Source organism: Acidobacteriota bacterium (assembly GCA_033549365.1).
Classification (GTDB): Bacteria; Acidobacteriota; Aminicenantia; order Aminicenantales; family Saccharicenantaceae; genus JAWSUF01.
This window is the reverse complement of sequence record JAWSUF010000014.1, coordinates 1-57,671: the sequence shown is the minus strand read 5'-3', so window position 1 is coordinate 57,671 and position 57,671 is coordinate 1. Positions and strand designations below refer to the sequence as shown.

Annotated in this window: 44 protein-coding genes (1 of these 44 running past the window's edge); 20 read left to right on the top strand and 24 right to left on the bottom strand. The window is 58.6% G+C overall.

All coding sequences use genetic code 11. The features are described 5' to 3' along the window. From SCM96_14150 to SCM96_14135, 4 genes are all read right to left on the bottom strand, one after another. A protein-coding gene (locus SCM96_14150) for a hypothetical protein (GenBank protein MDW7761763.1) crosses the window boundary here: on the bottom strand, positions 1 to 272 show its 5' portion. The gene continues 193 nt to the left of window position 1, outside the view; the window shows 272 of its 465 coding nt (coding positions 1-272); its start codon is at positions 270 to 272; its stop codon lies beyond the left edge, outside the window. A gap of 242 nt (positions 273 to 514) precedes the next feature. Then, complete coding sequence (locus SCM96_14145; GenBank protein ID MDW7761762.1) at positions 515 to 1,486, bottom strand: glycosyltransferase family 9 protein; 972 nt, start codon at positions 1,484 to 1,486, stop codon at positions 515 to 517. A gap of 151 nt (positions 1,487 to 1,637) precedes the next feature. After that, a complete protein-coding gene (locus tag SCM96_14140; GenBank protein MDW7761761.1) occupies positions 1,638 to 2,993 on the bottom strand; it encodes a DUF4147 domain-containing protein in 1,356 nt (451 codons plus the stop codon). Positions 2,994 to 3,131: 138 nt separating this feature from the next. Beyond that, a complete protein-coding gene (locus tag SCM96_14135) occupies positions 3,132 to 4,460 on the bottom strand; it encodes an Npt1/Npt2 family nucleotide transporter (GenBank protein MDW7761760.1) in 1,329 nt (442 codons plus the stop codon). Positions 4,461 to 4,600: 140 nt separating this feature from the next. On the opposite strand from SCM96_14135, the gene SCM96_14130 reads away from it, so the two are divergent. From SCM96_14130 to SCM96_14115, 4 genes are all read left to right on the top strand, one after another. Further along, positions 4,601 to 5,506 (top strand): HD domain-containing protein, encoded by a 906-nt coding sequence (locus SCM96_14130; protein MDW7761759.1) that lies wholly within the window; start codon positions 4,601 to 4,603, stop codon positions 5,504 to 5,506. Between the two features lie 141 nt (positions 5,507 to 5,647). Further along, positions 5,648 to 7,735 (top strand): M20/M25/M40 family metallo-hydrolase, encoded by a 2,088-nt coding sequence (locus SCM96_14125; protein MDW7761758.1) that lies wholly within the window; start codon positions 5,648 to 5,650, stop codon positions 7,733 to 7,735. A 6-nt stretch (positions 7,736 to 7,741) separates the two neighbouring features. After that, positions 7,742 to 8,977 (top strand): BamA/TamA family outer membrane protein, encoded by a 1,236-nt coding sequence (locus tag SCM96_14120; protein ID MDW7761757.1) that lies wholly within the window; start codon positions 7,742 to 7,744, stop codon positions 8,975 to 8,977. Between the two features lie 475 nt (positions 8,978 to 9,452). Next, on the top strand, positions 9,453 to 12,008 hold the full coding sequence (locus SCM96_14115; GenBank protein ID MDW7761756.1) for an ATP-binding protein: 2,556 nt from the start codon (positions 9,453 to 9,455) through the stop codon (positions 12,006 to 12,008). Positions 12,009 to 12,014: 6 nt separating this feature from the next. Here the strand turns inward: SCM96_14115 and SCM96_14110 are convergent, their stop codons facing one another. The 3 genes from SCM96_14110 to SCM96_14100 are packed head-to-tail and all read right to left on the bottom strand — an operon-like array spanning position 12,015 to position 15,378. Then, positions 12,015 to 13,007: an ornithine cyclodeaminase family protein gene (locus tag SCM96_14110; protein MDW7761755.1), complete on the bottom strand. Its 993-nt coding sequence runs from the start codon at positions 13,005 to 13,007 to the stop codon at positions 12,015 to 12,017. After that, positions 13,004 to 14,134: an aminotransferase class I/II-fold pyridoxal phosphate-dependent enzyme gene (locus SCM96_14105; GenBank protein ID MDW7761754.1), complete on the bottom strand. Its 1,131-nt coding sequence runs from the start codon at positions 14,132 to 14,134 to the stop codon at positions 13,004 to 13,006. Before SCM96_14105 ends, SCM96_14110 begins: the two co-directional genes overlap by 4 nt. Positions 14,135 to 14,151: 17 nt before the next feature. Continuing rightward, a complete protein-coding gene (locus SCM96_14100) occupies positions 14,152 to 15,378 on the bottom strand; it encodes a hypothetical protein (protein ID MDW7761753.1) in 1,227 nt (408 codons plus the stop codon). Between the two features lie 78 nt (positions 15,379 to 15,456). On the opposite strand from SCM96_14100, the gene SCM96_14095 reads away from it, so the two are divergent. Beyond that, positions 15,457 to 17,328, top strand: a complete 1,872-nt coding sequence (locus tag SCM96_14095) for an ABC transporter ATP-binding protein (protein ID MDW7761752.1) — start codon at positions 15,457 to 15,459, stop codon at positions 17,326 to 17,328. A 26-nt stretch (positions 17,329 to 17,354) separates the two neighbouring features. Here the strand turns inward: SCM96_14095 and SCM96_14090 are convergent, their stop codons facing one another. Next, positions 17,355 to 18,203 (bottom strand): hypothetical protein, encoded by an 849-nt coding sequence (locus SCM96_14090; protein ID MDW7761751.1) that lies wholly within the window; start codon positions 18,201 to 18,203, stop codon positions 17,355 to 17,357. A 505-nt stretch (positions 18,204 to 18,708) separates the two neighbouring features. Between SCM96_14090 and SCM96_14085 the strand changes: the two genes are divergently transcribed. Together SCM96_14085 and alr are read left to right on the top strand one after the other, a co-directional pair. After that, positions 18,709 to 22,401, top strand: coding sequence for a hypothetical protein (locus SCM96_14085; GenBank protein ID MDW7761750.1), 3,693 nt, complete (start codon positions 18,709 to 18,711; stop codon positions 22,399 to 22,401). A gap of 43 nt (positions 22,402 to 22,444) precedes the next feature. Continuing rightward, positions 22,445 to 23,653: an alanine racemase gene (alr, locus tag SCM96_14080; GenBank protein ID MDW7761749.1), complete on the top strand. Its 1,209-nt coding sequence runs from the start codon at positions 22,445 to 22,447 to the stop codon at positions 23,651 to 23,653. On the opposite strand, the gene SCM96_14075 is transcribed toward alr, so the two are convergent. Beyond that, positions 23,646 to 25,979 (bottom strand): hypothetical protein, encoded by a 2,334-nt coding sequence (locus tag SCM96_14075; GenBank protein ID MDW7761748.1) that lies wholly within the window; start codon positions 25,977 to 25,979, stop codon positions 23,646 to 23,648. The two genes, alr and SCM96_14075, sit on opposite strands and share 8 nt — an antisense overlap. Before the next feature lie 262 nt (positions 25,980 to 26,241). On the opposite strand from SCM96_14075, the gene SCM96_14070 reads away from it, so the two are divergent. The 10 genes from SCM96_14070 to SCM96_14025 all read left to right on the top strand — a co-directional run bounded on the left by SCM96_14070 (position 26,242) and on the right by SCM96_14025 (position 35,152). Next, complete coding sequence (locus SCM96_14070) at positions 26,242 to 27,150, top strand: VWA domain-containing protein (GenBank protein ID MDW7761747.1); 909 nt, start codon at positions 26,242 to 26,244, stop codon at positions 27,148 to 27,150. Between the two features lie 89 nt (positions 27,151 to 27,239). After that, positions 27,240 to 27,482, top strand: coding sequence for an AbrB/MazE/SpoVT family DNA-binding domain-containing protein (locus tag SCM96_14065; protein MDW7761746.1), 243 nt, complete (start codon positions 27,240 to 27,242; stop codon positions 27,480 to 27,482). Beyond that, positions 27,458 to 27,892 carry a putative toxin-antitoxin system toxin component, PIN family gene (locus SCM96_14060; GenBank protein MDW7761745.1) on the top strand — a complete coding sequence of 145 codons (435 nt, stop codon included), beginning with the start codon at positions 27,458 to 27,460 and terminating at the stop codon, positions 27,890 to 27,892. The genes SCM96_14065 and SCM96_14060 overlap by 25 nt, the downstream gene beginning before the upstream one ends. A gap of 45 nt (positions 27,893 to 27,937) precedes the next feature. Beyond that, positions 27,938 to 29,158, top strand: a complete 1,221-nt coding sequence (locus SCM96_14055; protein MDW7761744.1) for an ATP-binding protein — start codon at positions 27,938 to 27,940, stop codon at positions 29,156 to 29,158. Positions 29,159 to 29,388: 230 nt separating this feature from the next. Then, the gene (locus SCM96_14050; protein MDW7761743.1) at positions 29,389 to 30,537 is read left to right on the top strand and encodes a 6-bladed beta-propeller; all 1,149 of its coding nucleotides are present in this window, start codon (positions 29,389 to 29,391) and stop codon (positions 30,535 to 30,537) included. A 6-nt stretch (positions 30,538 to 30,543) separates the two neighbouring features. Then, on the top strand, positions 30,544 to 30,933 hold the full coding sequence (locus SCM96_14045) for a hypothetical protein (protein MDW7761742.1): 390 nt from the start codon (positions 30,544 to 30,546) through the stop codon (positions 30,931 to 30,933). 157 nt (positions 30,934 to 31,090) lie between these two features. Beyond that, entirely contained in the window at positions 31,091 to 31,954 is an 864-nt protein-coding gene (locus SCM96_14040; GenBank protein ID MDW7761741.1) for a tetratricopeptide repeat protein, read from the top strand. Positions 31,955 to 32,070: 116 nt separating this feature from the next. Next, a complete protein-coding gene (locus SCM96_14035) occupies positions 32,071 to 33,192 on the top strand; it encodes a 6-bladed beta-propeller (GenBank protein MDW7761740.1) in 1,122 nt (373 codons plus the stop codon). Between the two features lie 226 nt (positions 33,193 to 33,418). Then, positions 33,419 to 34,387: a 6-bladed beta-propeller gene (locus tag SCM96_14030; protein MDW7761739.1), complete on the top strand. Its 969-nt coding sequence runs from the start codon at positions 33,419 to 33,421 to the stop codon at positions 34,385 to 34,387. Positions 34,388 to 34,432: 45 nt separating this feature from the next. After that, on the top strand, positions 34,433 to 35,152 hold the full coding sequence (locus SCM96_14025) for a hypothetical protein (protein MDW7761738.1): 720 nt from the start codon (positions 34,433 to 34,435) through the stop codon (positions 35,150 to 35,152). A gap of 141 nt (positions 35,153 to 35,293) precedes the next feature. On the opposite strand, the gene SCM96_14020 is transcribed toward SCM96_14025, so the two are convergent. From SCM96_14020 to SCM96_14010, 3 genes are all read right to left on the bottom strand, one after another. Further along, entirely contained in the window at positions 35,294 to 36,412 is a 1,119-nt protein-coding gene (locus SCM96_14020) for an NHL repeat-containing protein (protein ID MDW7761737.1), read from the bottom strand. A gap of 341 nt (positions 36,413 to 36,753) precedes the next feature. Then, complete coding sequence (locus SCM96_14015) at positions 36,754 to 37,206, bottom strand: DUF86 domain-containing protein (GenBank protein MDW7761736.1); 453 nt, start codon at positions 37,204 to 37,206, stop codon at positions 36,754 to 36,756. Next, the gene (locus SCM96_14010; protein MDW7761735.1) at positions 37,203 to 37,610 is read right to left on the bottom strand and encodes a nucleotidyltransferase domain-containing protein; all 408 of its coding nucleotides are present in this window, start codon (positions 37,608 to 37,610) and stop codon (positions 37,203 to 37,205) included. Before SCM96_14010 ends, SCM96_14015 begins: the two co-directional genes overlap by 4 nt. 107 nt (positions 37,611 to 37,717) lie before the next feature. Here SCM96_14010 and SCM96_14005 point away from each other — a divergent pair, with 107 nt between their 5' ends. Further along, positions 37,718 to 37,885, top strand: coding sequence for a hypothetical protein (locus SCM96_14005; GenBank protein ID MDW7761734.1), 168 nt, complete (start codon positions 37,718 to 37,720; stop codon positions 37,883 to 37,885). Between the two features lie 89 nt (positions 37,886 to 37,974). Here the strand turns inward: SCM96_14005 and SCM96_14000 are convergent, their stop codons facing one another. Both SCM96_14000 and SCM96_13995 read right to left on the bottom strand, forming a co-directional pair. Then, complete coding sequence (locus SCM96_14000; protein ID MDW7761733.1) at positions 37,975 to 39,738, bottom strand: hypothetical protein; 1,764 nt, start codon at positions 39,736 to 39,738, stop codon at positions 37,975 to 37,977. After that, positions 39,722 to 40,486 (bottom strand): ABC transporter ATP-binding protein, encoded by a 765-nt coding sequence (locus SCM96_13995; GenBank protein ID MDW7761732.1) that lies wholly within the window; start codon positions 40,484 to 40,486, stop codon positions 39,722 to 39,724. Before SCM96_13995 ends, SCM96_14000 begins: the two co-directional genes overlap by 17 nt. A 230-nt stretch (positions 40,487 to 40,716) precedes the next feature. Here SCM96_13995 and SCM96_13990 point away from each other — a divergent pair, with 230 nt between their 5' ends. After that, entirely contained in the window at positions 40,717 to 42,285 is a 1,569-nt protein-coding gene (locus SCM96_13990) for a M20/M25/M40 family metallo-hydrolase (protein MDW7761731.1), read from the top strand. A gap of 160 nt (positions 42,286 to 42,445) precedes the next feature. On the opposite strand, the gene SCM96_13985 is transcribed toward SCM96_13990, so the two are convergent. The 6 genes from SCM96_13985 to SCM96_13960 all read right to left on the bottom strand — a co-directional run bounded on the left by SCM96_13985 (position 42,446) and on the right by SCM96_13960 (position 49,062). Then, positions 42,446 to 42,871 carry a helix-turn-helix domain-containing protein gene (locus tag SCM96_13985; protein MDW7761730.1) on the bottom strand — a complete coding sequence of 142 codons (426 nt, stop codon included), beginning with the start codon at positions 42,869 to 42,871 and terminating at the stop codon, positions 42,446 to 42,448. Next, positions 42,868 to 43,047 (bottom strand): type II toxin-antitoxin system HicA family toxin, encoded by a 180-nt coding sequence (locus tag SCM96_13980; GenBank protein MDW7761729.1) that lies wholly within the window; start codon positions 43,045 to 43,047, stop codon positions 42,868 to 42,870. The genes SCM96_13985 and SCM96_13980 overlap by 4 nt, the downstream gene beginning before the upstream one ends. 322 nt (positions 43,048 to 43,369) lie before the next feature. Beyond that, complete coding sequence (locus SCM96_13975) at positions 43,370 to 45,097, bottom strand: amidohydrolase (GenBank protein MDW7761728.1); 1,728 nt, start codon at positions 45,095 to 45,097, stop codon at positions 43,370 to 43,372. A 75-nt stretch (positions 45,098 to 45,172) separates the two neighbouring features. Then, the gene (gene pyrE / locus SCM96_13970; GenBank protein ID MDW7761727.1) at positions 45,173 to 45,769 is read right to left on the bottom strand and encodes an orotate phosphoribosyltransferase; all 597 of its coding nucleotides are present in this window, start codon (positions 45,767 to 45,769) and stop codon (positions 45,173 to 45,175) included. Between the two features lie 13 nt (positions 45,770 to 45,782). After that, the gene (locus SCM96_13965; protein MDW7761726.1) at positions 45,783 to 46,988 is read right to left on the bottom strand and encodes an ATP-dependent 6-phosphofructokinase; all 1,206 of its coding nucleotides are present in this window, start codon (positions 46,986 to 46,988) and stop codon (positions 45,783 to 45,785) included. 13 nt (positions 46,989 to 47,001) lie between these two features. Next, the gene (locus SCM96_13960; protein MDW7761725.1) at positions 47,002 to 49,062 is read right to left on the bottom strand and encodes a S9 family peptidase; all 2,061 of its coding nucleotides are present in this window, start codon (positions 49,060 to 49,062) and stop codon (positions 47,002 to 47,004) included. A gap of 142 nt (positions 49,063 to 49,204) precedes the next feature. Between SCM96_13960 and SCM96_13955 the strand changes: the two genes are divergently transcribed. Then, complete coding sequence (locus SCM96_13955) at positions 49,205 to 50,245, top strand: DUF362 domain-containing protein (GenBank protein MDW7761724.1); 1,041 nt, start codon at positions 49,205 to 49,207, stop codon at positions 50,243 to 50,245. Between the two features lie 15 nt (positions 50,246 to 50,260). Here SCM96_13955 and SCM96_13950 read toward each other — a convergent pair whose 3' ends face one another. The 4 genes from SCM96_13950 to SCM96_13935 form a co-directional block, all read right to left on the bottom strand. Then, positions 50,261 to 51,346: a sugar-transfer associated ATP-grasp domain-containing protein gene (locus SCM96_13950; protein MDW7761723.1), complete on the bottom strand. Its 1,086-nt coding sequence runs from the start codon at positions 51,344 to 51,346 to the stop codon at positions 50,261 to 50,263. A gap of 20 nt (positions 51,347 to 51,366) precedes the next feature. Further along, positions 51,367 to 53,661, bottom strand: a complete 2,295-nt coding sequence (locus SCM96_13945) for a DPP IV N-terminal domain-containing protein (protein MDW7761722.1) — start codon at positions 53,659 to 53,661, stop codon at positions 51,367 to 51,369. A gap of 214 nt (positions 53,662 to 53,875) precedes the next feature. After that, complete coding sequence (locus tag SCM96_13940; protein MDW7761721.1) at positions 53,876 to 54,562, bottom strand: GntR family transcriptional regulator; 687 nt, start codon at positions 54,560 to 54,562, stop codon at positions 53,876 to 53,878. 71 nt (positions 54,563 to 54,633) lie between these two features. Then, the gene (locus SCM96_13935) at positions 54,634 to 57,510 is read right to left on the bottom strand and encodes a hypothetical protein (protein MDW7761720.1); all 2,877 of its coding nucleotides are present in this window, start codon (positions 57,508 to 57,510) and stop codon (positions 54,634 to 54,636) included. Positions 57,511 to 57,671 lie beyond the last annotated feature (161 nt).

Here is a 57,671-nt window from a genome sequence, read left to right as displayed (position 1 = left end):
GAGTTTCGGGGAAGAATCAGGCGGTATTCGAAATTTCCGGGCCTGGGTCCGGGAACCCGAATCTCCAGGCCGATGGATCGGCCTTTCTCCTTGCGGATTTTGGATCGGACGCCCTTCGCTTTGAGTTCGCCGGACAGGGATTCGAAGGCCAGCTCGGCGATGAATTCACAGAATTGTTCGAACTTCAGAAGGGATTCGGCCTTGCAGCTCTCGATGACGCGGAGATTGTCGAAATGGGCTTTTAATTCCTGTTTCCAATTTTTGTTTTTCATGCGACTAAATTAATGCTTGAGGCTGTTTTTATCATATCACACCCGGCCCCCGATATTAAGCGGCCGCGGGAGGGGGAAGTGCCGGCTGAGGTCAGCAAAAGGGGGGTGATGATTGGATTGTTGAGGGAGCTCTCACCAGCCGGCAAATGAGAGCCATGCGTATTATAGCAGAATCGGGGGAGAATGCAAGGAAAATCGGACGGCCGGCGAAGTTTCTTGATATATCTTTTGTTTTCTTGACTTTAAAACGCTTGCTGCTTGATATCTAATATTTCTTCCCATGCCAGGTCCACAGAAATATCCGCCATGGCCGGGGCCGAAATCAGGCGCGCCGGACCATACGGCCTCCACAGAGTCGCAAATTCATTGAGAAACAGGACAAGGGAGGAGCAGCCGCAGGCGGCCGCGAGATGGGCCGTTCCCGAGTCGTTGCCGAGAAAAAGCCCGGGGCCGGAGAGAAGCCCGGCCAGATGAAGGATATCCGGCCGACGGGATCGCGTCCAGCCGGGAGGCATGTCGCCGTCATCCAGGTCGGCGGGCGATCCGGCCTCGGCTTCCCCCGTGATGCAAACACCCCGCCGGCCCGCGCCGGAAAGACGCCGCATGATCTCTAGAAAATATTCGGAAGGCCAGCGCTTCCTCGTGCTTCCGCTTCCCGTATGAACGACGACCGGATCTCCCGGCTCATTGCCGAATCCGAAGGCGGAGAGCCCCTCCGTCCGCATTCGGGCGGATATCCGAAGACGGCCCAGCCGGGGCAGGAGGGCCTCAGGCGGCCGGGGATCGCCGAAAAGGTCGAGTGTCCGGCGAAGGAAAAAGCGGCTCCAGGCTTCGTCGGGTTCCGAGTCCGGCGCGACGACGGCGCGGAGGCCCGTCCCGTCCGCGGCAGCGGGAATATCGAGGATTCCGCGCTTTCTCATCCAGCCGACAATCGATGAAAAGACATTGAGCTGCGGTTCGCCGGATTCGGCGGACGCATCGGCCTCCGCCACTGCGGATGCGGCGAACAGCCAGGACAGATTCCGGGAATCGACGGACACCAGGTCGTCGACAAGTCCGGCCTCAAGAAAGAGCCGGCCGTAGTCGACGCGGCAAGCCAGCGTCAACCGCGCGTCCGCCATTTTTTCGCGGACGAAAGCGATCGAAGGCAGTGCGACCAGAAGATCCCCGAGTCCTCCGGGGCGGACAAGAAGAACGGATGTTTTTTTCAACATCTTCTCCCGCGGAAGAGGGTGCCGGCTGTTTTTTTGTTACAGCAGAAAAGGGAAAAATGATGTCTTAAAGGTGGGTCGAAGTTTTCTCCAGCCGGCGCAAGAAAACTTGAATTGATTATAACTCCACTCCATCGAATGTCAAGAGGTTTTTTCAGCCGATGAGAAAAACACGGAGGTCCATGACATTGGTCGGCGTCGGCCCGGTGACGATGAGCCCGCCGGCCTTTTCGAAATAGGAATAGGAGTCGTTGTCGTCGAGAAAGCGGTCGATGTCGAGCCCGGCTTTCCGGCCCCGTCCGGCCGTCGCCGGATCGATCCAGGCCCCGGCCGCATCCGTCGGGCCGTCGATGCCGTCCGTTCCCAGGCTCAGGACAAGCCAGTCAAGATCCCCCAGCCCTTCTTTTTCGATTTCCCGGAGCGCGGCCAGGACGAACTCCGTGTTGCGGCCGCCTTTCCCTTTCCCTGTCACGGTCACCGTGATCTCCCCGCCCGCAAGAAAACACATCGGCCGGGGCGCCCGCCGCAGGGAACAGGCCAGGGACTTGAGAAAAGCGACATATTTCCGGGCGGCCTCACGGGCTTCTCCCGAGTCGGCGTCCGTGAGGGGGAAAGTTTCGAATCCCAGTTCCCGGGCCCGGGCCGCCGCCGCATCGAGAGCCGTCCGGATATCGCCGATGATATGATTCCGGACGCGGTCGAAAACCGGGTCGTTCTTTTTCAGGGTCTCAGGCCTCTCGCCCCTCTCCCCTTCCTCGACGGCTCGGCGGACGGCTTCGGGCACGGAGGCCCACAGATTCCGCGCGTCCAGGACGGCGCGGGCATCGGCCCAGGTCGAATCGTCCCCATGAGTCGGCCCCGAGGCGATGGTGCCGAGGTCGTTTCCGATGACGTCGGAAATAACGAGAGTGACGACGCAGGCCGGAGCGGCCGTCCGGGCCAGCCGCCCGCCCTTGACGCCCGAGAGATGTTTGCGGACGGTATTGAGTTCGCCGATTCCGGCGCCCGCCTTCATCAGGGCGTCCGTCGTCCGGCGTTTGTCCACGAGCGAAAGGCCTTCGGCCGGAAGGCAGAGCTGGGCCGAGCCGCCTCCGGAAAGAAGAAGCAGAACCAGATCCCGTTCCCCCGCCTTTTCGGACAGGCCGAGAATGGCCCGGGCCGCAGCCAGACTCCTCTCATCGGGAAGCGGGTGGGAGGCGGGAAGATAATCGATGCGTCCCTCGCGGCGGGATTCGATCTCGCGCGTCAGAACGACGCCGCTCTCAAGCTTGTCTTCGATCAGGGGAAGAGCGCGGGCGGCCATGTGCGGCGCCGCTTTTCCGACGGCGAAGAGATAGATACAATCGACATCCGAAAGGTCGACCGTCTCGTCCTTCACGCGAAGAACGGCCCCCTCGCGGGACAGATTCTTCTTGAAAAGCCTTTCGGGCGATACGGCGTCGAGCGCCGCCTCATAGACGGCGCGGGCGTCGTCGAAACGGGTCGATGCGGATGTGGTTGGAACACCCATTGCTATATTTTACCCCATGCCGTCTCTTCCGGCCAAGTTTTTCTCCGTGCCCTTTCGGCAAGACCCACCTGCTGTAAGGGCGATAACGCCGGTGGCGCCGACCGCCCCGGCCGGGCGTGTTCGGGACCGGATCCGGATTCAGGCTTTGAGTTCGAACTGCCGGCCGGCATAGCGGGCCCGGCTGATCCAGACGGCGAGCAGGATCAGGGTGACCAGCGACAGCCAGCGGATTCCTCCCGCCGGAACGGCATTGAAGATCGCGAGGTTGATGATCACCGCAACGGCCTTGGCGAAGCGCATGACAAACATGTCGATGAAGGCCTTGGCCCGGTACTTGACCTCCGGAGCGGTAGGCACGTACAGGGCCTCCTTCGAGGACTGATTGATGGAATAGTTGAGGCCGTTGTCGCTCACCGAAAGCGCGTTCCCGACCATCAGCACGGGAAAGAGGAAAAAGGCCGCCGAGCCACAGAATGCGACCACGGGCAGGATGAGCAGGCCGATCCCGACCCCGAACTTCCGCATAACCAGGCTGGTGAGAAAAAACTGGACGAACACGGCAACGCTGTTGGTCACGAAATACACGGAGCCGAAATAGGCCTTGGTGACCGCCCCGCTGTGGATGGCCGTCTCGACGCTCCGCGTCCACTGGAAATCCATGATCGTGGAGACGATTTCATAGCAGCCGACGATGGCCACGATGGCCAGCAGGTAACGCGAGGAGAAAACCAGCTTGGCGCCCTCCAAGGCGGCCCGGCTTTTCTTCATTTCGGGCTCGGGTGAGGGTCCGATCCGGCTGCGAACCTCGGCGGTCCCGGGCCGAGACTCTTCCTTCTTCACGATCCGGGAGACCGCGTAGGCGACCACCATGATCAGCCCGGCGCCGCCCGCACAGGCGAGGAGGAGGATCGGGCCGCCCACCTTTTCCACGAAGCCCGCCACGATGGCCGAACCGAACCAGCCGCCGAGAACGCCTCCCAGCCCGCAGATGCCGTAGAGTCGCTTGGCCTCGTCCGAACTGACGATGTCGTTGAGGAAGGCCCAGAAAAGAACAACCATGACGGTGTTGAAGAAATCGCCGAAAAGATAAAACGACCAGGCAACCGCGCCGGTCGGCCGGCCGATGACGGCGCTGAAGAGGACAAAGCAGCCGATGAAAAACAGCGCCCAGCCGTAGACGAGTTTCTGCCGCGTGATCCGGCGGGACAGCCAGGTGAAGACGACGACCCCGATCGCGGCCATAACCATGTTCAGGATCTTGGCCAACTGCTCGGCCTCCGACCCCGTCATCCGCCAGCCCAGGAGGTTGAATCCGTCCACGACATAGGTGGAGATGAAGACCATTTTCTTCATCGGCTTGAGCACCCAGAACATCGTGATGACCAGGAAAAAATGCCCGGCCATCAGAAGTGCCTTGGGCAATTTCTCGCGCGGAACATCCTGAATGGCTTTAAGGATATCTTTCATGGACCCCTCCTCCGAAATCCCATTCGGCTCTCGCCGGCAAGTGTAAGCCGCTCCTTCAGGCATTGTCAAGGACAGGCCTTTACAGGCCTTGCCTTTTTTATTAGACTGAATGTCAGGGAGGCTATGGTTTTCCGGATAAAATGATGAACGCCCCAAGTCTTGACTATCCGGTCGTCACCCTGGACAACCGCGTGCTTCTCCCCGCCGGAACCAGGCTGACTCCGGAAACCCTTCTGGAATTGATCGCATCCAACTCGGACGCGCCCTATCGAAAGCTGCCTTTCCTGGGGTTCGACGACATCCATAAGGATATCGTCCTTCTTCTCTATGAACCCCCCTATTCCCGAATTTTCCGGGAGGAGGAACAGCGCTTCGCCCTGGGTCTCATGGGAAAAATGCACGTGATCACACCCGTTCTGGATGTCATCGCTCATCTCAAGGCATGTGATTCCTACACCTATCGGCACCTGCTCATGGTCTTCGCCTTGTCGACGATCCTGGTCCGGGACCTGATGACGAAATCCGAAGACTGGATCGCCGAAGCCATGGCCGGAACCCTCCACGATATCGGGAAAATCTGCATTCCTCTCAACGTCCTGAAAAAGACTCAACCTCTGTCCAGAACGGAAAAAAACATCCTCGAGCATCACGCCCTGGCCGGTTTTGTGCTTCTCAGTTATTACCTGCGCAACCCCCGGAGTTTCCCGGCCCGGGTCGCCGCTGAACATCATGAACGGCGGGACGGATCCGGCTATCCCCTGGGAATCCCCCTGAAAAACAGGATGGTCGAAATCATCGCCGCCTGCGACGTTTATGACGCGCTGCTTTCTCCCCGGCCGTACCGGCCGACTCCCTATAACAACCGGACGGCCCTCGAAGTGCTCACGGATATGGCCGGGAGCGGAAAGCTGAGCTTGGAAGTCGTTCAGGCCCTGGTTGCGCATAACCGCAAGGACCGCCCCGGTTTCCGGGATTGCGTGGTTTCCGCCGAGAAACGGGGAATCCCGCCGCCGGACAACCTCTACGGAACCGTCGCGGAAGATTGACGGCGTCCGAAGCGGGGCTAGCGCCCCTTCGCACGCTTCCGCCGCCGACGGACATACCACCAAATTGCAAGGGAAGCCGGCCGCTTTTTTTGCTATAATCGATACTTCGCATGTCATGAATATTTATTGAAAGGCGGACTCATGAAACAACGCGCGCTTCTTCTCGCCATCATCGCGATTTTTCTTTTTTCCTCGGCGGGCGCTCCGAAAAGCCAACCCGCGGCGCAAGCCGGCGGCGATCCCGTCATTGAAAAGATCATCGAACTCGGCACGACCGACAACCGGGTCATGCTCTGGAGCGATATCGCCGCCAACCGTTTCGGCGGCCGGGAGTCGGGCACAAACGCCTACAACGACGCCGCCGAATGGGCGGCCCGGCAGTTCGCCCAGTGGGGGCTCGAAGTCGAACTCGACGAGGCCGGAGAAGTGCCCGTTGGTTTCAACCGCGGGCCCTGGTTCGGGAAAATGGTCGTCCCGGCGGAAAAAACGCTCTTTTTCGGAACCCCCAGCTTCACGGCCGGGACAAAAGGCGTTCAGAGAGGACCGGTCGTCGTCCTGAAGGCCGATCCGTTCTCCATTCCGGGCCGGAACGCAATGCCCGAACAGGTCGAAAAGAAGCGCACCGCCGTCGAGGAGGCTATCGCCGAGGTCCGCGCCGACCCGGCCGCATTCAAAGGCGCCTGGGTCCTGATAGCCGGAGAAAACTCGGGATTCGCCCGCGACGGCCGCCGGAACACCCCGGAGTACGCCGACTCTCAATTGATGCCTCCGCTCACCGCGACGCTTCTCGAGGCCGGCGCTCTCGGCACCATCCAGTCGTCGAAGACCATGCCGTTCCGGATGATGGACGGCTTCGTCGAATCCTGGGACAAGCTCCCCGACCTGCCGGACATCAAGCTGGCCGAGGACCAATTCAACGAAATCAAGGCTCTCGTCGAGAAGGGCGAGCGGGTCGAGCTCGAGTTCGATATCCGGAACTGGTTCAAGATGGGGCCGGTCAAATTCCATAACGTCGTCGCGACTCTCCGGGGCAGCGAATATCCCGATGAGCACGTCGTCCTCGGCGGCCATTTCGACTGCTTCAGCACCGCAACCGGGGCCGTCGATGACAGTTCCGGATTCGCGCCGGCCATGGAGGCCGTCCGGCTGATCCGGGAGGCCGGCGGACGGCCGAAGAGATCCATCACCGTCATTCTTTTCGCGGCCGAGGAGATCGGACTGGTCGGCTCGCAGGCCTGGCTGAAAAACCGCCCCGGGATCGCACCGCGGATCCCGATGATGATCAACCGGGACGGCAGTCCGAGCGCCATCACCGGCGCAGTCGTCCCCGAAACCTGGCTCGACGATTTCCGGACAATCACGGCGCCCCTCGAGACGCTCAACCCGAAGTGGCCCTTCCGGCTCGAAAGGGGTCTGCCGCGGGTCCGCGCGACACGTCCGGCCGGAACGGACTCGTCGTCGTTCGAAATGGAGGGCGTCCCGACACTCCGCTTCCGGACCCAGACGGATTACACCTACACCCGCGCCTGGCATACGCTTTACGACCTTTACAACGAGCTCGTTCCCTATACGGAACATCAGCGGCACACCGCGCTCGTGACGGCCGTCGTCGCCTACGGCGCGGCGAATCTCGAACCGCCTCTGCCGAGGGAAGGCGTCTACCTGGCCGACGGCCTTTACGCCGAAATCAGTTTCGCGGACGCCGAAGCGCCGATCCAAATCACCGTCGATCTCGATTTTAAAAACGCACCTCTCCAGACGGCGAACTTCATCCGCATCATTGAAGGCAAGAGCGAGGACCGGCCGGGCGGCGGCGCCGGACAGCGCCCCGGAGGACCTCCGGGCGCAGGGCCGAGGCCCGAAGTCCCGCCCATTGGAACGATCGAGATCCGGGACGGCCTTGTCGCCGGGCTCATTGTCTCCGACGCTCAGAAATCCATGGCCGTGACCGAGCTGGCGCTCACCGCGAATCCGGCGACCCAACACGACGCCGCGGGCGTTCTGGGTGTTTCCGGCCCAAACGCCTTTCACCTGACGCTCGGGGCGCGCACCGACCTCGACGACAAAACGACCGCGATCGGACGGACGATCGCCGGGCTCGATCTCCTGAAGACCTTGAAGACGGGAGACGCGATCCGCAGCATCCGCATCGTCCGCGTGGGACAGGCGGCGCAGGATTTCAAGACGGACGACGAGACGTTTCGTAAGCTGCTCGACGCAGGGAAATAGGGGCCGATGAAACGGATAAACGGGAGCGGCCGCATTATCGCCGGACTCATGGTCTGCCTGGCCCTGACCGTCTCTCCCCTTTTGTCTCTCCCGCCCGGAGACGGAGACATGGGAGGCGCGGGCCATCGGGCGGGCGGAGAGACACCCGCGGACATTCCGCGAACCGGAGATCCGAAGGGTGAAACGGCGGCCGCCGAGGACGGACAGCCAGCGAAAAAACCCGTCGTCGATCGCGATGCGCCGGCTCTCCTGAGACTGGGGCCGATTCTCTTCTACGACACCGACGCCGGTCTGGGATACGGCGGCCGGATCTTTCTGCGGAGCGCCCTGCGTTTCACGGAATCCTTCGATCTTCTCGTCTATCATACGGACAAGGGCGACCGCCGCATCCGGTTCGCCGCATCCTGGCCCGATGCCGAATTGAGGCGGGGGAAAACCTATCCCTTCGCCTTCGACCTCCTCTACGACTTCGAAAAGACGGCCGAAACCGCCTTTTTCGGCGTGGGCGGCGGATCGAAGTTCGAGGACCGGGAATTCTACGTCCGGGAGCCCTCGGAAATCTCCGCCGTTTTCAGCCACGGCCTCTCGGCTCGAACGCATGTCCGTTTCGGATGGCGCTACCGGAGCGTCGTGAATTCGGAGTTTTCTCCGGATTCGCATCTGGCCGTCCGGCCGCCGGCTTCCAACGCCTCCAAAGCGGCCTGGCCCTCATATTTCGTCGGGTTCGTTTACGACAGCCGGAACAGCGTCATCCATCCCTCCGGCGGCATTTTCGCGAACGTGGAAATCGACCGCGCGCCCGGCCTTGAGGGCGAAAGCATCTCTTTTGTGAAGCTCGGCGCCCGGTTCCGCTATTTCAAGGTCCTGCTGCAACCGCGGACGATTCTCGCCGTACGCATCTGGGGCCAAACCCTTTTCGGAACAAACCTTCCCGTTCAAACTCTTCTGACTCTCGGCGGCCGGGACACGCTGAGGGGCTCGGCACGATTCCGCTTTTTGGACCAAACCTTCCTGCTTCTGAACACGGAACTTCGAATCCCGGTCTACCGGCGGATCGGAGCGATCCTGGGGCTTGATGCCGGCAGGGTCTGGGCCTCTCCCGGGAAAATCGATGGGCGCGGCTGGACAGTGAATCCAGTCTTCGGCCTGCGCTTCATCGCCGACGACTTTGTCGTCCGGGCCGACGTCGGCCTCGGCCGCGACGGGACCGGTCTCTACCTCACCGCCGGCCACATGTTCTAGCCTTAAATTTCTCTTAAGACCGTGGGATCAAGCCGGAAAAACCCCGACATGGTAAAGGCTTCCGCGGGACGCAGGGGGGATCCCGGAGCAAGCCGTCGGAGGGTTGAGCGGGCACGGATCCTCGACTGCAAGTCGAGGAGAGCGAAACCCGGGAACCGGGACTGTACGCAGGCCGAAATTGCCGTTCAGGCAAGGAGCAGATTGCGAAGGCGTAGCATGTCTACGTCAAGCAGGCTGCGACGATGTCGGAATGGTGAGATCGGCATGCCCAAAGGGCGAAAACTCCCGATAAGAAGCAAGAATGAAAACCAGGAGTTTTCGCGTACGGTCCCGGAGCTGGGGTGGACGGGCAATGCCGGGGCCCGGATGCGTCTTGAGAAGGGATTCCCCCGAGTCCGAAGAGAGGAAGCCGCAACGAGTTTCCCGGCTTGACCGACGGGCTCTCCGTCCGTTATGATTCGGCCGGAGGCGCAAAATGGACTACGAAAAGCTGGGTGTTTTTTATCTCGGACGGCCCTACGACATGGCCGCCAAGGAAAATCAGGAGGGACTCATCCTCTATGACTCCAAGAACCTGACGACTCACGGCGTCTGCGTCGGTATGACCGGATCAGGCAAGACCGGGTTGTGCATCGCCCTTCTCGAAGAAGCGGCCATCGACGGCATCCCGGCCATCGTCATCGATCCCAAGGGGGACATGCCCAACCTGCTTCTGACCTTTCCCGAACTTCAGCCCGAGGACTTCCGTCCCTGGATCAACGAGGATGACGCCCGCAAGAAGGGAATGACTCCGGACGACTTCGCCCGGAACCAGGCCGATCTGTGGCGCAAGGGTCTCGCCACCTGGCAGCAGGACGGCGAACGCATCCGCAGACTGAGACAGGCGGCCGACTTCGCCGTCTATACGCCCGGAAGCACGGCCGGACTTCCCGTGTCCATCCTCAAATCCTTCGCCGCACCCTCGGCCGCCGTGATCGAAGACGAGGAAATCCTGAGAGACCGCATCACCTCGACGGCGAGCAGCCTTCTAGGCCTCATCAAAGTCGACGCCGATCCCATCCGGAGTCGCGAACACATCCTGATTTCGACCATCCTCAACGAGGCCTGGCGGCACGGACGCGACCTCAGCCTTGAAGGCCTTATCCACGGCATCCAGACGCCGCCCGTCCAGCAGGTCGGTGTCATGAACCTCGAATCGTTCTTCCCCTCGAAGGACCGGTTCTCCCTGGCCCTCCAGCTCAACAACCTGCTCGCCGCACCCGGATTTTCGGCCTGGCTCCAAGGCGAATCCCTGGACATCGGAAGCCTGCTCTATACGCCGTCCGGCAAACCAAGAATCGCCGTTTTCTCGATCGCCCATCTCGGCGATGCCGAACGGATGTTCTTCGTCTCGCTTCTCCTCAATCAGATTCTGAGCTGGACCCGGTCTCAGCCGGGGACGTCCAGTCTCCGGGCCCTTGTCTATATGGACGAGATCTTCGGGTTTTTCCCGCCCGTCGCCAACCCTCCGTCCAAGGCGCCCATGTTGACCCTCCTCAAGCAGGCCCGGGCCCACGGCGTCGGCATCTTACTGACCACTCAGAATCCGGTCGATCTGGACTATAAGGGTCTGTCGAACACAGGCACCTGGTTGATCGGCCGCCTCCAGACGGAGCGCGACAAAATGCGGGTTCTCGACGGATTGGAAGGCGTCGCGGCCTCCCAGAGCTCACGGTTCGACCGTAAAGGCATGGAGCAGACGCTGGCCGGCCTGGGAAGCCGTGTGTTCCTCATGCACAACGTCCATGACGACGGGCCGTCGATCTTCCAGACCCGCTGGTGCATGTCTTATCTCCGCGGACCGATGACACGAAACCAGATCAAGGTCTTGATGGACGAGAAGAGAGCGGCGACGGCCACCGCTGATTCGAAAGCCCAAGAAACGTTACAGGCGCCTCCTGTTTCCGCACAGGCCGCAACAGCTTCGACCGCCTCCGCCAAACCGTTATCATCAATTCATGATGCCCAGGCTATGACCGCTTCGGCACCCACAGGGACACCTCCGGCCAGAACTCCTGCAGCACCCCCGATGGATAGGAAAATTCGGCTCATGTTGCCCCCAGATATAAAACAGTTTTTTATTCCCGTAAGGGGTCCTCTCGGTCACGGCGAGACTCTTGTCTATGAACCCCGGGTCCTGGCCAACGCCCAGATCGGCTTTTCCCACCCCAAGACGGGAATCCGCACCGTCAGAGAAGAGATCCTAGCAGCCCCAGTGACAGCAGAACCTCTCCCCGTCAATTGGCACAAGGCCTTTAAAATCGAATTCCCCCTGACCGACTTGAAGAAGCCACCAGCGGACCAGGCCGCCTTTATGGATGTACCGTCAATCGCCGCCTCACCCAGGAATTACGATGTCTGGGCCAGAGAACTCGCCGATTGGCTTTACCGGAACCAATCGATCAAGATTTTTCACAGTGCTGACTTCAAATTGGCTTCCGAGCCCGGCGAGTCCGAGCGGGATTTTCGGATCCGGCTTCAGCAGTCGGCCCGGGAACAGCGTGACGCCCTGCTGGACGCCTTGAGGAAGAAATACGCAACACGGCTTGCAACTCTCCAAGACCGCGTGCGGCGGGCCGAACAAACCGTCGACACAAGGGCCCGACAGGCGGGACAACAGAAAGTTCAGACTATGATCTCGCTGGGCTCGACAGTTCTCAGCTCCATCCTCGGCCGAAAAGCCGTCAGCATGTCTACCGTCGGCCGGGCGACGACGGCCGCCCGGGGCGCCGGACGTTATTCGAGAGACAAACAGAGCATCACCGCAGCCAAGGAGAACCTGGAGATCCTCCGTGGACGGCTTCATGACCTCGAAAGTTCAATTGAGGCTGAGGCCGACGCCCTGGCTACACGGACAGATCCCATGACCAAGGAGCTCGAAACTCTGGAGGTGCGTCCCTTCCGAAAAAATATCGCGGTGCCGCTGATCGCCCTGGCCTGGATGCCCTACCGTAAAAGCGCCGACGGGTTCGCGTTTCCGGCCTGGGAATAGCGCCCGCTATCCGATCGTCAGACGGTTGCGGCCGGCCCGATCTGCGCCGCCGGGCGTCGCCGGCCAGAGCGCGCGAAAGACCGCGGAGGCGATCTTGATGTCCTGGACGGCCACTCCGGTCAAGTCGACGATCGTGATCTGGCTTTCCGATGTCCGGCCTTTTTCCCGCCCCGAAATAACCGCTCCCAATTCCAGACAGCGATCTTCCGTGATATGACCCGATTCGAGGGCCTTGTGGATCTCCCCCCGCAGCCGGCATTGGGACAGGCTGTCCGCCACGACGACATCGGCGCGGGCCAGAATTTCCGAATCGAGTTCCTGCTTGTCCGGCGTGTCCGAGCCGACGGCGGTGATATGGGTTCCCGGTCTCAGGTCGGCGGCCGAGAGAAGGGGTGTTTTTGACGGTGTGGCCGTGACAACTAGGTTGCAGGACTTCAGGATGGCCGATGCGTCCGCCGTGGTTTCCACGGAAAAACCCCGGGTTTCCATCTCCCGCCGGTAGGCCTCGAGCTCATCCGGAAGAGGGCCCCAGACCAGGACGTCCCGGCAGTCCGAGATGCGCTTCAGTTCTTCAAGCTGGAGCCGGGCCTGCACTCCCGCGCCGACGATACCAATGCGCTCGACCCTTCGCGGCGCGAAATACTTGGCCGCGACGGACCCCGCGACGGCGGTTCGGACATCGGTCAGATACCCCTCGTCCAGAAGGATGGCGGCGGATTCGCCGGTGTCCTGTTTGAAGAGAAGCATGCAGCCGTTGCCCGACGGCAGGCCCAGGGCGGGATTGCCGTAGAAGCCCGAGGCAATCTTGATCACATAGAGATCCTCTCCGGAAATGTACCCCGACTTGATGTGGACTTCCCCTTTATCCAAAATCAGCTCGCCGACCGGGGGAACAACCGCCCGGCCCTGGGAATAGGCCACGAAGCCCTCCTCGATGGCCGGGAGAAGATCCAGGGACGAAAGAACGCTCCGGATCTCGGCTTTTGTCGCGATCTTCATCCTTTTTTGATTTCCAGGATCAGGTCGCTGATCCGGCCGAGAGCGGGCGTCAGGTAATCATGAGGCAGACCGTAGCTGATGCGGACAAAGCGATCCAGGCCGAAGTGTTCGCCCGGCACGATGAGCACTCTTTTCTCCTCCCGCAGCCGCTCGGTGAACTCCGTGGAGGAAATGTCCAGGCGGTACTTCACGAAGGCGATCGCCGCGGCCCGGGGCGGCGCGGCGCTCAGGATTTCGCCGTGCGTGTTCATCCATTCCTGCAGAACGGGGTAGCCCCGGCGGATGAAGTTGCGGGCACGCTGGATGAGGCGGGGCCGGACGCGAGGGGACAGGGCATAGGCGGCCAGGTGGTTGGAAAGCATCGTGGCGCTCAGGGTCAGGTATTCGTGCCTCGCCCAGAGTTCGTCGATGACCTCGACCGGGCCGACGGCCCAGCCGATCCGAAGGCCGGGAAGGCCGTAGGACTTGCTCAAGCTGCCGACAGCCAGGACCTTGTCGTATTTTCCGTAAAAAGAAGGCGTTTGATCATCCGTCAGGCGCTCGGCTCCGGCATACACTTCATCGGCCAGGATCCAGGCCTCCGCCCGGCGGGCCGCTTCGACGACAGCCTCCATCTCTTCGCTCGTCAGGATATTGCCCGTCGGATTGTTCGGGTTGCAGACCGCAATCAATTTGGTCTTGGCGGTCACCGCGGTCTTCAATCCGTCGAGATCGAGGGCCCAGCCGGTTTTCTCGTCCAGGGAGAAGGTCTTCAGATGGAGATTCAGATTCTTGGCCAGCCCCCAGATCTGCATGTAGTTGGGCAGCATGACCGCGATCTCGTCCCCGGCCGAAAGCAGGCCCCAGAGGATGTCGTAGTTGGCCTCGATGGCCCCGACGGTCACAAGAACGTTTTCCGGGCCCGCCCCGGGATAGAGGGCGGCGATATTCCGGCGGAGCTCCGGAATGCCGTTGGCATGGGCGTAGTCCATTTCGAGCGAAAGCAAGCCGTTCAGCTCGTCCGGGTCGTCCTGAATCAGCTCTTTCAGGGTCAACGGGTGAACCCCGCTCTCCGACAGGTTGTAGTCAACCGCCTTCTCGAACTTCGACATCATCCGTTCCATCACGAAAGGTTGAAATTTGGACATGGTTCGTACCTCCTTCATTAAGGTGACATCGGCGGCGTCTTGGCCCGCCCGCCCATGATCGGGTGGCGTTCGAAGGGACGATTCCGGTCGAAGAGATACCGGTATGTCGCCGACGTCCGATAATTCATGGCCCCCAGGTTTTCGCAGACGTGGAGCATACGGGGGTTGAAGTCGCCGATCCAGGTCAGAACGAGATCGCGGTAAAGACCGGGGGCGGCGATGCGCTTTTCCGTGTGGACGACCATGGCCGCCTCGACGCCCTTTCCCTGGAACTCGCGGACCACGCCGAAGGTGATTCCGGTCATGGTCCTTACGGCCCGGCGCCGTTTGTGCCACAGGAACTTGAGCTTGCCGAGAAGATTGAGATTGCCGTCAAGATGTTTGAAAATCCCATTGAGCTCGGGAAGGTTGATGAAAAACCCGACGGGCCGATCCTTGTGATAGGCGAAAAGCATGATCCTGCGGTCCATGACCGGAGCCATGGCCCGGGTGATCTTGAGGGCGGCTTCGGCGCTCATCGGGCGGTACTCCTCATGATCCGTCCAGGCGTCATTGTAGACCGCACGGAAATCCTCGGCGATCCTTTCAATGGACAATCCCCGCCCGTCGCGGACCTCGAAGCCGGGTTCGGCGGCCAGCCGGTCGAGCTTGGCGTAGAAGACGGGCTGGGCCGGCACGCTCAGCGATCGCTTGAAGAAAAGCTGTTTGTAGTAGATGCGGAAGCCGTAATCCTCGAGAAGCCGGCGGTAATAGGGCGGATTGTAATTCGCCCCATAGACGGGCGGGTCGGTGAAGTTTTCGATGAGAAGCCCCCAGAACATATTGCGCGAGCCCAGGTTGACCGGTCCTTCCATGGCCTCCATGCCCTGATCCTCAAGCCAGTCGCGGGCGGTGTCGAGCAGAAGTCGCGAGGCCGCGGCGTCGTCGATGCATTCGAAAAAGCCCATGCCGCCGGCGGGAAACTTCCCGGCCCGGGCGGTTGCCGGATTGATGAAGGCGGCGATCCGCCCCGCGGCGCTGCCGCCGGTATCGTAAAGAACCCAGCGCCGGGCCGCGCCGGCCTCCAGAAGCTTGTTTTTCCCGGGGTTGAAAACCTTCTCGACATCCTGCTTGAGATGGGGGATCCAGTTGGCGTCGCCTTTGTAGATCCGTCGCGGCAGGCGATGCCAGTCGTGCAAAGGTCTTCCTTTTTCGACGGAGATCAGCCGCATTCCGTCGCTCTTCTCGTCCGGCAATTCCCTCATTCTTCGATCCTGAGAATGCGATAAGTATCTCATTCTACAAGGGAGCGTGCAAGCCCTGAAAGTGATATAATCGGGCGCATGAACATGCCCGGCGTGGTAACCCGCGTCCGGCAGGCCGCCAAACGCCTGCCTCTCATGCCCCGCACCTTCGCCCTCGTCTGGAACGCGGCTCCGGGCTGGAACCTGCTCTGGCTGATTCTCCTGGCCGTGCAGAGCGTCATTCCCGTCGGCATCGTCACACTGACCCGGCTTCTGGTCGACGGTCTGGCGGAAGCGATCGGCGGCGGCCTCGGCTGGGACAACATCCGCGGCCCGGTCCTTGTCGCGGCGGCCATGGGCGGCTTGCAGCTTCTGAGCATGGGGCTTCAGGGTGTGACCGGTTGGGTGACCACTATTCAGGGTGAAATCGTCCGCGATGTCCTGACCCGGCGGCTTCACGCCCAATCCATCGCCCTCGATTACCGGCACTACGAAGATCCGGATTTCTATGACCGGCTTCACCGGGCCCGGGCCGGAGGCGCCGATCTGCCGTTGGCCCAGGTGACGGCCATGGGCAGCATGCTCCAAAGCAGCCTGACGCTTGTGGCCATGACGGCCGTTCTTCTTCGCTACGGTCCCTGGGTGCCTCTGGCGCTCCTCATCGGCACGGCGCCGACACTGTTCATCGTTATCCGGAACAGCCGACGCCTGTACCGGTGGTCGCGGGAGTCGACACCGGAGCAGAGGCGGGTCTGGTATTACGACTGGCTGATCACCGCCCGGGACAATGCCGCCGAGCTCCGCCAGTTCGGGCTGGGAGAGTATTGGAAACGGCTCTATGAACAGCATCGCATCAAGCTCAGGAAGGAGCGTTTGTCGCTCGCCAGGCGTCAGGCGGCCGGCCAGTTCACCGCCGGGGCAATGGGAATGGCTGCGGGTGGAGCGGCTCTGGCCTGGATGGGCCGCGGAGCCATGCGGGGAGCGCTCAGTCTCGGCGACATCGCTCTCTTCGCCCAGGCTTTCAACCAGGGTCAATCCCTCATCCGATCCCTTCTGCAGAACTCGGGGCAGATGTACACGAACCTGCTCTACTTGGGAGATTTCTTCGAATTTCTCGAACTTGTCCCCGCCGACGGAAACGGAAAAGATCTGAAGCGGGATCCTGAGAATGAAAGGAATGGGGCAACCTCTCGTAATTTGCGGCCGGTCGAACTGCGGCTGGAAGGGATCGCCTTCACCTATCCCGGCTCGAAGACGCCGGCCGTCAACGACCTGTCCCTCGACATCGCGGCCGGAAAAATCACCGCCGTCGTCGGCGAGAACGGCGCGGGCAAGAGCACGCTCATCAAGCTCCTGACCCGGCTTCATGAACCGAGCGAGGGGCGGATTTTCTGGAACGGACGGGACATTCGCGATATCCCCCCGGATGAAATCCGGAAACGGACGGCCGTTCTGCTGCAAAACCCGATGCATTATCAGGAAACGGTCGGGACCAACATCCGGCTCGGCAGGCTGGAGGCCGGATCGGAAGATGTGCGCGAGGCCGCCCGGGCCTCGGGGGCGTCCGAGTTCGTGGAGCGACTGCCCCGTGATTACGAGACCCAGCTCGGCCGGATGTTCGAGGGCGGGGTCGACTTGAGCATCGGGGAATGGCAGAAACTGGCTCTGGCCCGGGCCCTGGCCCGGCCGGCCGAAATCTTCCTGCTCGACGAACCGACAAGCGCCCTCGACGCCTGGGCCGAGTCCGACTGGTACACCCGGCTGCGACGGGCGCTCGGCGGACGGACGGCGCTTATCATCACTCACCGCCTGACGACGGCCCAGCGGGCCGACCGGGTTTACGTCATGACCGGCGGCCGGATCGTGGAGTCAGGAACTCCCGAAGCGCTTCTTGCATCCGGCGGGCGATACGCCGAAGCCTGGGCGAGCCAGACCAAGTCATTCGAACCGGTTCCCTCTATCGAGACTTGACCCGCCGGCCCCGGAATCCGAGATCCTTATTTCGCCATCTTGTCAAGCTTCTCCGGGATGGCCAGGACGGCACGGAAAAGATCCACGATCAGGTGACTCAAGGCAAAGAAAATGTAACCGGCAAAAGGCAGAAGGGCGAAGACGAGCACCAGGGGAGCATGCTGCTGGATTTTCGCCCAGGACATCATGGCCTTTAGGTCATTGCCGAACAATCCGATTCCGTCGATCAGCATAAACGCCGTGAAGATCAGGATCCCCACTCCGAACACAACGGGAACCAGACAAATCAGCGCCTTCAGAAAATAGGTGATGATTCCCAGGGCTTCCTGGCCGGCCGACGATTCCTTAACGATTTCCATGGTGATGGTCCGGGGATGGAAGGTGGCCATGGCGAGAAATTCCAGCAGAATAAAGGCGCCCAGTCCGCTTAAAAAGGGCATCAGGCTTCCGGTCCGCACGGCGATAACGATCGAAACGACCAGTGCGACAACACCCAGAATGGCCACGAGAAATGCCACGCATTCCAGAAAAGCCTTCGATGCCAGGCGACTGGGATTGTTCTGGATCAGGGTTCGACCGGCCCCGAGAAAGCGCTGGGCCGTGAACTGGACGACGAATACAAGAAGAACCCACACGATGCCGATAAGAAAGGAATCGAACTTGTTGATGCGGATGGTATAAATCAGGGAAAAGAGGAATCCCAACCCGGCCGCCGCAACCAGTGACCAATGGCCGATGCGCCCCGCCCAGAGCGTGGCGAAATCAAAGACTTTTTCACTGAGGATTCCCTGCAGCCGCACATACGCCTTTTCCAGGATCCTCACACCGAAAAGGTTCATTTCCGCGGCGACGGCGCCTTCTTTTTTTCTGCTCATAGGACCCTCCTTAAAAAATTCGCTTTTTTATTAGGACATATTTTCGTTTTCTTCACAAGCCGCATGATAAATAAGAATTTTTTCAAACTGAAGGAAATTGATAAACCGCGATTTATGAATAAGACGCTCTCGCCCATAACCTGCGGACCCTGTGGGGCTCATTCCGGACGGCTGCCGGCTGATGGCCGTCGCCAAGTCCAACGCCTAAGGCCACGGGCTCTACGATTTCGTCCCGGCCGTCGATCAGCTGGGGGCGGACTGGCTGGGCGTCGATTCCATCGTCGAGGCGGCGACGCTCCGCGAAATCGGGATCGAAAAACCCATTCTCGTTCTCGGATACACGCTTCCGGCCCCGCCTGTTTATCGGCGGCCGCCGCCGCACTTGACATCGCCCGCGGGCCGGAATATCGTCATTGATATGGTCAGGATGAGAATGCACGCCGATTTCGAACGCGCCCCAGGTCCAGGACGGAAGAGGCACATTATTGTACTGGAGGTTTTAAGAATGAAAAAGCCCAAACGCTTACCGCTTACCGCAGCAAGACTTCCGTTGATGTTCAGCATGGTTGTGCTCTTGATGGTGGGGACTGCTTTCGGCGCAAGTGCGGGAACAGTTGTCAATGGCACCCTCGGCGACGTCCGCCTTATTACCGGCGACGTACTCGAGCTTGAGTTCTCAAACCCGGTTTTAAACGATGCCGACGCGCAGGCAACATTTGACATTCTTATCGACGGCAAAGAAGTTGAATGGGAATATCTTTCCTATTTCGCTTTCGGAGACTATGCCGATAAACCTGTTGTTAACGTTCGCTTGAAAAACGCACTGGACATCGGCCAAATCCGCGCCAGATGCCGCGAAAGCGACGCAAACGCCGAATATGACCGTACGGAAGACACCGTCGGACCTCTTGCCGCGTCAAAAATTGCCGTCAAGGCCGGCGAGACGACAAAGGTTCCGACATGGCACTCTTTCTATCTTGAAAGATCTCAGGGTTATATGTCCAGATTCTGGACCCATGCTTCGCGCAAGGCCGGAAACGGCAATGAAATGTCTGTTCTTGGCGACGAACTTGAGAACTTCGGCGGAGATAAGTACGATTTCACAGATGCCGAACAGCCCAAGTATACGGACGAATATGTGGCGAGAATGGTCGGCGAAGGAACAAACAAACTCCTTGGCCGCGCCGAATACATGTCTCTGCCGATGATTTATGCGGGTTACACCGCCTTAATCGTAGGCCCGACTCAGTCAGTTTATGAAGCGCCCGAATACCGCGAACTTTATAAACACGGCGAAACCACGGATACTTTCACCCGCAAAATGATTAAAGCCACCGAAGTTCCCGGTAACTTTAACCCCGAAACGGGCAAATATGTCAAGCCTTACATCGTCGGAACATCCGACGACATTATGCGCCATGACGCACCTATCAAGGCTGACGGAACCCCCGCCGGGAATAACGAAGAATCCGCCCGTCCGAGATCAGACCATTTCTATTTCGGTGAAGCGTTCTTCGACATCGCCTATGAGCTTGCGGTCGTCCAGGGCAGCCGGAAATATCCATTGACGGCGCTCAACAAATCGGACGATTACCGCTTTGACATTCACCTTCAGGAAGCTTATGACAAAGCTAAAAAAGCCGGGATGTGGCCGGGAACGAAAATGATGAAAAGCGTCAAAGACTATTATGTTTACGGCGCGATGGCGTTCCAGGAATTTATTCCCGAAACTCAGCAATTCGAGTCGGAGTCATTCCCCATCAACACACGTATGGAAATCTATGACTATGACTATCCGCTTTATTGGGCGTTATCCGGTATCCACGGAAAATGGTGCTATTGGGCGGGTAAAGGCGCGGGACAAACCTCCAGCGGCTCCACTGACGGATCTAAAGTCAATACTCCGTGGTGGTGGAGAAATCAGCCGGATAATTTCGGCCTTCCCGAAACGTCCGACGGCACAAAGGGTGTCGCTTATGAACCTCTCAAGATTGAGAAAGCTGAAGTCGTATCCAAAAATGAGGTTCATGTTTACTTTAACCGCGAAATAAGCACCATCAGCGCGGTCATGCAAAACAGCGGCAGCGAAACGGCGGTGACAAGCTCCAACTTCAAGATCTATCTTGACGGCAAGGAAGTCCCTTTCACCTCGGTCGTAACGGAAAGAGGGTATTTCTGGAAAGGCATCCGCTTAGTCGCCGCAGAGAGATATCTGGATGCCAATAAACGTTGGAGTCACGGAAATTATACGGATTTGGACAACGGCAGGCCTTATGGTCTCGCGTTCCAGGGCTTTACGCAGAAGGACATTGATGAGCGCAAGATTGATAACGGCGGCTGGATTGCCAACGACCAGCCTGTCGGCGAGAACGCCCTTGACATGGGGACTTATGTTGGTCTTGAAGACGCCATCAGAGATTACGGAGCGGGTCTTGCAGGCAAGGTTGAGGTGGCGTATGTCGGCGGGGGCGACGATGTTCTGGACTGGGACGGCAACGAGCTTGCGAAGGGCAAAGTGAATGCCGAATTCAAACCGTGGATCGGTCATGTTTACAGATCCGCTCTTACAGGCGTTTACATTTACCTCGACACCGCGGTGGCCGAAGAACCTTACTATATGTATACACGCGCGGGTGACAAACAGCCTACTGCGAAAGACGTCGCCATGGCAGCGGGACATCAATATGAGACCCTCCTGACCAACAACAGCCGCAAAACCTATCCGACCAGCTCAGGCGGAGCGGACTTTGACAAGGCGTTCGCTACGGGCAGCGGTGACAACCCAAGCTTCATCCATACCGAGGGCAACTCAAACAGAGCCACAGCTTATTCTTGGAACAACGGAACGGTCACGGTGGGCGCGCAAAGCTTCACCAACGGTCCGGTCACTTATGACAATCCAGGCCAAAGAATCGCTGACGGATTTACACGGCAGAGCGGCGGTATGAAGATTGCCGCGGGTTCTATCATGGGGCATCATAACGGAAGGCAGCCGGACTCCAGCTCTTTGGGCGGCAACGACGTCGGCGAAAGCCTTCGTGTCGAAGGCTGGGGCGGACGTCGGTTCCAGTCCGAGGACGTCGGCGTCCTCAGAGACTATAATTTAAGCCGATACAGAAACGAGTCCCTCGTATTTCACGAAGGCGGACACGGCGTTGACAGCGCTTTACCGATCTACGCCCAAAACATCTATAATGACGTGACCGCGGCCTACGTGACCGCCATAGCTCCCGAAAATGGCCTCAGATATCACAGCGTTGACGGCGTGGCGGTGTACATCGGCAAAAGAGGCGAATATATTGCAACGGGCAATACGTTCTTCCACGGCACCATGCGTGAACAGTTCGAGGGCAAAATTGACCCGACCTGGACGCCTATCTCCAACAGGTATGAATGGAACCGTTATGATCCGTACGGTGTTGAGGCGTTTAAGAGAATGTATGACAACGGCGACCTTAACCTCTGGTACGGAAGCAAAACGAATATGGGTGACCCGGCTTACAGAGTTCTTCTGGAAGACTGGGAGCTCCTCAGAGATCTCGGACAGACCGACCCGGACTACGAATTCGCCAAGGATTGGGACGATGAGAACGACTTGCTTGCCTGGGGCCTGGGCGTACCCGCAATCGCGAGAGAAAATCCTTACACCGGCTGGAAAAACCCGTTGGTCAAATGGGTCTCCTACAGCTCTCCGTCCATCTGGGATATCGAGCCTTATAAAGAGCCGACCAGAACCGACTGGCGCAAGGATATCAAATTTGACTTTGACGGCGGGCATCCTTATTACCCCGGCCCGGTCAGCGATGAATTCCCGAACGGCGAACAGATGTTTGTGAACCTGATTCATCCGTTCCTTACAGAGGATGGCGTTCCCATGCCCGCCAGACCCGCTGAAATTGCGGCTCTCATTGCTCCGGTTGAGGCCGGGATCGTTGCAGGATCACTCCGGATGGTCAGCAAGGTTGTTTTCGAGTTCGAACTTGAAGACGTCAACGGCGAAATAAACATGAATAACGCCATGACCACATTCGGTCTCACGGTTGACGGCGCGAAGACACACTTCTATTTCTGGAAGTTCGATGCGCAACCCGGTGGCCACGCCAAAGTTCAGCTTCGTCTTGAGTGGCCAGTTGAAGACCCGACACTCGAACTCACCGTTATTAAAACCGGCCGGACCGTGACCTCTCCCCGACGCTGAGTGAAGCTCAGCTGACGTTCGCGGCGGAGAAGCCTCATGATGAATGGCTGCCGGTTTTTTGTTGAAGCCGCGCCGCCGATCGGGTAAAATCGCGGTCATGACGGACATCGGCGTCGACCGGCAGCGGCTGCGGACCTGGATCGAACTCGACAGGGACGCGATCGCCCACAACCTCCGCGTTCTGCGGGGGCTCCTTCCGGACGGCTGCCGGCTGATGGCCGTCGCCAAATCCAACGCCTACGGCCACGGGCTTTACGATTTCGTCCCGGCCGTCGATCAACTGGGGGCGGACTGGCTGGGCGTCGATTCCATCGTCGAGGCGGCGACTCTCCGTGAGATCGGAATCGAAAAACCCATTCTCGTTCTCGGATACACGCTTCCGGCCCGGTTCGAGGAGGCGGCCCGCAACCGGATCGTCCTGACCGTCTCGTCCTTCGAGAATCTGGAGGCGCTCGGCCGCTCGGGATACGCCGAGCGAATCCGCGTCCACATCAAGATCGATACCGGGCTTCATCGCCAGGGTTTCCTGCCGGACCAGGTCGGGGAGCTCCTCTCCGTTTTGCGCCGGGACCATCCCGGGCTTGTCGTCGACGGCCTTTATACGCACTTCGCCGAGGCCAAGGACCCCGACGATACGGGATACACTCAAAGACAGATTGCGGCGTTTCAGGCCGCGGCGGCCGCATTCCGGGAATCCGGCTTTCGTCCGATGCTCCATGCCTGCGGAACCGGAGGCATGCTTCTCCACCCCGAAGCCCATCTCGACATGGTCCGGACGGGAATCGGCCTCTTCGGGCAATGGCCTTCACGGAAAATCAGGGCCGCGCTCGAAAACCGCACCCCTCTTCACCCGGTTCTGTCCTGGCGGACCATTCTCTCGGAGATCAAGACTCTCCCGGCCGGGTCGGGAATCAGCTACAAGCTGACCGAAACGCTGGAGAAGGACTCCGTCGTCGGGGTCTGCCCCATCGGCTACTGGCACGGCTTCCCCCGCGCCCTCTCCCGGCGCGGCGAGGTTCTGGTCCGGGGACAGCGCGCCCGTGTTCTGGGCGCGGTCACCATGGATATGATCGTGGTCGATCTCACCGGAATCCCCGCCGTCCGGGCCGGAGATACCGTGACGGTCATCGGCCGGGACGGCGCGGATGAAGTCGCGGCGGGCGAACTCGCCGAGCGGGCGGGCCAGTCTCTTTACGAGTTTCTGACCCGCCTCAATCCTCTCATCCGGAAATACGTCCTCCCTGTTACTTGACGCCTCCGTTGACGGAATCGGCGTCCATGGCGTACATCCCCCGTCCGTGCGTGGCGATGACGATGATGTTGTCGCGGGGGTGAATGATCAGGTTGTGCACGAAGACGGAGGGCAGGTTGCCTCCCAGCACGTCCCAGGACTTGCCCTTGTTCTTCGAAATATAGACGCCGACGTCTGTCCCGACATAGAGGATATTCCCGTCAACGGGATCTTCGCGAATCACGTTGACGGTCCCGATGGGGATGTTGCCGGAAATGTCGACCCAGGTTTTTCCGTAATTCGTCGACTTCCAGACATAAACGTTGAAGTCGTCGTCCCGCTTGCCGTTCTGGGTCATGTAGACCGTTCCCTCGTCGAACTTCGAGGCGACGATTCTCGAAATCCACCTGTCATCCGCAATGCCGTCGACGATTTCCTCCCAGGTTTCGCCGTCGTTCCTGGTGATCCAGACCCGGCCGTCGTCCGTTCCGACATAGATCAGGCCCTGTTTGAGCGGGGATTCCGAGAGGGCGAAAATGGTCTGGTGCTTGACGTCGCCGAAGCGATCGGGGTTGTTGTGGGAGAGATCGGGGCTGATCCGCTTCCAGGTTTCGCCGCGGTCGGTCGACTTGAAGAGATATTGCATGCCATGATAGATCGTGTTCGGGTCATGCGGCGACAGGATGAATTTGGCCAGCCATTCGCCGCGAAGGGGCGGTTCGTCGGCGGCGACCTGGGGAAGAATATTTTTCGAAACCGGACGGGCCGTCGGATCTTCGGCGTTGAATTCCATGCGGGTCAGGGTGCCGTAGAAACCCGCCGAATAGACGATGTTGGGATCGGTCGGATCGACGGCATGGTTGCTGCCTTCGCCGCCCGGCGCATAGCTCCAGTCCACGGCGGGGATGTTGTCTCGTCCGCCGGTGAGGATGACCTCGGCCCTCCGGCTGCCGTGATCCTGGATCGAGCCGTAGACTTTGAACGGATCGCTCATGTCGTAGGCGACGTTGAAGAACTGGACGACGGGAATCGTCTGGAAGGAGCTCAGCCAGTTCGCGCCGCCGTCGCGGGTGATATGAACGCCGTGGTCGTTGCACTGGATCATGAATTGGTTGTCTTCAGGGGCGATCCACAGGCCGTGATTGTCCCCGCCGGGGACGGCGAACCGCCGCCAGGTTTTGCCGGCGTCGTTTGAAACGGCTACGGAGACACCCTGGATATAGAGAGTATTCTCGTCCGTCGGATCGACGGTAATCTCGCCGAACACCCATCCGTACGTTCCGCACAATCTCTGAAGCAGCGGATCGTCAAGGGCCGTCATCCGTTCCCAGGATCCGCCTTTGTCGAGGGAGCGGAACACCTGGGCGCCGCGGATGAACCCGCAGGACGGCAGGCCGTAAGGATCCATTCTTTCCTTCTCGGTGGGTTCGCGGACCACTTCGTAGTCGTCGATGAAGGCATAAATGATGTCGGGATTGGACTGGGCGATGGACAATCCGATGCGGCCGCGCTGGTGGGGCGGCATCAGGCCCTCCGTCGTCTCCGTCCAGGTTTTACCACCGTCCGTCGATTTGTAAATCGAGCAGCCGGTGTAATGGGGCTCCGTTCTCGGATCGTTCCATTTCTTCCGCATCCTCTGCCACGTCGAGGCATAGAGGGTATTCGGATCGGAGGGATCCATGTCGATGTCGATGACGCCGGTCAGATCGTCGATCTGAAGGACGGGCGTCCAGGTTTGTCCGCCGTCCGCCGTCATGTAGAGGCCGCGGTCCGGATTGGGCGTCCACTCGTTCCCCGAAACGCCGACATAGACGAGGTCGGGATCGGACGGGTGAATGACGATTCTCGATATGGTGTTGGAGTTCTCCAGTCCCATGTGCGTGAAGCTCCGGCCGCCGTCGACGGACTTGTAAATGCCGCATCCGGCATGGGAGCTTCTGAAGATGTTGGACTCGCCCGTTCCCACCCAGATGATGTCCTTATTGGATGGGGCGATGGCGACGGCGCCGATCGATGTGGAAAGTTCTTTTTCGAAAATCGGGGTCCAGGACTCCCCGCCGTTCGTCGTTTTCCACACGCCGCCGGAGGCGCTGGCGACCACAAAGAAATCCCTGTCCGGAGAGACGGCCACATCCGTCATCCGGCCGCTGATGTTTTTCGGGCCCAGGAACTGCCATTGCAGATCCTTGAAAGGCGACGCCTTTTCCATCTCGAGGTGCTTCTGGTAAGCCTGAAGCCGGTCCTGGCCGTCTTGAATCAGGGCTTTCTCCTGAGACGCGCATGACGCCAGCAGGATCAGAACCGTCAAGGACAGCGCAAGCGCCGCTTTCATGTGGAGTTTGGACATATCATTCCTCCCGGTTTTTGGATTTATTCACACACCGACAAATCATAGGTTCCAGGGCGGAGGATGTCAAGAAAAACAGCCCGGGCCGCGACATTCTTGACAACCGCCGTGCCGGATCTTATTTTACAATTACCGTTATAAAGAAAAGGGATCCCGGCCGAAAGGCGAAGGCTGGGCGCGACAAAACTGAACCGGACTCCTCTGATGTTGAGCGTTGTGGTATGCAGGCGCCCGTTTCACGGGAGGTCCGGACGGGGAGGTCTTGGTCGGCGAAGCCGTCGACCATCTGTTCAAAAACATCCTGCGTCCGGGAGACGCCATGACCCTCATGACGCCCATCAAGGCCTACACCCTGAACCCGGAGGCCCTGAGCATGAAAACCGCCGCAAGCCTGTCCCGGGAAATGCAGCAGATCCTCCGGAAAGACATCCAGAGCGGCGGCGGGGATTATCGCGACATCATCAAGGACTTGAGGCGCATGGTGACGTCGATCGGCTGGGATTCGCGCCAGCCACCGTCCGATATCGTGGGCGATCCCTTCGCCGGCAACCCTTTCGGAATCGAGATGCAGCTCGACCGTTACAAGCAGAACCTGATGAAACTGGACAACCTCCGCCTTGTGGACGAAAAGAGAATGCTCGGGTTCGCCTCGTCGCTCAGGAATCTGCCGGGCCGCAAGCCGGTGTTTTTTTTCTACCAGCGCGAATTCCGGCCGGAGATCAGCCCCCAGGCCCTGAGCCAGATGATGAGCATGTACATGGACGAGCCGGGCATCATCAACGACCTGCAGGACCTGTTCAGCTACTATCGCCGGGAAGCCCCCTTCGAAAGCCGGAGAGTCGTCCGGGCGTTTTCCGACGCCGGCATCTCCATGAATTTCATTTACATGAACAAGGAGGCCCAGTACATTTACGGGGCCGTTATGCGGGAACAATCGGAGGACATTTATTCGATCTTCACCGATATTGCCCAAGCCACGGGCGGGCGGTCCGTTATGTCCCAGAACCTGGCCGTCTCCTTCAAGTCGGCGTCGCAGGCCGACGAAAACTATTATCTGATTTACTATACGCCGCCTTCCCCGGAATCCGCGGGACCCTTTCGAACCGTCGAAGTCCGGGTTCCCGGACGGAGCTATGCCGTCACCCACCGCCTGGGATACCTGGCGGATTGAATTTAATAGAAAAGTAATGTTTCATTACTTGACAACTTCCTTGAAATAAGCTAATCTTTTTTGGGATACGGCTCACAAGGATACCGGCCATGCTTTGCAAAAAGACATACAAAAACCAAATCACGATTCCCAAGAAAGTCATGGAAAAATTCGACGGCGTCGAATATTTCAATGCCGAGGTCCGGGACGGGGTCATCATCCTTGAGCCTCTGGAGATCTCTCCCAGAAAAGACATCCGTTTGGAGAAGGTCCGCAAGAAGATCGCCGACCTCGGGCTTTCCGAGCACGATATCGAAAACGCCGTCAGATGGGCGAGAAAAAAGCGGGAATGACCCGGGTCGTCCTGGACACCAACGTCCTCGTCTCGGCCTTGCTGTTCAGAGGCCCGCTGAATCGGCTTATCATTCTTCTGGAAGAGGGCCGCATCGGTCTCCTGATCTCCAGAGAGGTATTTCTCGAATATCTGCGGGTGTTGTCCTATCCCAAGTTCGGATTGGACACGAAAGAAATCCGGGGCCTCCTTGAGAATCACATCCTGCCTTTCTCAGAAATGGTGAATGCTGAACCCATGCGGCCCGTTATTCCAGAAGATCCCGATGACGACAAATTCCTGGCCCTGGCCGAAACCGGCCGCGCCGATTATCTCGTCTCGGGAGACAGGCATCTTCTCGCCCTGGGCCGATTCGGCAAAATCCCCATCGTTACGGCGCGTGATTTTCTAGAATCGATCGGGCGGTCATAACAAAAATATTCTTGACAATTTAAAGTTGTACTATAAAATATCCATATGTATATCCGTCGCCTGCTTGAGAAGACTTATCTCCGCGCCTTGAAGTCGTTTCCCGCCGTTTTTGTCGGGGGACCCCGGAGATCCGGAAAAACGACCCTCGTCAAGAGATTCGGCGCCGGGATGAGATATGTTCTCCTAGATGAACTCGACGTCCGCGCCTTTGCCGCCGAGGATCCCCGGGGATTTCTGGACGCCCATCCGCCGCCGGTGATCATCGATGAGATCCAGAATGTTCCGGAGCTGCTTCCCTATATCAAGGCCCGCATCGACGCGGACAATAAACCCGGCCGATGGATCTTGACCGGTTCCCAGCAATGGGCCTTGATGAAGGGGATCGGCGAAACACTGGCCGGCCGGATCGCCGTGCTTCATCTCTATCCGTTCGCCATCACGGAGATCCTGGAGAGGACGTCCCGCCATCCGGAAGAGATCGAGGGGTATCTCGACTCCCTCACCCGGCCCGGCACGCGGCCGGGTTCTGTTCCGCCCGCGGGAGAGTGGCTGCTTCAGGGCGGTTATCCGGAAGTCGTCATCGGCGACGCCGAAGCCCGCAAGCTGTGGTTCTCGGGCTATGTCCAGACGTATATCGATCGGGATGTTCGGGGCAATATCAAGGACGCGAATCTTCGCGACTATGAAAGATTCGTCCGGCTTCTGGCGGCGCGGACCGCACAACCGTTGAATGCCTCGACTCTGGCCGGGGATGTGGGCGTCACCGTTCCGACGATCAAGGCCTGGCTGGCGCTCCTCGAGGCGAGCGGGCTGATTTTTTTCCTGACACCCTATTATAAAAATTTCGGCAAGCGGGTCGTCAAGGCGCCGAAATGCTACGTCATGGATACCGGACTTGTCTGTTACCTGGTCGGTCTGGCCGACGGCGAAGCGGCGCTTCGCGGCCCCATGGGAGGCGCGCTCTTCGAAACCGCCGTCGTCTCCCAGTTCTTCAAGCGCCTCTCCGCGATCGGCGAGGAACGAGCTCTACACCATTTCCGCAGCCACGACGGATTGGAAATCGACCTTCTGATCGAACGGCCCGACCGGCTGATTCCGATCGAAATCAAATTGTCGTCCACAATCGCCGGTCCCCACCTGCGCGGCCTCAAGAAATGGATGGAATTGAGCGGAGACCGGCAGACGACGGGTTTCGTCGTTTCGACGTCCGGAGAACCGGGCTTCGCGGCCGCGCGCATCCGCACAATCCCGTATTTCCTGTTGTAACGGCAGACGGGAACGCCTTCCCGGTACGGTCTTACGATATTTCCCGGTGCAACAAATCCTCCAAATGGATGATAACGGGGAGCTTGGACTCCGGTATCGATAGCATTATCCCGTTTGTCGTGCATTTTGTCAGCAACTCTGTAAAAAGGCGAGTCCATTGATCCCGCCGTTATCGAATGATAAGATGATATCGGCTCAGCAGACCGGAAGCACAACGGCAAGGAGGAAATATGTCCAAGCGGATTATTGGGGCATGGATGGCACTCTGCGTCGTCTTGTCGCCGGCGATACCGTTCTCCGCAGGCCAAGACCCGGATAAAGGCCGGGTGTTGACGATTGGTGAAAACCGGAAACCTCAACAATCGGTTTTCCTTCAAAAGGACCTGGTCGTGGGATTAAACAACGAGGACGAGGATTTTCTCTTTTCGGAAATCCTGGATGTTCAGGTCGACCGGGAAGGCAACATTTACGTTGCGGACATGAAAGATGCCCGCATCAAGATTTTTGACCGGGACGGCGGAAACCTCGGGATTATCGGAAAAAGAGGCCAGGGACCGGGCGAGATTCAAGGCGTGGGGGGAATATCTCCGGCCGGCGAGAACGAAATCATGGTCACCGACCCCGGCAACCGACGGCTGTCTTTTTTCTCGACCCAAGGGGAATGGAAACGCAGCCTGCCCATGGGCACGCACATGATCGGTAAAGCCGTCATGGATGCGGCGGGAGATATCGTCGCGCAGGTCGTGATCTTTGACGAAGGCATGGTCCAGGAGATCGTCAAGTTCGACGGCGAAATCAATCCCCTATTCTCGATCGCCTCATTAATGGAAGACGGCGGCGACGATGTCTTGAGGCCGCTGAGACCGAGATTGGCCTTCGGAGTCACTCAAGACGGGCACGTCGTCTGGGGGATCTCCTCGGCCTACGAAATTCATGTCAGGGATTCCCAGGGACGCCGGCAGGACAAAATCGTCAGAGAAGCCCGGCCCGTCGTCATGTCAAAGACCCGTCAGCAGGAAATCGAGAAAAGGTTTGCGGGCAGAATACCTCCCCATGTCCGCATTGAATATCCACCGTCTTTCCCGGATTTTTCCCATTTCATCGTTGAACCGAACGGACGGATTTACGTCAGGACGTATCAAAGGAACGAAAACGGCGAACATCTCCATGATGTTCTCAACGTGCGTGGGGAGTTTCTTGCGCAATTCGCGCTTCCGGAGAATGAGCACATCGCCGCCGCCGGAAACAACAAGCTCTATTGTTATATCCGGGCAAACGAGGACGGCATTCCTCTTGTCGTTCGATATGACATGAGATGGTCGGATCATGGAGATACAAAGAACAGGATATCGGAGGTCGGCGACATCATCGGGAAGTGATCAGAGATGTCAATCGGAAAGGTCAATTTCTTCACTCCGCTTTTTCTCGGTCTTGCTCTCTGCGTCGCCGGCGTGCCGCATCCCCAGAAAGTTACGACGAAGGTCTCCGTCTACAGCGACATCTTCCTGACGGACGCGGGTCTCATTCCCCTGCCCGAAAACGCGGTCGAGCTGGAAATCGAATTCACGATCCGGTCGGAGGCGTTTCAAGAGCCCCTCGTCCTGGCCTTCGACCGTAACGGCGACCTCTGTGTCTCCTCGAAATCCGGCCGGGCGGTCTGGAAGTTCGACGCGGCCGGAACTCCGGCGGCGGTCTGGGATTCCGCGGGAGGCCTCATCGCGGCGTCCGCCGGCGGGCTGGCCGGTCCGGAGCCGCAAAATCGCCGATCTTCATGATTTTGATGTCGACAGCGACGGACGGCTGATTGTCGCGCCCATCGCAAAAAGCCCGAAATCCGCCGTTATCGACATCATGTCCCCGGACGGAAAGGTTTTATCCTTCGGGAAATCGTTTGCCTTTCCCCACAGCCCGGCGAGCCTGAATTCGAGATCGGTGGCCGTAGATGCGAACGGGGACATCTTTGTCGCCTTCGCGTATTTTCCGATCGTCCGCAGATACTCCTCAGAGGGCAAGCTCCTGGCCGAGTTCAAGATCGAAAGCCCGGCCATGGAAGCCAAAGAAATCTACAATCTGAAGGCCGTCGGTGAAGGCATCGCCGATCCTTCGCAACGCGCCGTTTTGAAGCCCCTGATCCTTGACCTCCAGGTGCAGGACGGCAGGATCTTCCTTCTCAGTCACATCCCCCGCCTGGAAATCGTGGAGCTGGACGGTGAAGGAAATTCTCCGGCGACCTACTGGATGGAAACCCGGGAGATCTACAGGGCCAACGGTTTCGCGGTCCACAACGCCGGCGGAGAATTGAGGTTTTACGTCTCCCGCGACGAATTCCAGGATTTTCGAGTGGATGTCTTAAGAATCAAGGAACCGGGACCCGGCGGAGATGCGGGAGAGATCGAAAGCCTGACGCGGGAGATCGAGGCCTGGCCGGAGCATACTATCGGCTTTATCAACCGCGGAGTTGCGAGACACCGCCTGGGCGATTACCGAGGGGCCGTCGAGGACTTCACCAGGGCCACCGAACTGGCGCCGGATTTCGCCCCGGCATATAACAACCGCGGACTGGCCCGGGTCAAGGCAGGGGACTTCGCGAGGGCCGTCGCCGATTTCAGCCGGGCGCTGGAACTCGATCCCGGCGAGGCGGCCGTCCACTACAACCGGGGGATCGCCCGCGCCCATCTGGGTGACTTCGCTGAAGCCATCGAGGATTTCCGTAAGGCCGCGGCTCTGGATCCGGATTTCGATGCCCGGGCCCGCGAGCAGATCGCCTATTGCCGGGCACGGTTGAAGATCTCTTGAGCCGCCTCGCGCCTCATTCCATCTTGTCGTCCACGATCGCCGGTCCGCACCTGAGGGGCCTCAAGAAATGGATGCGCTCGGATTTATATTAAAAGAAAAGCAAAAGGAGGCCGAACATGACGGTGAACCGCAAGAGGTTTTATTGTGTCATTCCGGGTCTCGCGGCGGTGCTTTCGATCGCCGCATGTTCAAGCCAGGTCCATTGGAAAGGGACGGTCGTTGAGGACGGCGATGTCACCGTCGTTAAAAACCCCAAGGAGCCGCTCTACATAACGCCCATTCTTGAGCTCAGGGAGGAGCTTTCGCTCGGCGGGCCGGACGCCGAGGGGGATTATGCCTTCGTCCAGATTCGGGGCGTTGCCGTCGATAACGACGGAACGATCTATGTCCTCGACCGCCGGGATGCCCATATCAGGGTTTTCGATGCCTCCGGACAATACGTCCGGACGATCGGACGCAAAGGCCAGGGCCCGGGAGAACTCGACGGGCCCCTTTCTCTCTCCATCATCCGGGCGAAAGGAGAACTTGCTTCTCTTGAGACCCGCCGGATGTCCTTCTTTAAAACGGACGGGACTTTTCTTCGCCATGTCTCCTTCAAGGAAATTTGGGCTCTCGTCGGCAGAGTCGACGGCGCGGGCGACATCCACGTCATCGAGCCCATTCTCGACCCGGCAAACCCGCGCGCCGAACTGAAGAAACTCGGACCCGACGCCGCGCACAGCACCACGTTGGCCGAGTTTCCAATGCCGGGACCGGAAAAGTTCGACCCATTCCTGCCCGTCGGTCGATTCACGTTCGACCGGGACAACAACCTCGTTTACGGCTATCCCGCAACCTACGAAATCCGGTTCTTCGGAGCCGAAAGCGGAAAGGTCTTCCGGAAGATCTTGCGGGACTACGATCCGGTGGCGGTTACGGACGAGGAAAAGGAAGAGCGGTCCAAAGGCCTTATGCCGGAAACTCCCCTGGTCTTTTCGAAATACCACTCAGCCTATATCCATTTCTTCACAAGCGACGAAGGCCATCTCTTCGTCCAGACCTGGGAGAAGACGAAAGACGGGACATATCTCCACGACATCTTCGACGCCGAAGGCCGGTTCATGGCCCGCATCCCCCTCAGACCGACCGGCATCGAAATCCTTAACGGGAAATACTACGCCTTCGAGACGGATGATGAGGGCTACCAGTTCGTCAAGCGCTATGCCGTGACCTGGACCGTCAAGCCGGACGTCCCCTAAACAGCTTTTCGCCGACGTGCGAATATCCTCAGCTTTTCATCCTTTTCCGGAGCGGCTTCGTTGTTTTGAGGATTTCCAGGATTTCGGCGGCACTGAGCAGGTTTTTCAAGGTTGAAAGGACTATAATGTAATGAAGAGTTTATTGAGTACCTTGTCGGAATGACATCTGAGTATTTCTATGATATTAAATTCGTAAGTGAGTAATCGCAAAGATGGAGGTTGGGTGATGATTGCAAAAAAGGCAATCATGTTATTTCTCGGCATAGTTTTCCTTTATGGAAAAACTGTAGGGTTTCACATCCAAGAAATAACGCCTGTTCTTCGAATTGGAATGGATGCCGTGAATGAAAACGAGATAATCGGAGTGATTACCGATATAACGATATTTTCCAACCGCATTTATGTGTTGGACAACAAATTTAGTCGTATCCAACAATACGATATGAGCGGAAAATACTTAGGCAGTATCGGAAAAAGAGGAGAAGGCCCAGGCGAATTTGGAACGGATCTTAAGTCAATTGTTGCGGATGAAGAGGGAAACCTTATTATCGGGGGGATGAGAAAAATCTACATATTCGAAAAAAACGGTGAATACATTCATTCTTTTCATGTCAATTTCCAAATGAATGATCTTTGTGTCGACAGGGAAGGAAATATCCTTGTCTTGGGCTATTATAAAGATAAGATCATCCATGCTTATAATCAAGAGGGCCATTATCTTTTTTCTTTCGGAGAGCCTTTTGAGGCATCATCGGAATTTCGCAAATACAAACATCACCCGGTCGTTAAAGTCCCGTTGAAAATCTTCTGCACAAAAAGCAATCGTGTTTGCTTAATAAATCCATATCAATATGAAATCCATATTTATCAAAACCACCAATTGGACAGAAAGATTAAGCATCGTTCTGATTTTTTTAAAACTGCCTGGCTGATGGAACGGCAAAGCGGCTTTATAATCATGTCCATGGGATATGCCATATTTGAGAACAATGATGAGCTGTATGTTTCTTTATTTGAAAAAGAAAAAACCGAATTGAACATATATCGAAATCATGAGCTTATATCCAGCCTGATAATCGATGGCAGGCCGATGACAATGTGTCCGGAGGGATATATCTATTCGATTGATAACTCCGAAACGCCTCATATTGTAAAATCCGTCATCAAACTGACTTCTCATGATCATCATCCGTAAAAATGCGACGCGTTTAGGATATTCCCATTTCAGGGAAGATGATGCGTGTCTCCGTTGTTTCTTATCATTTCCAGCAGTTCATTGGTTTTTTTTGAAGGAAAAACAGCAAATGCAGATCCTCAAAAAAAGCACCCTGTGATAATGAATCCGAAAAATCCTATTCTATTGCCCGATGTGAAGCAGAATGCGAGTATCAAAGAGGTGTTTTCAATTGAAATGTCATTTTCAGAGCCGAAGGAATTCGACACAACGAAAAGATTGGTATCCCTGAATGTCACGGATGTGTTTAAGAAACCGGAGTTGCTCTATTTTGGAAAATTTGTCGATTGGGGGGTCATGAGCGATGATAAGATAGTTGTAGGGATGAGCGACAAATACGTGTTTCACATATATGAACCTGATGGGGATCTCATTAAGGAATTCGGAAAAGAATACGAACCGGAAAGAATTTCGCCTGAAGAAAGAAATAAAGAGATGAATCGAGCCCATCCTTCGGCAAAAGATAGAATCAAAGAGATGGTATATCATAAGCCGTTTCATTCCTTTACGATTGATAATGAGAATCGCATCATAGTCAGAACATGGGAGAAAACGGAGGATGGAAAAAACTATTTTTATGATGTGTTCGATCCTGAAGGAGTATACATATCAAGATTCCCGGGAAATTTTTCCATAAAACAATGGATCCATGATCAATTCCTTGCCGTAGAGGATATCCCCGGCGGCAAATCCGCGGTAAAAATTTACAGAGTCATCTGGAAATAGTGCCTGTGGGAAAAGCCTGTGGCTTTCTGTATCGCCTGTGTCAACGGGCAATGAAAATCAACCTCCTTATGGCAATAAAAATTGTACATTTCAGCTAAGAATTGTCGATAGAGAGGAACGTTTTTTCTTTTTTTATTCTCTTCATCGACCGGAGAGAATTCGGTATTGGAAAACCTGCATCCCACGATAGCTATCGATCAGAAACACATGATCTCCAAAAATGTTGATAGAATTTGCAAAATGAGTGAGAGGAATGGCGTCAAGAAGGTTGCCGTTCAAATCGAAGATTTCTATTTTATAGGCATCCGTGGTGCGAATTGAAGTGTCCCCTCTTGTCACTAATTTTTTCCCCGTATGAAATGTTGCAACAGTGATAATTTCTCTACCCGTCATCTGTCGATTCAATGTCAGGACCCAAGCTCTTCCTTCAACGTCATTGGAAATCCCTTCCGAACATGGGTTATTTCTCGCTACGGTTGTGGTGGTCATGCGTCCCGTCGTCATAGATTTTCCCGTTTGATATCCCACTTTATAACTCAACGGCCTGCCGGCACTCCAGAGAAGTTTTCCTTTGGAAGTATATTTTTCGATTCGGTTTTGGTACACGAATGTCACATAGATCGCACCATCTTTTCCGGTATCAAAACGAATCCAATTGTTGTTTACGGTCGAATCAGAGTCACCGAAATCAATGCAATCAACGAAGCTCCTGAGAAAAACCCCATCAGAGTCATACATCTTGAGTCCTTTTATTTGTTGCACGGGAACGCCTTCCCGATACGGTCTTACGATATTTCCCGGTGCAACAAATCCTCCAAATGGATGACAACGGAGAGCTTGGATTCCGGACTCGATGACATTCTCGAGAAAACGATCCGACGTTCCATCGGATGTGATGACATGAATCCTGCGGCGATGCGGATCAAGAACCACAAGATGACCTTCCCGGTCAATATCCAAAGCAACCGGCTGCATAAACTCAACAGGCCCCTCTCCTTCTTGACCGATTGTTTCAAGATAGATCCCATCAGGATCAAATTTTTGAATTCTGTGGTTTCCCGAATCTAAAACGTAGATGTTCCCTGCAGAGTCGACAACGATATCGTTTGGATAATAAAAGGATAAATTCTGGTCTTGGACTTCGAGTTCTCCAATTGTGCGGATAAAGGATATTCCGATTTTCCTTGAAGTTCCCCAAGTTTCTTCCGGAATCATGCGGCCTTCTTGAGCCTTTTCCGGCGTCTCTTGCGTTTTAATCATGGTCTCTTCATTGTTTTGCCGGCATGACATGAATAGAAATACAAGTAAAATGGAAATGAAAATTATTCTTGGATCCGTTCGTGTCCTCATTTGCGCAAACATCGATCCGCACCCCGTTTCTCGTCCATTTTGTCAGCAACTTTGTAAAAACGCAAGTCCATTGATCCCGCCGTTATCGAATGATAAGATGATATCGGCTCAGCAGACCGGAACGCAGAGGAAAACAACAAAGCCTATGCCGTTGACGGCGATGGAGACGTTTATCCAAAAAATCGCCGGTCCGCACCTAAAAGGCTTCAAGAAGTTGTAACGGCAGATGGACGAGAAAAAAAGCGTAAACTTCAGCCAGGGGTCTTATCGGCCGAGAGAAGGATCTTCCGGATATGGCGCCCGAACTCCTCGAAATCGTCCAGCCCCGTTTTAAGGATTTCAAGGATTTCGGCGGCACTGAGCCTGTGGTAGAAATGCGACAGGCGGTTCCGATAGCCCGCCATGGCCGCAAATTTCTCTTCGGCAAAACGCCTGGGCAGGATCTTTTGCTCGGCCAGAAGAAGGGGAATATCTCTGTAAGTTTTAGGGGCCAGGCCGGGCTTTCGGGAGAGGATATGGGCGCCGATATCCAGGCAGGCCTCCAAGGCGGTGTAAAGATCGTAGTAAGCGATCCGGAAAAAATCCGGATCGGCGTTGAATTCGTCGAGAGACAGGTCCCTGAAACGGCGAAGGCTTTCGATGGATCTTTCAATGAACCTCAGCCGATCCTCCACAAGCGATCGGTTGAGATCGAGCGGTTTCAAACCAGTCTCTCCATGAGGGCGGCGGAAAACTGAGCCGCGATCGGCCGGAAGTCGAGATACTGCTTGATGACGGATTCCTCATAATCGGCTCTCACGCCGGGATCCAATTCGAACAGGAGCCGGCCTTCAGCAATGACCCGAAATTGAAACGCCAACGAGGCATCCTGAAGATAAGCGATGTCGACGTCCCCGGTTTTTCCCACGGAGAATTCGGCGGCAAAAAGATCGTACAAGCGAGGGTGAATCTTGGCGATACGTCCCGGATCCGGACGACGGGTGAACATGACAGCCAGGTCGATATCGCTGTCCGTTCGAGCCCGGCTGCCGGTGCGCGAACCGTGGAGATAGACCAATCCGACATCAAGGGCTCGAAGCCCTTTCTTCGTTTCAGTCTTGATGATCATGGCCTGAATATAGCACGAAAGCCGAATTTCCGCCAAACGTTCGGACCTTGACGATTTCCTGCTAACAAGCTATGTTTTTAATTGATACAGATCGAAAGGCGCGGGCCATGCTTTGCAAAAAGACATACAAAAACCAAATCACGATTCCCAAGAAAGTTGAGATCAAGCCCCGCAAAGACGTCCGTTTGGAGAAGGTCCGCAAGAAGATCGCCGACCTCGGGCTTTCCGAGCGCGATATCGAAAACGCCGTCAACTGGGCGAAAAATAAAGCGTAAACTTCAGCTAGGGTTTTTATCTCGAATTCTTCAAGCCCCGTTTTGATGATTTCCAGGATTTCGGCGGCACTGAGCCGGTGGTAGAGTGATCAAACTGAGGAAAAATAGTCCACCATGACAGGCGTGGGATGTTCCTCGTAGAGAATTCCGTGTTTCCTGTAGAAAAAGAACTTGTCATATATTCTGAAGGCGAGAATCATCGCCAGAACGGCCCCGCAAAGAACGGCGAACCGGGACGGCCGGGCCAGGACGTAAGCCTGCACCCCCAGGGGAACCGCCGTATAGGCCAGGAAAAACCCGAGGTAAACCACCCCGTAGACATGAATTTTTCCTTTCCCCGGAAGATAGGAACAGGCGAATGGGATCTTGCGGTGTCTGAAAAAGAGACCTTCCAGGAGCGCGACGGCGAAGACGAAGGCATAAAGGCCGTTCCGGGCGGCCGGCGGCCATCCCCAGGCCAGACCATAAAAGGCCGTGAGGAGCAAAAAGAGAGGAACCAGGCAGAAAACCAGGACGGCTTTCCGGAGACCGGCAAAATAATGCCGCCTTTCGGGATTTTCCGTCAACCGGAAGATCCAGTTGGCATCCAGAGAAAGCGACAAATTGACGGTATCTTTCACGCCCAGGAGGAGCGCGAGCGATAGAATGAACGGGATGGAGCGCATGGCCCATGATTCGGCGGTCACGGCCTCGCGGCCGGACAGGATGAACTGCAGGATAACGAAGCCGGCGCCCACGACCAGGTAAGCGGCCAGCCGCATCCTGTGAACCTGGCTTTTCGCGAGGGTTTTTCCGAAAAACCAGAATACGGATCTCTGGACGGAATTTCTCGAGACCAGGTGGTTCACGGCGGATTCCAACATGCCTCGCATCCGGAAAGCGAAGCGCCGTTTGGTTCCGGCCGGCTCGGCGGACTTCAGCCGCCTTCTGTAGGACATCGCCGCGGCCAGGAAGAAGGCCAGGAGAGCCAGGGCCAGACCCGAAAGCGCCATGGACGCCATCTCCATGAAGAAAGGATCCCGGTTGCCCAGGAGGACTTCGTAGAGTCCTGTAAACCACATGTGGGGATAGGCCGGAGAAGACGAGGACGCCTCTCCCCCGGCATGTAGCAGATTGAGGATCGACCGGCCTCCGAACAGCGCCTCCGAAAGGAAAAGAAAAAGGAGAACGACGTATCCTAACATCAGAAGATAGCGGAGAAGGCCGGACAGCCGCCTGAAGAACCGGCCGCCCGGAAGGGCCGCCAATAAACCCGCAAAGGCTGCGGTCGAGAAAAAAACGAAAAAACCCGCGGCCGCCGCCGTCGCCATATGGACAAGAAAGATCCGGATGCTGAAAGTCAGGCTCGCACCCTGCGATTCGCCCAGATAGGCCGTGAAGACCAACGACGACAGGGAGTTCATTCCGGCGGCAAAAAACGCGACGAACAGCGCGAGGCTCGCAAACTTGGCGGCAAGCACGGTCCCGGGCTTCAAGGGAAGGGGGACAAGATTCAGGAAATCCCGCCGGTCGAGAAACATCACGTTCCATTCGACGACCGTGATCAGTCCGATGAAAACCATGACGAGGGCCAGGATGTAGGATTTCTCCATCCACGACGTCCCCTGGTCGGGAAACCATAAATAGGGGTACATAAGATTTTCGGAGACATAGAAGAAGAAACCGGCCAGGACGGTGATGACGGCGACGACCTTTTCCGTCATCTGCTCTTCGAGAAAAACGGTGTCGTTAAGGAAAAGGCGGTGGAAAAAATGGCGGGTTAGAACGCGAAACCGGCTCCTCTCGCGAATCGTCCTCCGCGAGGCCTTCGTTCCGTAGCCGGCCAACAGGTCGAGACTAGCGTTTTGCGGCATCGATCAGTTCGAGGGCGGCCGCCCGCGGATCCTCCTGGGAGACCAACCGGCTAAAGATCTCCCCCAGCGAGGGCAGGCTCATCAGCCGGCTCAGGTTTTCCACAGAATCGTCCGCCGCCACCCGCCCTTTATGGAGGATGATGACCCGGCTGGAGACCTTTTCCACAATCTCCAGGATATGGGACGAATAGATGATGATTTTTCCGGCGGCGGCCATCTCTCGGACCACTTCCCGGATCGTCATCGCCGTCGTGACGTCGAGCCCGGTGAGCGGTTCGTCCAGAAGAAGAACCTCCGGGTCGTGAAGCAGCGCCGAAGACAGAAGCACTTTCTGGACCATGCCCTTCGAATACGTGGACATCTCGGCGTTCATGTCTCCGGACAGACCGAAGACGCGCATGAACCTCTCGATTTTCGCTTGCGCCGCTTTTTCCCGGATCCCGCGCAGCCGGGCGATCATCATGAGGTAGTCCCGGGCGCTGAGATGAAGATAAACGGCCTGGTCCTCGGGGACATAGCCCATCCGCTCCTTGAACCAGACGAGGTTTTTCCAGATGTTCCGGCCCTTATAAAGGATTTCCCCTTCGGTCGGCTTCAGGAATCCGGCCAGCATCTTGAGGGTTGTGGATTTCCCCGCGCCGTTCGGCCCGAGATAACCGACGGATTCCCCCGGCTTCACGACAAAACCGACATTGTCGACGGCGGGAAACGCGTGATATTTCTTGGTGACCGCCCTCAACTCCAACATATCGAACCCGCAATCAGGATAAGAGATGTTGCCGGAGATGTCAAACAGCCCGGTGTCTCAGGGAAAGCGGCTTTGTTCTCCTCGGGGCAAAGGCGTCAAGGAGGGCTTGAGAACGGGCGCCGAGGCTCGACTAGCGGATCATGTTCCGGCGGGCGTTGGTGCAGGGCCGGAGCCGCAGCCGATTGCACAAAAAAAAGCGGGGTGCTATAGTTCGGCTTAAGGAGGTTGATTTGAATCGATCACCACAAAAGCATGTTCTCGTCACGCTGCCGCTGATTTTGGCTTTATCGTTCGGGTTGGCCGCCCAGGAGAAGCTCGACCTCCGGATGCTTCAGCGCATTCGCCAGGAAGGGCTCGATCATTCCAAGGTCATGGACACCCTGAGCTGGCTCTCCGACGTCCACGGCCCGCGCCTCTCCAACTCTCCGCAGTACCACAAGGCCGCGGAATGGGTTATCGCCGCGCTCACCGAGCTCGGGCTCGTCGACGCCAAAACGGAGCCCTGGGGGACCTTCGGCCGCGGTTGGGAGATGCAGAAGGTCTACGCCGCAATGACCTCGCCCCAGTATATGCCGATGATCGCCTACCCCAAGGCCTGGACGCCCGGCACCGAGGGCGTCATTAAGGGCGCTCCGATCCTGGTCGACATCAAGACGGCCAAGGATCTCGAGAAGTTCAAGGGCCAAGTCAGGGGCGCAATCGTTCTGACCCGGGGCGAGCAGCCGCTGACGATCTCGTTCGACCCCCACGCCGACCGGCATACCGAAGAGGAACTGGCCAAGCTCAGCCTCGCCCCCGAGCCGCGCGCCCTGTCTCCGTCGATGCCCACGCTCCAGGAGATCACGGCCCGCCAGCAGCTCCAGACGGCGATCGCCAAATTCTTCAAGGACGAGGGCGCAGCCGTCCTCCTCGAGCCCGGCAAAGGCCGGGACGGGACGGTCTTCGTCGCGGGCGGCGGATCCCATATGAAGGGGGCCGCCCTGACGTCGCCTCAGCTCGTCGTCGCGCCCGAGCACTACAACCGGATCGTCCGCATCATCCGGAAGAATGTCCCGGTCGAGCTCGAGATCGAGGTCCAGGCCCGGTTCTTCGACGACGACCTCACCGGACGGAACATCATCGCCGAGATCCCTGGCGTCGACAAGAAGCTCAAGAACGAAATCGTCATGCTCGGCGGACATTTCGACACTTGGCATACCGGCACCGGCGCCACCGACAACGGCGCGGGCTGCGCGGTGGCCATGGAGGCCGTCCGCATCCTGAAGGCGCTCGGCGTCCAGCCCCGCCGGACGATCCGGGTCGCCCTCTGGGACGCGGAGGAGCAGGGACTGTTCGGGTCGCGCGAGTACGTCAAGGCCCACTTCTACGACCGCGCCAAGAAGGAGAAGAAGCCCGAGTACGACAGGCTTTCGGTTTATTTCAACTACGACAACGGCGGCGGCAGGATCCGCGGCATCTACGCCCAGAACAATCTCGAGGCGGCCGTCATTTTCGAGGACTGGCTCAAGCCGCTCCGCGACCTGGGCGCGACGACCGTCGCCCTCCGCAACACGGGCGGCACCGACCACCTTTCATTCGAGGCGGTGGGCCTGCCGGGATTCCAGTTCATCCAGGACGAAATCGAATACGACACCCGGACCCATCACGCCAACATGGACGTCTACGACCACGTCAACCGGGCGGACCTGATCCAGGCGGCGACCGTGATGGCCGCCTTCGTCTACAATGCGGCGATGCGGGACGAGAAGATGCCGCGCAAGCATTTCGACCCCAACGCGCGGCCGCAGGGACTGTTCTAGTCCGCGGCCATCGGGCCGGAGCGCCGCCCGCCGGCTCCGTCGCCGATTCGGGTTTCCGGACAAGGGTGACGACGACACGGAAGGCGTTCTTCGGCGACCGACGGCCGCCATCAGGACAGGCGTCCAGGGGATCCAAAGGGGTGTTGGCGTAAGAAAGCCGCTAGCCATATCGAGCGCGGCTCTCCATGATGACGAATTCCCTGTTTTTTGCGACCGCCGAGAACAGCTCTGTGAATTTTCCCACACTCGGCACCGACCTTCCCTGCTCATACCTGGCATAGCTGTTCGGAGACTTCGCGCCCAGCCGAGCGGCGACTTCCTCCAAACTTAAGCCGGCTTTTTGTCGAGCGCGCCGGAGAAGCAAGGCCGTCAGGGCACCTTGATCCGATGCCCCGACCTCGAATTCATTCCCTTCCGTTTTGAAGACACGGACTCTGAACCCCTTCTTGTTGACAAGGGACTCAATAGCGTCAGCGATCATCACATAAGCGTCCTTTTTTGTTTTGCCCTGCGTAACAATGTCGAGGATGGGGACCTCGACCGCCCAGGTATTCCCCTTCTTGAAAACTCTGCCGGCAAATCTCATGGCTTTTCTCCTTTGACCGACCGCAGGATGGCTCGGGCTGTATACTCATTGATCTCGGGGTGACGCGGAACGGCGATTTCGCGCTCTCCACGTGTCCAGATATCATGGCGCCGGCCATGGCGTACGATCCGCCAGTCGAGCATCCTCAGCCGTCTTTCAAGCTCGCGGCGCTTCATACGTCCAATATACACATATATGTGTAATTGTCAAGAACGCAGAGACCACCCTTGTGGTCCAAGGCCGTACGGGCCTTCGATCCGTCGATCCGGGCGGTCACACGCCCCGTCGATGTCCGGGCGCCGATGGCGTCAATGTGGAAGACGCCGGGGACGAAAGGCTCCTGCTTTTCGAAGCTGTTGTTGATTTGCGGCGCGCTGGGCGGCAACGGCGCCATCAAGAAGGCCCTGGTCAAACAACGGGATCCGGGGTTCAGGGCATGGGGTTCGCGGGCTACGGCGAACCCGCCTCAGGAAGCCCTCTGCCCGCGGAGAGCCGGTCTCAGTTCTTCTTGTAGAGGATCTTTCCGCCGACGATCGTATAGAGAACTTCGGCGTTCAGAATTTCGTCCTCGGGAACGGTCATGATGTCTTTGGACAGCACCGTGATGTCGGCCAGCTTGCCCGGCACGAGCGAGCCCTTGATGTCCTCCTCGAAGGCGGCGTAAGCGCCGTTCAGGGTGTAGGAGCGCAGGGCCTCTTCCCGAGTCATCTTCTGATCCGGGAAAAACGCCTGGCCGTCCTTCATCTTCCGGGTGACCGTGGCATAAAAGGACGGAATGGGATCGACGTTTTCGACGGGGGCGTCGGTGCCGTTGCTGATGACGGCGCCGGTATCCATGAGTTTCCGCCAGACATAGGCGCCCTCTTCGGCCCGTTTCGAACCCAGGCGCCGGAAAACCCAGGGAGCATCCGACGTGCAGTGAATGCCCTGCATGGCCGGAATGACACCCATGGCGTCGAAACGCGGGATGTCGTCGGGATGGAGGTGCTGGGCATGTTCGATCCGCCAGCGCAAGTCGCCGGTTTCGGGAACGCCGCGGAACGCCGCCTCGTAGATGTCCAGGGTCTCCCGGTTGGCCCGGTCGCCGATGGCGTGAACACAGAGCTGAAAACCTTCGGCCAGGGCGATCGCGGCCGTCGCCGTCAGGGCGTCGACGGGTTCGGTGTTGAGTCCGACGCTCGTCGGCAGGCTGTCGTAGGGTTCGAGAAGCCAGGCGCCGTGCGGCCCGAGCGCGCCGTCGATCAGGCGCTTGATGCTGCGCACGGTCAGGTGGTTGTCGCCGTAGCCGATCATGCGGTAGGCGGCCAGTTTTTCCTTGAGGCGCGGATTCCGCTCGTTGACCATGACATAGAGCCGGACGCCGAGCCGCCCCTTGTCCGCGAATTCCTTGAAGAGGTCGATGGTCGAGAAGGACGCCCCGGCGTCGTGGAGGCTGGTGATGCCCTTGGACAGGCACTCCTGAGCGGCCAGTTCGACGATTCTGTGCCGCTCGGCTTCCTTTTCGTCAACCGACCGGCCGTCGATCGATGTGTAATAGGCGCCGCGCAAGAGGCCCTGGGCCGTCTCCAGAAATGCGCCGATCGCGACCCCCTTGGCGTCCCGGGTGATTTCGCCGCCGGGCGGGTCGGGCGTGCGGGCCGTAATCCCCGAAAGTTCCATGGCCTTGGCGTTGGCCAGGCAGGAGTGGCCGCTGGCATGGGTCAGCATGACCGGATTGTCCGGCGAGACGCGGCTCAACTCGGTGTGATACGGCATGCCGTCGACGTTGGGTTCCGGAACCCGGTCCCATTTCTCCTGATGCCAGCCTCGGCCCATGATCCAGTCGCCGGGTTTGGCTGTCTTGACAGCCTCGGCGACCATGGCCGTGATGTCCTCCCAGCTTTCCGCAACGGTCAGATCCAGGGAGAGCTTGGACTGGCCGATGCTCGTGAAATGGGCGTGGGAGTCGATGAAGCCGGGGATGGCCAGGCGGCCTTCGAGGTCGAGGGTCTTCGTGTCCGGACCCGCGTATCTCAGAATCTCCTTCGTCGTCCCGACGGCGGCGACGACGCCGCCGCGCGCGGCCAGGGCTTCGGCTTCGGGTTGGGCCGGATCGACGGTGACGATTTTGCCGTTGATCAGGATCAGATCGGCCGGCTCAGGTTTCGGCGCGCAGGCGGCAAAGCCGAAAGCCAGAACGGCGGCCGCAAGACCGGCGATGAAAAGATGAATGCGTTTCCGGGACATGATGCTTCTCCTTTCTCTCAGGCGAATGCCGTGAATAACTTTATACCACCCCTGATTCGCCGTCAATGCGGCGGGTCAGGGTTTCTTGTCCGACGCGCCCGGTTTCACAAGGGAAACACCGGACCGGCAGAGCGGGCATTCCGCGGCTTCGAAAGCCTCGACTTTGAGAGAGAGAAGCCCGCGAACGGGCCGGCCGTCGACATTGGCTTCGCCGCCCGTGCGGTCGACCAGAACATAGATGCCTTCGACGGCGGCTTGTCTTTTTTCGAGAGCGGCGACGACTTCGCGGATCGAACCGCCGGTCGTCATGATATCCTCGACGACAACGACCCGGGCGCCGTCGATGCCGGCGAAGCCCGACCGGAAGTCCATGGCCCCTTCGGCCCGCTGGGTAAAGGCGAATCTCTTGCCCAGCTTGAGCGCGGCCAGGAAACCGATGGCGATCGCTCCGTAGGCCGGGGAAACGACAACATCGAAGTCCCCTCCGTCCTTCCGGATTTTTTCGGCCAGCCGGTCGACGATTTTGTCCAGAACGGCGGGGTTCTCGATGAGGCGGATTTTCTCGAAGTACCACTCGGAATGCTTGCCCGAGGTCAACAGGAAATGCCCCCGGAGAAGAGCGTCGCTTTCTCGGAAAAGCTGCAGGATCTCGTTATCGGTTTTTTCGAACATCGTTATTCTCCGTTCAGAAATCCCCGGAAAAAATAAAGAAGGGCTTGCTGTCGAAGCTCTTGTAGAGCGGCCGCAACCTCTCGCGGTTGTAGTATTTTTCGACGTCGACGACCTTTTTCATGCTGGTGACAACATCGATCGGCACATCGTCGTAAATGCCGTTGTGGAGCCCGACCATCCGCCCCGATTTCTTTTCCAGGATAAGGTCGAGGGCCAGATTGCCGAAAGCCATGGGCACGATGGAGTCCACCGCGTCGGGATCGCCGCATCGGACAAGGTAGCTCAGGCGCTGGTTGATGACGTTGATCCGGCGCCCGGAGTTGTATTGCGGCGAACAGTCCTTGAGTCCGACGGCGATCCGGTCGCCGATTCCGCCGAGCTTCTTGTGGCCGTACATGTCCTTTTCCTCGCTGGCAAAGACCATGTCTTCGCCGCTGAGCTTGGCGCCCTCGGAGACGATGACGACGGAGTAGTTGCTGGGATTCGTGGCCCGGTCAGCCGTCAGGAGTTCGCAGAGCCGTTCCATGTCGAACGGACTTTCAGGAATGAGACAGCGATTGGCCGCCCCGGCCATGGTCGGGAGGATGGCCGTGAAGCCGGCATAGCGCCCGAAAACTTCGATGACCAGAAACCGCTCGTGGGAACCGGCCGTCGTCCTCAGGGCATGGGTCAGGGAGATCGTGCGGGTCACACAGGTGCTGAATCCGATACAGTAGTCCGTGCCGGGAACGTCATTGTCCATGGTCTTGGGAATGGCGATGACCTTCACGCCTTCCTTGTGGAGACGGACGCCGTAGCTCAGGGTGTCGTCGCCGCCGATCGGGATGAGATAATCGATGCCCAGGTGGTCGAGGTTCCTGAGAACTTCCGGCGTCAGGTCGCTGGTCTCTCCGCTGTAGACATTCCTGAGATGGTCGGGAACGTTGATGGCCGGGACATGGGACGGGCGCGTCCGCGATGTGTGGAGAAACGTGCCTCCCGTGCGGCCGATCCGATTGACGATGTCGACCGTCAGCCGGGTGAAATGCTCGGCATCCGCCTCGTCTCCGTCGCGCGACATTTCGACCAGTCCGGCCCAGCCGCGGCGGAAGCCGACGACCTCGTAGCCTTCATAAATGGCCCGGAGGGTGACGGCCCGGATGGCCGGGTTGAGGCCCGGCACATCGCCGCCTCCCGTGAGAATGCCGATCCGGCCTTTGATTTTCTTTTTGTGCGCCATGTTCGACTCCGCTTCAGGATTCGTCCTCGTCCTTCTTTTCTTTCGGCCGGTCCCAGGGCTTCCAGTCCTTGCCGAGAACGTGTTTCTGCATCCAGGCGATCTCTTCGATGTCGCGGCGGCGCTGGTGGCGGGGTTCGCGGAAGCCGTGGCCGGCCCGCGGCACGCGGAGATAGCGCACCGGGGCCTTGTCGATGTCCTTGAGCGCCGTAAAGAAAAGCATGCTCTGCGCTTCCGTGCAGGTTGTGTCGTTCCGGCCGTGAAAAAGAATCGTCGGCGTCGTGATGTTGGTGACATGCGTGTAAGCGGACAGGTTCCGGTAATCTTCGGAATTGTCCCAGGGCGTCCCGCCGATGTGCCAGAGCCGGACGTCGTGGTTGAAGCCGATGCCGTACTCGGAGGACCAGTCATAAACCCCGGCGCCCAATGACGCGGCTTTGAAACGGTCCGTGCGGGTGATCGTCCAGCCGCCGAGAATGCCGCCGTAGCTCCATCCCCTGACGGCCAATTTGTCGGGATCGGCAATCCCCAGAGAGAGGATATGATCGACGCCCGTCATGAGATCCTCGTAGTCGCCGAGTCCGATGGCGTCGTCCTTCCCGACCGTGTTGCCTTCGCGGAGGTCGTCGCCGTAACCCGTGGAGCCACGGACATTGGGCGAAAGGGACGCATAGCCGAGTCCGGCATAAATGTGATAGGAGGCCCGGAAAGAGTTCGTGAAGACTCCGGCCGGCCCGCCGTGGATGTTGAGGATGAGAGGCAAGCGCCCGGCGATGGCCTTGGCCGGAGGCGTGTGGAGAAGGCCTTCGATCTCCATATCCCTCTTGCTTTTCCAGGATACGACTTTCATGTCGGCCAGGAGAAGATCCCGGGCGACCCAGGGATTGGCGTCGGTCAGGCGGACGGGTTCGAACCGGTCGATCGCCGTGACATAGACGTCTTGCGGCGTCCTGAAGTCGGAAAAGAGATAAGCCGCTTTGGATTTGTCGGCCGAAAAACTCACGCCGCTGAGCGATCCCTCGACCGAAGTCAGGGCCTCGACGGCGCCGGTTTCAACGTCCAGGCGGTAGAGATTCGTGTTCGTCCGCACCTGAGCGTTGAAAAGAATGCCGCGGCCGTCAGGCGTCCATTCGATCCCGCGGACCGCACCTTCAAAATCGGCGGAGAGAAGACGCGCCTCCTTGGTGTTCGGATCCATCAGGTAGATCTTCGAATCCCGGTTGAGCCAAACTTCGAGATCGGAGGCCAGAAATGCGAAGGTCTTGCCGTCCGGGGCCCAGGCGAGGGCGGATTCGGGAGCCTCGTTTTCGGTGAGCTGCGTCCGTGTCTTGGCAGCCAGGTCATAGAGAAAGATTTCGTTTTTCCCCCCGTCGTTCCGCCGGTTCGTGAATCGGGCGGTGAACAGGATGCGGCCGCCGTCGGGTGAGACATCGAAATCCCCGATCAGGATGTTTTCGTCCGTGATCTTCATTCCCTTCCGTGTTTCAAGATCCATGACCCAGAGATTCCGCCATTGACCCTCTTCCTGGCCGTGGGGCCCTTCATCGACGAAAAAGGCGTCATCTCCGGCCTTGTATTCCTTCTCCTCATCCTTGTCCCGGGCTTCGGGCGCGATGAAATAGATTTTTTTCGAATCCGGGGCCCACTTGAAGAGCCCGATGCTTGTTTTCTGTTCCGTGAGCTGGACCGCCTCGCCTCCCGCCGTGGGCATGAGAAAGATCTGGCTGATTTTATCAACGGCCCGCTTGAAGGCCAGGTATTGTCCGTCGGGCGAAAAACGGAAGGAGTCGCCGCCGTCCTTGCCGATGTATTGTATGGGCTTTCCACCGGATGCGGGAACACGGTAGATCTTGGTTTCGCGCTTGTTTTTCTCCCAGTCCAGGACGGACTCGGAGTAAAGAACCCAGGTCCCGTCGGGGGAAATGAGTCCGAGGCCGACATCAACCATGTTCAGGGCATCGTCGGCGGTCATGGGACGGCGCGGCGTCTCCGCGGCGGCGGACAGGGCGGGGCCCAACAGGAATGCGACGAGCATCGTCAGGCACAGGACTCGACAAATCGGGTGGATCCGGGTCATTCGCTTTCTCCTTGACGGAAACGCTCCGGCGCATTTCCAAAATTTTCTGCGCTTATTATAAAGGAATCCGGAGGCCGCGGCAAAACGAACGGTTTGACTCGGACCGCCCGGGCCTGTATTCTTGGTTCGAGGAGAGGGAATCATGACACATCGATCGAAAACCATGACCCGGCGGGGATTTCTGGCGGCCGGGGGAGGCCTGGCACTCTGCGGCGCGGCGGCCGGGCTCGCCGGAGGCGGACACGGGGCCATGCAACCGCCCGTCCCGAAACCCACAGCCGCAACGGCAACCGGGAAATCCCGGGTCGTTCTGGTCAAGACATCCGACCGGAAAGCCGGCGTCCGAAAATCCCTGGAGATTCTGGGTCTCAATCCCGGAAAGGGCAAATCGGTTCTCGTCAAGCCGAACTTCAACACATCCGACCCGACACCCGGATCCACACACAACGACACGCTGCACGAACTGCTGGCCGCCGTCAGGGACATGGGCCCGAAAAGCCTGGCCGTCGGCGACCGCAGCGGCCCCGAACCGACCGAGGAGGTCCTGGCGAAACTGGGCATTCACGAACTGGCCGCCGGGTTCGACGCCGAGGTCATCAATCTGGACGAGCTCGGCGAAGACGGCTACGTCCGTTTCGACCCGCCCGGCTCCCACTGGAAGGACGGTTTTCTCGTCGCCCGGCCTGTCGTCGAAACCGAATGCGTCATCTCGACCTGTTGTCTCAAAACCCACCAGTTCGGCGGTGTCTTCACCATGGCCCTTAAAAACTCCGTCGGGGTCGTCCCCCGAAAAGGCCACGGTTACATGAGAGAGCTTCACGGCTCGCCCGACATGAGAAAAATGATCGCGGAAATCAACTGGGCCTACACGCCGGCGCTTGTCGTCCTGGACGGCGTTGAGGTCTTCGTCGACGGCGGACCCATGAAAGGCGAACTCCGGACAGCGAACGTGTTTCTGGCGGGAACGGACCGGGTGGCCGTGGACGCCGCGGGGCTTGCCGTTCTGAGACATCTCGGCAGCAACAAGGCCGTCATGGAGACGCCGATCTTCGCCCAAGAGCAGATCGCCCGGGCGGCCGAACTCGGCCTCGGGGCGGGTTCGGCCGCCGCAATCGAGATCATCACGGCCGACGACGAAAGCGCGGAATACGCCGGCGCTATCGAAGCGATCCTGAAAGCCTGAAAACAGCCCGGCGCTTCAGCGCACAATGCGGTGATAGGTATAGAATCGGCGGACCCGGGGGTCGGCCAGGAGGGGTCCGTGCATTTGGAGAAATATGACCCCCGTTGAGGAATTGCCCTCGATGATTGTGAATCCGGGCTCGGTGACCGCGATGTCCCAGGCAAAGCAGGGAACAAAGGCGAAGCGCCGGGCGCAATCAAGAATGCCGCGGCGGATGTCCGGCCAATTCGGAATCTCGACACCGGCAATGTCTCCCCCGGTCTCGGGATGGCGGTCGTGCCGGATGACCTGACAGCGTTTTCCGACAGTGACTCCGGGTCCAAGCCGGCCGGAGTCAAGATCCACCGGGGCGCATAATCCCGCTCGTCTGAGATTAAAATTGTCGACAGGGAAAGAACGGGAGTTGCCGATACGCTGAACCGCGCGGGCGATGAAGGGCTCGTGGGTATCCGGATCGATCAGAGTCACGATGCGCAGGGTGTTGGTGGTATCCGGGAACAGCCCGGAGCCGTATCGTCCCTGAACCACAAACCCTGTGACAACCTGCAGGTTCAGACCGGCCAGCAGGGCCTCCAATTGACCCGGCTCGGTCAGCGTTCCGTTGACCGCCACACCGCTTTCCTCGCGTGACAGCCGCAGGAAGCCCGCACCGCTATGACCCCGCAAAGGTTTCACCGCCAACCGGCCGCCATCCGGCAGAAGCCGGACCGGAATGTCGGCAGCCGGCATGGAGGCGCCGGATCCGAAGTCGAAAAACCGGCCGCGGCGGATGACGCCATGCAATTCGGGAACGGGAAATCCGTGGCAAATCATCAGAGCATGGAAGACGGCTTTGTTGTCGATCATCTCCCGGAACAGGGAGTCGATCCAAAGCGTTCTCAGGGCCCGGACATCGCTGAGATATCCATCGGACGCCTTCCTATCGAGACCATAGAGTTGGAAACTGAACCGGCAAAAACCCTTGCGCCACGAACGCAGCCAAAAACGGGGAGAAAGCCCGGCGGGAGTTCGGAGGTCTCTCCAGACCAGTTCGATGAAATTGTAAAGATGGTGCAGCGCGTCGTCGACCCGGCCGGCCCGGGAACGGTCGGAATGCGCCATGACGGCTCTATCCAACCGCTTTACTCCAATTCGCGATTCAGGGGGGCTGGAGAAAGGTTTTTCAGCAGAAACCGGGTCATCGCACCATAGAGATGAAGCGTCGTGTTCGGCCCCTCGGAAATGCCGTGGGCCCGGTTCGGGTAGGACATCATCGTGAACGGCTTGTTGTGGGCGATGAGTTCGTTGACGAGGGCTTCGAAGGCCTGATAGTGAACGTTGTCGTCGGCCGTGCCGTGGGCGATGAATAGATTCCCTTCGAGCCGGGAGGCGAAGGTCAGCGGCGATCCCTGTTCGTATCCCTCCGGGTTGTCGCGGGGCAGTCCCATGAACCGCTCCTGGTAGATCGTGTCGTAGTATTTCTGGTGGCTGACGAAGGCGATGGCGATTCCGGTCTTGTAGAGTTCGGGATAGCGGAACATGGCATTGAGGGTCATCTGGCCCCCGCCGCTCCAGCCCCAAATCCCGACCCGTTCGGAATCGAGAAACGGCCATGTCTTCAGAAGCGCGCGCAGGGCCGCCGCCTGATCGGCCGAGGCAAGAATGCCGACCTGGCCGTAGATGCACTTCCGCCATTCGCGGCCGCGGGGCGCCGGAGTGCCGCGGTTGTCCAGGCTGACGACGACGTAGCCCTGCTCGGCCAGCATCTGGTGCCAGAGCCGGTTGTTGCCTCCCCAGCGATCGAGGACGGTCTGGCCGGCCGGCTCGCCGTAGACGTGGATGAACAGGGGATATTTTTTCGCCGGGTCGAAATCGGGAGGCTTGATGGACCAGCCGTCGAGGAGTACGCCGTCCCCGATGTCCACGCGGAAAAATTCCGTTGAGGCCGGCTTCAGCGACCGGACGGCCTCGATGAGTTTTGCGTTGGCCGCCATGACACGGACGTTTTCATGCCCGGGAAGCTTGACAAGCGAAACGACCGGCGGAGCATCGAACGTCGTGAAGGTGTGAAACGCCCATTCCGCCGTCGGCGAGAGGGCATAGGAGTGCGTGCCGGACTGCCCGGCCGGAGTCAGCCGCTCAAGTTTCCCGCGGCCGTCGAGGCGGACGCGGTGGAGATAACGCTGCGTCGGATTTTCTGGAGAGGCGATAAAATACAGCCAGCCGCCCTTGTCGTCGACGGCCGAGAGCGAAATGACGTCATAGGCGCCCGGCGTGAGACACACGGGTTCTCCTCCGGTCCGGGGCACAAGAAAAGCCTGGCGCCAACCGTTCCGCTCGCTCAGCCAGACAAGCGAGGTTCCGTTTTTCACCCAGAGGAACTCATCCATGACGTCCACCCAGGCGTCGTCACGATCGACAAAAACCGTCCGGACATCTCCGGTTGCCGCATCTCCGATCATGAGGATGTTCGTGTTCTGGAGCCGGTTGAGGTACTGAAAGACGACGCCGCGGCCGTCGGGCATCCAATCCATCCGGGCGATGTAGTGGTTGCGCCGGTCGCCGGGCGCCTGGATCCAGGTCGCCGGACCTCCTCCTGAAGGGACGACGCCCAGAAAGACGGCGGAATTCGTCTCGCCGGCCTTGGGGTATTTGAAGGTGATGATCCGCGGATAGAGATCGTCCGTGTTGTTGATCATGTGGAAGTCTTTGACCCGGGACTGATCGAACCGCCAGAAGGCGATCCGGGTTCCGTCCGGGCTCCACCGGAAGCCGTCGCGGATGCCGAATTCCTCCTCGTTGACCCAGTCCGACGTTCCGTTGATGATGTCCTCCGACCCGTCCCAGGTCAGGCGCACGATGCGGCCGGTTTCAATCTCTTCCTCATAAATATCGTTCTTGTAGACATAGGCCGCCCGGCCGCCGTCGGGAGAGAATTTGGCGAACATGAGCCGGGACTCTTCGAAATCCCGTCCCAGCCGCGTCAGCGCCCCGCTTTCACGATCGAGCACCCAGAAGTCGCCTCGCGTATTCCGGCGCCAGACGCGCCGGGAATTGGTCATAACGAGAAGGCGGCGACTGTCGGCCGACCAGACGTAGTCATGAATATCCAGAGGCTTGGCTTCGCCTGAGGGTATCAGCGAGGCGGCCGGAATCAGGATTTCGCGACCGCCCGTGCCGGTCCGGTAGAGGACGATGTCCCTCCCGCCTTCGACGTCCGTCGAATCCTCGAGGGTTGTATAAGATCGTCCGTCCTTCATCCAGCGGGCCGGACCGAACCGCTCGGAGGCGAATTCGCGGGAGGCGAAGATCCTCTCGAGCGAAAGCGGCGGCGCTTCGGTTTCCGAAGCATCCAGGGCACGAAGACACGGGATCATGGCCATCGCCAGGATTAGGCCGGCCCCAAGGCTTCCCAAGCCGAATTTTCGTCTTGTCATGTCCGTTCCTCCCGATCTAATCTGTCGATAACAATCTATCACGAGGGGGTTCCGCATGTATAGACGCCCGACAAACCACGGGACGCACGCTTTCAAATTCAGAGGGCCGTCAACCGCGCGGCGATTTCAGGATGCCTGTTCCGGTCGAAATGCTTTACGGGACCGCGGCATGAACAGCATCACTCCGAGCGATCCGGCCGGGGGTTTTTGCGGCTCAGGATTCCGTGATCGGAATGTGATTGTAATACTTCTCGATGAACTTTTCCTGGACTTCGAAGGACCAGTGGACATCGCGGATGAAGTTTGCGGCATCAAGGGAGCGCCCCTCGCGAATCGCTTCGAGCAGGCGCGCGTGCTCGCCCACCGACGCGGCCTCCCATTCCTTGACGAATCCCTTCTGGCGCGGGAAGTCGTAGAGCCGCTTTTTCAGGACATTGACCATTTCGATGAGATAGGCATTTCCACAGGGGTTGAGAAAGGTGTTGTGAAAGGCGAGGTTCCGCTCGTAATAGAGATCGAAATCGTTTTGTTCGACGGCCTCTTTCATGCCGGCATTCAGTTCCGCCATGGCTTCGATTTCGGCCGCCCCGATTTTGTCGAACCCGGTCATAAGAGCCGTGCTTTCCAGCGCGCCGATGATCTGATAGTAGTTCCGGATGTCCTGGACGGTCAGGACGTTGACGACGACCTTGCGCCGGGGCAGGATGCTCACGAAATGCTCCATTTCAAGCTGGAGCAGGGCGTCGCGGAGCGGCGTTTTGCTCACGCCGAGTTTCTGGGAGGTCTCCTCCATGTCGATCACCGACCCGGGCAGAATATCCCCCTGGCGCATCTGCTCCCGGAGGTACTCGTAGACCTGCGATTTCAGAGATTTGACGTTTAAAACCGGCTTTTGGTCCATGATCGATCTCCTTCTCTTTCCCGATCAACCCGTGATTCAGTCAGGCTAAATACTTGATAATAAATCCGGAGTCAAATGTCAAGAATATTATCCGTATATTCCGTCTCGACGTTTTCCAGGAAAAGGCCGAGGAAGCGGCCCGGGACCAGGGACGGGACAACGATTTCCACTTCGTAGTCCTTGTCGGGCTCGAGATGGGAGATGTCGGCGTAGTGCCCGAGAAACGTCCGCTCCGGCGCTCTCCGGTCGATGCTGTTGTAGGCCTTGAGGACGGGAATCGCCTGCCCGTCGATCGTGATCGAAATGTCCAGGGCGTCGTCGGGCTCGGCCGTCTGGGCGTAAAGCAGCAGCCGCCATGGGGCCAGCCACGGCGCCCGGAGTTCGTCCTCGGTGTAGTTGACCGGCCAGGCCTTTTTCAGGGCCTCGAGCCGGCTGAAAACGCGGGCGGGGATCTTGAGAACGGCCCGGAACGTGCCGCCCTCGAATTCGGGATCATGATCCCCGACTCTTTGAACCCGGCTGAAGGCCGGGCCGGAAAAGCGCAGTCGCGCGTCGACCCTCCGGCCGTCCTGTTTGAAAGGGACCGTCTTCCCGTTGACCCGAAGTCCCCGGATCGTCACGCCGCCCGGAAGAAGCACCCGGATGTCGTGTTCCGTCCCCGGCTCGCCCTTGACCTCGGTCAGCGACAGAATTCTGTTCTTGACGGCCGCCTCGCCGGGGCAGCCGAAAAGAAGCGGCTCATTGTAGTCTTCGGGCATGGGAAAGATTTCCAGGACCGCGGCCTGCGTCCCGTCCATTTCCATCACGAACTCCTCGCCGTGCTCCCAAAGCTCTCCGCTCGGACCGCGGATCAATCGACCCTCCCAGGGATGCAGTTCGCGGACGACGAACCACGTCCCCCGGGCAAGCCCAATCGAGGCGTCGAGCCGGAACCGGGCCTCCATCCGGCCGTAGTTCGGATTATAGAGAAACACGAACCCCCGGTCTTCACGGATCGCCGCCGTGCCGTCGACACGGCCGATCATGGGCGGACCGATGATCGGCCGCAGGCGGCGAAGAAAGACGGCATTGGCGTCGGTCCAGTCCAGCCATTTCCGGAACCAGGCCTTGTCTTCCTCCGAAAAGGCCCGGTACTCCTCTTCGGCCCGGGCCGGGAGGACATTGACGACATGATTGAACGGGGCTGTGCCGATGGACGACAGCAGGGAAAACTTCCAGCCGAGATGATCCCAGTCCTTACGGCGGAAGCCGTCGCGCCGCATGACGCCCTCGGCGTCATGCCTTGCCGTCTGGTGGGTGATGAAACCGGGCATGATCTCGGGCGGGCAGAATCGCTCCACCCTGAACCTCCAGGCGGCATACCGCTGGCGGTTGGCCGAGACCCGGTCGGTGTGAAGGTCGGGGAAGGCCGTGAAACTCTCCGGCTGTTCGTCCGTCATCAGGGGATGGGGATAGGTCCCGGCCAGCCATGTCCAGGGACCGAAATTGTGGTATTGCTGGCGGCCGTCGATCACGATATCGGGAATCTCCCTCCGCAGCGATTCCAGGATGCGGCGGCAGCCGAACCACTGGGCATAGCGGCTCGAGGCGCCGTCATAGGCGATCCACCAGTGATCGAAGGAAAAGCCCGAGGCCCCGGTCTGGCGCTGGAATTCGACAAGCCTGCGGATCAGCCAGTCCTGAAAGCTCCGGACGCCGGTGTCCGCACCCCGATAGCCGCCGAGCTTGTCTCCGGCCCAGCGCGTCCATTCGGGATCCTGGAGAAAGGCGAGCGAGGGATAGACATAGGCCAGCGGGGCCATTCCCTTTTCCGCCATTTCTGCGATCATGTCGCGGATGTCTTTGGGGACGTCGTTTCGGACCGGCGCCCATTCGCCTGTTCGGATTTTCTGTCCGAGCGAGAACCAGAGAAGATTTTCCCAACCCCAGGCATCCGTGTTGTCCTCCCACGACGCATGGCGGCTGTTGTGCGGCGTGAAGAGAAGATGCCGGAGGCCCAGTTCGGAGGCCCGGTCGACGATGCGCCGGTATTCCTCCCAGCCTTCGGGTGTGCCGACATCGATCTGGTAGTCATTCCCGCACCAGCCGACGTGGACGCGGGTGCTCCGCATGGGCCGGTGGAGAAGAAAAGACCGGACGCAATCCGTCAGAGCTTCGACTTCGGCGGCGTCGATCACGGGCTCCTCGGCCGCGAGGCGCACCGGATCGGCCGCGGGTTTCCACTCGGGAACGGCCCGGGCCGGAAAGACCGTTCCGGTCAGTTCGTGAAGTCCGATGCAGAGGCGGTCCGTAACAAACGGACCGTATTCATGCTGCCAGTCCATATCCGGCGTATAAGAGACCGAAACTTCTCCGGACTCGTTTTGCCGCCATTCCATAAAAGGGTTCTGCAGCAGAAGAAAGGCGCCCCAGCCCGATCCGCCCGCCTGTCCGGGCGCATATCTCAGGAGCCGGCCGTAAGCGCCGTCGGCCAGAGGCAGTTCCTGAAAGGGGGCGGGATCAAGGCGCGAGGCCAGGGCTTCGACCCGGGCCACGCGGAACGGCCGCCGGGGCGAAGTCGGCGAATGCGCGAGTTCGGCATGCCGGCTGACGAATCTCCATCCGGCCTTGAGCTCGTAGACGACCTCGATGTGGAAGTCCCCGTCTTCGTAGAGATAGGTGACGCTCCCGGGAAGGATCTTCATCTCAACGGCCCGGAGTTTTTCGGTGCGGATCTCCCGTCCTTCAAGGATAACGGCAAACGCCCCTGACGAAAACTTCAGCACCCGGTCCGTCGCGATGTCTCTCAACTCCGTCAACCCGTTTCCCCCGAATTCGGCCCGGAGAAGGCCGTTATCGAGAACAACGGGCCGCGGCTGGGCATGCAGAAGTCCCGACGAAAGACCGGCTGTCATGGAAACAAGAAGAACGATCACCGCGGCGGCGCCGCACACCCCTTTCCGTATCATCCCATGCATCCGCGCCTCCTTCTTCTTGCGTGAGAACATCGCTTTCTGCCCAAAAAACGAGCCTGCAAGCTTTGTCATTTATTTTTAGAGCTTGTTTCAAAGTTACGTGATGGCATCGATCCACCTGTAGTTGGAGATGAGAGACACAAGGTGTAAACGGC

Bases quoted from the DNA above. Each gene is read 5' to 3' on its own strand.
- SCM96_14065 (MDW7761746.1), top strand. From the start codon at position 27,240: ATGCTTTGCAAAAAGACATACAAAAACCAAATCACGATTCCCAAGAAA.
- SCM96_14010 (MDW7761735.1), bottom strand. From the start codon at position 37,610: ATGATCATCAAGACTGAAACGAAGAAAGGGCTTCGAGCCCTTGATGTC.
- SCM96_14115 (MDW7761756.1), top strand. From the start codon at position 9,453: ATGGACTACGAAAAGCTGGGTGTTTTTTATCTCGGACGGCCCTACGAC.
- SCM96_14120 (MDW7761757.1), top strand. From the start codon at position 7,742: ATGAAACGGATAAACGGGAGCGGCCGCATTATCGCCGGACTCATGGTC.
- SCM96_14055 (MDW7761744.1), top strand. From the start codon at position 27,938: ATGTATATCCGTCGCCTGCTTGAGAAGACTTATCTCCGCGCCTTGAAG.
- SCM96_14030 (MDW7761739.1), top strand. From the start codon at position 33,419: ATGATTGCAAAAAAGGCAATCATGTTATTTCTCGGCATAGTTTTCCTT.
- SCM96_14130 (MDW7761759.1), top strand. From the start codon at position 4,601: ATGATGAACGCCCCAAGTCTTGACTATCCGGTCGTCACCCTGGACAAC.
- SCM96_13955 (MDW7761724.1), top strand. From the start codon at position 49,205: ATGACACATCGATCGAAAACCATGACCCGGCGGGGATTTCTGGCGGCC.
- SCM96_13965 (MDW7761726.1), bottom strand. From the start codon at position 46,988: ATGGCGCACAAAAAGAAAATCAAAGGCCGGATCGGCATTCTCACGGGA.
- SCM96_14050 (MDW7761743.1), top strand. From the start codon at position 29,389: ATGTCCAAGCGGATTATTGGGGCATGGATGGCACTCTGCGTCGTCTTG.
- SCM96_13975 (MDW7761728.1), bottom strand. From the start codon at position 45,097: ATGTCCCGGAAACGCATTCATCTTTTCATCGCCGGTCTTGCGGCCGCC.
- SCM96_14140 (MDW7761761.1), bottom strand. From the start codon at position 2,993: ATGGGTGTTCCAACCACATCCGCATCGACCCGTTTCGACGACGCCCGC.
- SCM96_14060 (MDW7761745.1), top strand. From the start codon at position 27,458: ATGGGCGAGAAAAAAGCGGGAATGACCCGGGTCGTCCTGGACACCAAC.
- SCM96_14110 (MDW7761755.1), bottom strand. From the start codon at position 13,007: ATGAAGATCGCGACAAAAGCCGAGATCCGGAGCGTTCTTTCGTCCCTG.
- SCM96_13960 (MDW7761725.1), bottom strand. From the start codon at position 49,062: ATGACCCGGATCCACCCGATTTGTCGAGTCCTGTGCCTGACGATGCTC.
- SCM96_14100 (MDW7761753.1), bottom strand. From the start codon at position 15,378: ATGAGGGAATTGCCGGACGAGAAGAGCGACGGAATGCGGCTGATCTCC.
- SCM96_13980 (MDW7761729.1), bottom strand. From the start codon at position 43,047: ATGAAGCGCCGCGAGCTTGAAAGACGGCTGAGGATGCTCGACTGGCGG.
- SCM96_14045 (MDW7761742.1), top strand. From the start codon at position 30,544: ATGTCAATCGGAAAGGTCAATTTCTTCACTCCGCTTTTTCTCGGTCTT.
- SCM96_13950 (MDW7761723.1), bottom strand. From the start codon at position 51,346: ATGGCGCATTCCGACCGTTCCCGGGCCGGCCGGGTCGACGACGCGCTG.
- SCM96_13935 (MDW7761720.1), bottom strand. From the start codon at position 57,510: ATGATACGGAAAGGGGTGTGCGGCGCCGCCGCGGTGATCGTTCTTCTT.
- SCM96_14135 (MDW7761760.1), bottom strand. From the start codon at position 4,460: ATGAAAGATATCCTTAAAGCCATTCAGGATGTTCCGCGCGAGAAATTG.
- SCM96_13995 (MDW7761732.1), bottom strand. From the start codon at position 40,486: ATGTTGGAGTTGAGGGCGGTCACCAAGAAATATCACGCGTTTCCCGCC.
- SCM96_13940 (MDW7761721.1), bottom strand. From the start codon at position 54,562: ATGGACCAAAAGCCGGTTTTAAACGTCAAATCTCTGAAATCGCAGGTC.
- SCM96_14000 (MDW7761733.1), bottom strand. From the start codon at position 39,738: ATGCCGCAAAACGCTAGTCTCGACCTGTTGGCCGGCTACGGAACGAAG.
- SCM96_14090 (MDW7761751.1), bottom strand. From the start codon at position 18,203: ATGAGCAGAAAAAAAGAAGGCGCCGTCGCCGCGGAAATGAACCTTTTC.
- SCM96_14085 (MDW7761750.1), top strand. From the start codon at position 18,709: ATGAAAAAGCCCAAACGCTTACCGCTTACCGCAGCAAGACTTCCGTTG.
- SCM96_13985 (MDW7761730.1), bottom strand. From the start codon at position 42,871: ATGAGATTTGCCGGCAGAGTTTTCAAGAAGGGGAATACCTGGGCGGTC.
- SCM96_14020 (MDW7761737.1), bottom strand. From the start codon at position 36,412: ATGATTAAAACGCAAGAGACGCCGGAAAAGGCTCAAGAAGGCCGCATG.
- SCM96_14095 (MDW7761752.1), top strand. From the start codon at position 15,457: ATGAACATGCCCGGCGTGGTAACCCGCGTCCGGCAGGCCGCCAAACGC.
- SCM96_14105 (MDW7761754.1), bottom strand. From the start codon at position 14,134: ATGTCCAAATTTCAACCTTTCGTGATGGAACGGATGATGTCGAAGTTC.
- SCM96_14005 (MDW7761734.1), top strand. From the start codon at position 37,718: ATGCTTTGCAAAAAGACATACAAAAACCAAATCACGATTCCCAAGAAA.
- SCM96_14145 (MDW7761762.1), bottom strand. From the start codon at position 1,486: ATGTTGAAAAAAACATCCGTTCTTCTTGTCCGCCCCGGAGGACTCGGG.
- SCM96_14125 (MDW7761758.1), top strand. From the start codon at position 5,648: ATGAAACAACGCGCGCTTCTTCTCGCCATCATCGCGATTTTTCTTTTT.
- SCM96_14075 (MDW7761748.1), bottom strand. From the start codon at position 25,979: ATGTCCAAACTCCACATGAAAGCGGCGCTTGCGCTGTCCTTGACGGTT.
- alr (MDW7761749.1), top strand. From the start codon at position 22,445: ATGGCTGCCGGTTTTTTGTTGAAGCCGCGCCGCCGATCGGGTAAAATC.
- SCM96_14035 (MDW7761740.1), top strand. From the start codon at position 32,071: ATGACGGTGAACCGCAAGAGGTTTTATTGTGTCATTCCGGGTCTCGCG.
- pyrE (MDW7761727.1), bottom strand. From the start codon at position 45,769: ATGTTCGAAAAAACCGATAACGAGATCCTGCAGCTTTTCCGAGAAAGC.
- SCM96_13945 (MDW7761722.1), bottom strand. From the start codon at position 53,661: ATGACAAGACGAAAATTCGGCTTGGGAAGCCTTGGGGCCGGCCTAATC.